Raw genomic sequence first — 57,393 nt, 5'->3', positions numbered from 1 at the left:
GCCAGCAGGTCGTTGCCGGTGCCCGCCACCATCGACAGCACCACAGCCGACGAGAACGCGAGCGCCACGGACATGAGCCGCATGGCGACGTGGAACCATTCGCGCCCCGGGATGCAGGCTGCGGCGAGCAGCGACAGCGCGGGCGTGACCAGCACGTTGAGCTCCGCGAGCACCACGCCTGCCGTAACGCCGTCGGTGCCCGCTGCGGCGAGGCGGTAGGCGGGCCAGTACAGATAGGGGTACTGGAAGGACTGGTAGCTGGCGGCCAGCCAGTCCTGGCCGAAACGCGGGTGCTCCGCGGTCCAGCCGAGGTAGATGTGGTGGTTCAGCGCGTCCCAGTTCAGGCCGATGTAGCCCATGGACAAGGGGATCGCCGCCAGCGCGATGGCGGCCAGTGCGGCCGTCCACGCCCATTCCCAGCGCAGGACCCAGGCGGGCGCCGCGCGCCCTTCGTCAAGCATCGGCCGCCCCGTTGACGCTGCGCCAGCAGATCTCGGCCGCGCCGGCGAACAGGGCGCCCGCCACGGCCTGCATGCCGACGATCATCAGCGACACGGCGGGGATCACCACCTGCATGCCGAAGGCGGGATCGAGCGCGCCGAACCCCGTCGCTCCCCAGTCCAGCACGATGAACAGCGACAGCAGGAGGCCGAGCACGAACAGCGCGCCGCCGACGAGCAGCCCCGTCTCCACGGTGCGCAGCGGCCTGGACCGCTCGAGCCAGGCCGGCGCCGGGACGATGCCCGAACTCACGCCGAAGTACTTGGTCAGCACGGCCAGCTGCACGAGCTGAACGCCCAGGATCACCGCCGCCGCCATGTACAGCAGCGAGTGCACCCGCGGCGCGGCGCCCGTGGGCTGCAGCGCTGCGAAGCCGAGCAAACCGCCTACGAGGAGGAACAGCCCGGGGTAGAGGAACAGCCAGCGCGGGCAGAACAGGAGCAGGAAGCGCAGGTGGCGCCAGCCGTCGCGCCAGGTGCGCAGGTGCGGCGGCCGGTCGCGGCCGTCGGGCCGCAAGGTCGTGGGCACTTCGTCGATGCGCACGCCCGCGAGCGCCGCCTTCGCGATCATCTCCGAGGCGAACTCCATCCCGGGGCTGACCAGCCGCAGCTGCTCGATGGTGTCGCGGCGAAAGCCGCGCAGGCCGCAGTGGAAGTCGCCGATGTGCGTGCGGAAGAACAGGCGCCCCAGGAAGCTCAGGACCGGGTTGCCCAGGTGGCGATGGAGGAAAGGCATCGCGCCCGGCGCGATCCCACCCTGGAAGCGGTTGCCCATGACGAGGGCCGCGCCGTCGCGCAGCCGCGCCACGAAGTCGGCCAGCGACGAGAAGTCGTAGCTGCGGTCCGCGTCGCCCATGATCACGTAGTCACCCTTCGCGGCGGCGATGCCGGCGATGAGCGCCGCGCCGTAGCCGCGCCGGGGCACGTCGATCACGCGCGCGCCGGCGGCGCCGGCCAGCGCCTGGGAGCCGTCGGTCGACCCGTTGTCGGCGACCAGCACCTCGCCGCTGATCCCCTGCGCGTCGAGGAAGCCGCGCGCCTCGCGCACGCACTGCTGCACCGTCCTTGCCTCGTTCAGGCAAGGCATGAGAATCGTCAGTTCCACGCTGGAAGTTTACGGGCGAAAAAAAAGGGGCCGGAGCCCCTTTCTTCGCGCCGTGAGGCGTTAGCCGCGGCAGGAGCCGGGCAGGTACTTCGGGTTGATCGTCGTGCCGGAGCCCGTCGAGCCGCAGACCCACTTGAACACCGGGTTGCCGATGTGCGTCGTGGAGCTCATGGCCGTCGTGTCGTCCTTGTACGGCACCAGCGTCACGACCTTGGAGTCGATGTTGGTGTCGTTGAAGCCCTGGGCTTCCACCGTGATCTCGCCGTTGGTGCCGGTGTTGACCGACTTCACGTACTTGCTCGACTGGGTCGTCGATTCGCAGCCCCAGCTGCCCGCGCCCGGGTTCGTGATCGAACCGGTCTGGTACACCTCGGTGATGGTCGTGCGGCAGGCCGACGCGGCCAGCACCACTTCCGACATCTTGGCGCGCTTGGTGTAGTCCTGGTACGCCGGCAGCGCGACGGCCGCCAGAATACCGATGATCGCCACCACGATCATCAGTTCGATCAGGGTGAAGCCCTGTTGCAGTTGACGCTTCATTTCACCTCCGGAGTTGTTGAGAGAAGCGGGCTGATCGTGCAATTGCTGTGCCAAGCCCGCAACCCGGGAAAAACCTGCCTTTGTTGGCAAATGTTGCGGGGCGGAACGCCAAATGTGGCAGATCGCGCCCCACGCGCACGACATTTTTGTCGCCCGGCTACTTGATGCAGACGGAGCGGACCATCTTCAGGCTGGTCAGGCCCATCATGATCTTCTCCATGCCGTCCATCTTCAAGGTGCGCATGCCGCTGGCCACCGCCTGCACGAAGATGTCGGCCACGCGCGCACGTTCCTGCACCAGCTTCTTGACGGCGTCGTCGGCCACCAAGAGCTCGTGCAGGCCGATCCGGCCCTTGTAGCCGCTCTTGTTGCACTTCTCGCAGCCCACCGGGTTGTAGAACTTCAGCTTCCCGTCCTGGCCGTAGTCCTTGACCCAGGTGTCGTACAGCTTCTTGGCCTCGCCCGCATAGTCCTTCTTCCACGCCTCGGTCTGGCGCAGGTCCTCGGCGTATTCGGCGATGAAGGTCTTGATCTCCTCCGGGTCGGGGTCGTACGCCTCCTTGCAGTCGCACAGCTTCTTGGCCAGGCGCTGCGCGAGGATGCCCAGCAGGGCGTCCGCGAAGTTGAACGGGTCCATGCCCATGTCCAGCAGGCGGATGATCGATTCGGGCGCGGAGTTCGTGTGCAGCGTGGAGAACACCAGGTGGCCGGTGAGCGAGGCTTCCACGCCCATGGACACCGTTTCCTTGTCGCGCGACTCGCCGACCATGATGATGTCCGGGTCCGCGCGCAGGAAGGCGCGCATCACCAGCGCGAAGTCGATGCCGGCCTTCTTGTTGATCTGGACCTGGCGCAGGCCCTTCTGCGTGATTTCGACCGGGTCCTCGGCCGTCCAGATCTTGGTGTCGACGTTGTTGAGGAACTTCAGCACCGAGTGCAGCGTGGTCGTCTTGCCCGAACCCGTCGGGCCGCACACGTAGAACAGGCCGTAGGGCTTGCTCACCGTCTTCTCGAGGCGCTCCTTGTTGATCGGCGTGAGGCCCAGCTTCTCCAGCGGGATCGGCTCGCCGGCCGCCAGGATACGCATCACGACGTCTTCGACCTGGCCGGCAGACGGGATGGTGGCCACGCGCAACTCGATGTCCAGCGGCCCGTACTTCTTGAACTTGATCTTGCCGTCCTGCGGCTTGCGCTTCTCGGAGATGTCCAGGTCGCACATGATCTTCAGGCGCGTGACCAGCGCCTGGCGGAAGTGCGCGGGCACCTCGATGTACGGCTGCAGCGAGCCGTCCACGCGGAAGCGGATGCCGGTCTTGGCCTTGCCGGGCAACGGCTCGATGTGGATGTCCGACGCCTTCATGTTGTAGGCGTCGATGATCACCTTGTTCACCAGCTTGACCAGCTCGTTGTCGGCGGCTGCGGAGACCGAGTCGTCCTCGAGCCCGATGTCGTCGTCGCCGGCGCTGCCCATGTCCGCCAGCAGTTCGTCCACCGACGGCCCGGCATCCTCGGCGCCGTAGATCTGCGCGAGCGTTTCCTCGAACTCCGTCTGCGTGGTGACGCGGTAGGCGAACTTGGAAAAGCGCGGCAGCACCTGCGGCACCATGCGCGAACCACGCACGGCCTCCGGGTCGAGGCACATGACGATCAGGCCTTCGGGCGACTCCTCGCATGGCAGCCAGCCCTGCTCGATGATGAAGTCCTTCTTGAGCGGCCCGTGCAGCGCTTCGACCTTCAGGCGGCCGGGGTTGAAAGGCTCGTACGGCACGCCGAAATACTTGGCGAGCGACGGGCCGATCTGCGCCGGGCGGATCTGGTAGTCAGCCATCAGCACGTGCTCGACCGGCTTGGCGTCCTCGCGCGCCTTGCGGATCGCGTTCTCCAGTTCGTCGGCCGTGATGACGCCGGCGCTCACCAGCCCCGAGTAACGCGTCGCGCGGCGGCGTGCGCTTTCCTCGGCCTTGGCCATGCGCTGGCGGATCGCGGTGGCCAGGGTCTTGCACAGCTGCGTGGCGCCTTCGATCTCGAGGTCGCCGAAGGGGTGGTCGTTCTTGTTGTTGATCACCTGCAGCACGCCGTGCAGGTTCTCGCCTTCCATGATCGGCACCACCATCATCTGCTTGGTGCGGTAGCCCGAGCGCTTGTCGACCTCCTTGAGGAAGGCGAGGTTCGGGTGGATCTTCTTGAGCGCCTCGTCGTCGTAGACGTCGGCGATGTTGACCATCTGGCGCGAGAACGCCGCGTAGCCGGCCAGCGACTGCGGCGTGATCGGCAGCTTGAGGTCCTTGCTCGCGTTCAGGCCGGTCTTGATCTTGGAGACGATGGCCGTGCGGTCCTCGTTGACGGCGTAGAGCGTGAGGCGGTCGGCGTTGAACAGCTTGCAGATGTCCTGGCTGGACTCCAGCATGATCTGGTCGATGTTCTCGGTCTCGTGGATCTTCGTGGTGACCAGCTGCAGCTGGCGGTAGAAGAGCGCTTCGAACGAAACGCCGCGCTTGTCCGGCGGCAGCTGCTGGGACTCGAAGAATGCTTGGGAATCGCCGCCGACTTGCGGCTTGAGCACGGCACTCATGGGTGGTGGCCTCCGCTCTCTTTACAACTCGAATTCCTGGCCCGCATGGAGCCAGCGGATGTCGTGGGTGACGTTCGGGCCGAACGGCTGCGTCTGGTCGAACTTCTGGATCTCCGCCATGATCATCTCGGTCTCGGCCGGCTTGGTGTGCGTGATGAAGATGGGGAAGCGCTTGTTCTTGTCGATCAGGTCGAGCTCCTCGGCGAGCGAGGCCGGCGCCAGGTGCAGCGCGCGCTTGGCCAGCTCCTTCTCGCGGTTGGAGAAGGCCGTCTCGATCACCAGCGCCGCGACGTTCATCTGGTTGATGCGGCGCCAGAAGGCCGGGTTGCGCTCGGTGTCGCCGGTGAAGATCCAGCAGCCCTTGCCCGAGGTGACTGCGAAGCCGCACGCCGGGACGGTGTGCACCGCGGGCAGCACCTCGATGCGCTTGCCGGGCAGCTCCAGCGTCTGGCCGACCTGGATTTCGTGGAACGTGATGAAGGGTTTCTCGGGCGTGGGGATGCGCGAGAAATCGGGCCAGATCACGTTGTTGAAGATGTGCGCCTTCAGCGCGGCGATCGTGCCGGGCAGCGCGTGGACCTGCACGGGCTTGGTCAGCGAGGAGGCGATCGCGTCGATCATCAGCGGCAGCGACGCCACGTGGTCCAGGTGGGAATGCGTCACGAGGACGTAGTCGATTCCCTTCATCTCGGCAAGGGTCAGGTCGCCCACCCCGGTGCCGCAGTCGACCAGCACGTCGGAATCGAGCAGGAAAGAGGTGGTCCGGCAATCCTTGGCGATCGCCCCGGAGCAGCCCAGCACCCGCACCTTCATCCGGTTGTCCTTACTTGGTCTCGAAGTTGGTGGCGCCGTCCCACTCGGGGTCGAACGGCAGCAACCTCATCGAGGCTACACGTTCCGAATACAACTCGTAAAGGTATTTTTTGGGGTTCATCCGCTGCAGGTTCAACAGGTGCAGGTCGCAGTTGTCCCAGTCCTGCGCGCGGTAGGCCTTGAGGAAAGCGGCCCAGGTCTTGAGTTCGTCCTGGTAGGCCTTGTCCAGCCGGTCGGCCGGCGCGAGCGGCCAGAAGATGGCCACGGCCTGCTCCTTGCCCTTGACGCGCACGCGGTCCAGTTCCTGCCAGGCGAACTCGTTGGCCAGCTTGCGGGTGGACTCGCTGACCACGATGTCCACGCCATAGACCTTGGACAGGCCCTCCAGGCGGGAACCCAGGTTGACGGAGTCACCGATGACGGTGTAGGCCCGGCGCAGCTCCGAGCCCATGTCGCCCACGCACATGCTGCCGGTGTTCAGGCCGATGCCCACGCCGATCTCGGGGATGCCCTTGGCGCGGTGTTCCTCGTTGATCTTGCGCACGGCGTTGGCCATCTCCATCGAGGTCTTGGAGGCCAGGAAGGCGTGGTTCGGCAGGTCCACCGGCGCGCCCCAGAAGGCCATCACGCAGTCGCCCATGTACTTGTCGATGGTGCCGCGGTTGCCGCGGATGATGTCCGTCAGGCGGTTGAACACCGAATTGAGCAGCTCCTGCAGCTTCAACGGCTCCATGGTCTCGGACATCTTGGTGAAGCCGCGCATGTCGCAGAACATCACCGTCAGCTCCTTGCTCGCGGCCGCCATCGAGTAGGCCTCGGGGTCCTTGACCATCTCGTCGACCAGCTCGGGCGGCACGTAGGTGCCGAACAGGTGGGCCAGGTTGCGCTTGCTGCGGCTTTCCACGAAGTAGCCGTAGGACATGTTCAGCGCGAAGGCCGTGATGCTCATGACGAGCGCGGCCGCCAGCGGCAGCACCAGGCCCTCGGCGGTGAACAGGTACCAGTTGAAGCCGAAGACGATGGCGATGACGACGGCGCTCAGGATCACGGCGCGCGTCGCCGACAGGAGCGGCAGCCCCAGGGCCAGCACCAGCCCGGCCACGACGATCATGAAGACGTCGTAACCCACCGCGTAGTCGGGCTTGTAGAACACCTTGCCGTCCAGCAGGCCCGAGATGACGTTGGCATGCGCCTCGACGCCCGGGTAGGTTTCGCCGACCGGGGCGATCCGCAAGTCCTGCAGGCCCACGGCCGTCGTGCCCACCAGGATGATGCGGTCCTTCAGTTCGCCTTCCTTCAGGCGCTTGCCGATGACGTCGGCCGCGGACACGTAGCGGAAGCTGCCGCCCTTGACGCCACCAAGGCCGCGGTAGGGGATCAGGCTGGCCACCTTGTCGTCCACGGGAATGGCGAAGTGGCCCTTGCCCTTGCGCAGGTTGATGCTCTCGAGCGCGTTGTAGGTCTTGGAGCTGAAGAACTTCGTGTCTTTCGGGAAGCCGGGCTCCACCGTCGGCAGGCCGATGGCGAGGCGGTACATGGCGAGCGACAGCGTCTCGTAGTACTTGCCCCCGTACTCGGAGAGCAGCGGGATGGAGCGCAGCACGCCGTCGTTGTCGACCACGGGGTTGAAGAAGCCGGCCATCGGCGCGTTCTTGCCCAGCACGTCGATGTTGGAGCCGTAGCCTTCCCACCCGTAGAAGCGGATGGTGCGGCCCTGCAGGTCCGCCTTCTGCAGCACCGGCTCCGGCAGGAAGCCCTTGCCCTGCGGGTCGTGCGTGAAGTAGTACCCCATGACGACCGGGCGCTTCGCGAGCGACTTCGCGAAGAGGGCGTCGTAGTCCAGCGAGCCCTGGATCTGCTCCAGGCGGCTGACGAAACCGGGGGCGTCCTTGAGCTCACCCTGCGCGAGCTGGCGCAGGCGCTGCAGGCCCGAACTGTCGTCCGCCTCGGCGAACACCACGTCGAAGCCGACCACCGCGACCTTCTGGCGGTCGAACAGTTCGTCCATCATGGCCGCGAGCTTGTTGCGCCCCCAGGGCCAGTGCCCCAGCTCGCCCAGGCTCTTTTCGTCGAGGTCGACGATCACGATGCGGTCGTCCAGCGTGCGCGGCATCGTGGCGCGCAGGCGGGCGTCGTAGATGATGTCGTCCAGGCGCTGCAGCACGCCGATGTGCAGCACGCCCATCGCGTGCAGCAGCGCGAACACCAGCGGAACCAGCGTCACCGCGATGCGGGACCAGTGTTTGGAGAGCAAGCCCATAAGGCCCCGAACCCCTCTTTCGGTGAGGCGGCGTTCTCGTGCGCCGCGCTGTACGGACTACGCCCGCCGGGCCATCAGGCCTGGACGAACTGCATCTGGGTGCCCGCGAGCTCCAGCAAGTCGCCGTTCTTCAGCGTCACCGGCTCCGCGCCGATGGCCGCGCCGTTCAGCGTCGGCTTGTTGCTGCCCTCCACATGGGCCACGACGAAACCGTGCGGCCGCTTGGTGATCGCGGCCACCGCCACCCCGGGCTTGCCGATGGTGGTCACCACCTTCACCAGCGGCACCTGCCGGCCGGCGGCGGCGCCCGACAGCACCTTGATGCTCGCGTTGATCTGGCCCAGGTCGGCCTGCTGCGCCTCCACGCTGGCGGCGGGAGCGCCGGGAGCGGGCGCGGCGGCCGGCGGCTTGGCCGGCGGCAGGATCGAGCCGGGCTTGAGGATCACGGTCTTCTCGGCACCCGCGAACGCCGGCTGCTCGTGGATGAACTTGATCTTGTACTTGCCGATCTCCACCGTGTCGTTGTTCGCGAGCAGCTGCTTCTTGACGGCCTTGCCGTTGATGTACGTGCCGTTGGTGCTGTTCAGGTCCTCGAGGTAGACCTCCTGCCCGCTCATCGCCAGCACGGCGTGCTCGCCGCTCACGGCGAGGTTGTCGATCACGATGTCGTTGTAGGGCCGGCGACCCAGCGTCGTCCGGTCCTTGGTCAACTGCACTTCCTTGATGACGACGCCGTCAATCGAGACGATCATCTTCGGCATGGCCCGCTCCTGTTCGAATTCCTCGTCATTATCGGCAAACTAGTACGAAAGCCGCCTATTTCCCGAGCAACCGGGAAATCAGGCCTTTCCTCCGCGAACCCTCGTTCGCCTGGGCCACCAGCACCGAGATGTTGTCCCGGCCTCCATTGGCATTGGCCGCGTCGATCAACATGGCCACCTTCTGTTCCAGCGGTACATCCTGCGCGAGGATCTTGGCGATCCCGTCATCATCCACCATGTCGGACAAACCATCCGAGCACATGAGGTAGATATCGCCCGGCTCGACCTTGTGTTCGTTGACTTCCAGCAACACCGCGTCCTCCACACCGAGGGCGCGCGTCACCAGGTTCTTGTTCGTCGAGGTGGCCGCCTGCTCCGGCGTGATCAGGCCGGCGTCCATCTGCTCCTGCAGCAGCGAGTGGTCCTTGGTGATCTGGGCGATCTCGGCACCGCGCACGCGGTAGCAGCGCGAATCGCCGATGTGGCCCAGGATCAGGCGCCCTTCGCCGAAGCAGGCGAGCACGAGCGTCGTGCCCATGCCGCTGTACTGCGGGTTCGAGTTGGCGGCGTTGAAGATCGAGCGGTTGGCGTTGTCGACGCAGATCTCCATGGCCCGCCGCACCTCGCGCGGGTTGGCGTTGCGCCCGGCCTGCGACAGCCAGCGACCCAGCTCCGACTTGATGAAGGTGGTGGCCATGCCGCTGGCGATCTCGCCGGCGTTGTACCCGCCCATGCCGTCGGCCAGGATCGCCAGGCGCGAATCCTCGTCGAGGGCGACCGAGTCCTCGTTGTTCTCACGCGCGAGGCCCGGGTCGGTGCGGATGCTGAACTCGTAATTCATGTTGGCCGGTCAGGAGCCGGAGCCGCCACCGTCTGGCTTCGTGAAGGTGGTGGTCTTCTCGTAGGCCGGCCCTGAGCCCGCCCCTCCCTGTGGCGGCGCATCATAGCCCGCGTCGCCCGGGCCGGGCATGCCCACCACGGTCTTTTCGTAGGCGGCGCCGGAACCCTCCTGCGCCGCATAGGACTCGCCGCCCGGGTTGGCCGCGGCCAGCGCCGCCTCGCCCTTGGACAGGGTGGAGGGCGCCGACGACGACGACGCCGCCGCGCCCGCATCGCCCAGCGCCGCCTTCAGGTCGGCGGCGAACTGGTCGCCGTCCTGGTAGCGCTCCTCGGGCTTCTTCGCGAGCGACTTGGCAACCACGGCGGCCAGGCGCTCGGGGATGTCCTTGCGGATGATGCGGATGTCCGGCGCCGGCTCGTTGGCGATCTTGTACATCAGCTCGGCCATCGAATCGCCGCGGAAAGGCAGCACACCGGCCAGCATCTGGAACAGCATCACGCCCAGTGAGTACAGGTCGGAGCGGCCGTCGACCTTCTTGCCAGCGATCTGCTCGGGCGACATGAAGCTCGGCGTGCCCAGCACCAGGCCCGTCTTGGTCTTGCTGGAGTCGGTGATGCGCGCGATGCCGAAGTCCGTCACCTTCACGGTGTCGGTGTCCAGCTCGTACATGATGTTCGCGGGCTTGATGTCGCGGTGCACGACGTTGGCGCGGTGCGCGTACGCGAGCGCCCCGGCCACGCGCTCGACGATCGTCACCACCTTGTTCATGGGCAGCAGGTTGCCGTCCTTGCAGTAGTCGACGAGGTCGCGGCCCTTGAGGAACTCCATGGCGATGTAGGCCAGGTCGTGTTCCTCGCCCGCATCGAAGATGGTCACGATGTTCTGGTGCTGCAGGCGGCCGGCCGTCTCGGCCTCGCGGAAGAAGCGCTCGCGCGCGTCGTTCAGCTCCTCGCCCTCGAACTCGTTCGACAGGGCCATCGTCTTGATCGCCACCACGCGGCCGATCTTCGGGTCCTTGCCCAGGTACACGACGCCCATCGCGCCCTTGCCCAGTTCCTTCTCGACTTGGTAACGCCCCAGCATCGGCTTCTCGACACCGCCGCCATCGAGCAGCATGGTGCCACCGGGGTGCGCGCCGCCGCCGCCGAGGATGACGGTCTCGGACAGGTTCTTCGCGCGATTGAGCTTGGCTTCCAGGCCCTTGTACGTCTTGTCCAGCGTGGCCATGTACTCGTACACGGCCTCGGCCTTGTTGAACTGGCGCTTGCGCTCGAAGTCCAGCGCGAGGTTGTTCAGGTTGTCCATCAGCGCGTCGGTGTGCGGCACGCGGCGGAAGCGGTCGAACGCCATGTCCAGCTGGCCCTGCCCCTGCAGCGCCAGGCCCATCATGCGGTTGGTCTCGGCCGACTCCTCGTCGGACTTGAGCTTGCCGGCTTCCGTCACCAGGAAGCGCTTGGTGGTCAGGCCCAGGTGGCCGATCACCAGCAGCGTCGCGGGCAGCACCAGCTTCAGCCACATCGAGGCCGACGACAGCAGCGCGAACTCCGCGGCCAGCAGCACCACGAAGGCGCCGGCGGTGACGCCCGCCGCCATGCCGGCGGACAGGCGCGGCAGGCCCGCGATCAGGTAGCCCGCCACCAGCAGGAAGATGCCGGCGGTGGCCCACAGGCCCCAGCCCGGCTCGACGATGAAGTGCTCGCCCAGGATGCTGGAGGTCACGTGCGCCATGTATTCGGCGGGCGACAGGCCGGCATAGCCCGGCGCGGGGAACACGGTGCCCACGCCGGCGGCGGTCGCTCCGATCAGCACGATCTTGTCGGCGTACTTGGCCGCCGGGATCTTGCCGGCCAGCACGTCGTAGAAGGAATCGACGGCGAAGGGCATCTTGCCGTCGCGCGCCTTGTAGAACTGCGGGTACATGAGCGCGGCGCCGTCGGTGCGCACGCGCAGGCGGCCGATCTGCACCGACTCGCCGCCGTTCAACTTGATGTCCGAGGGCTTGAGGTTCAGGCTCTTGGCCGCGGCCAGCAGCGCCATCGAGGGCACGGCCTGGCCGTAGTAGTTGACCAGCAGCGGCTCCTGGCGCACCGCGCCGTCCACGTCGGGCCACTGGTTCAGGTGGCCGATGCCGGCTGCCGGGTTGCCCATCGCGTCGATGGGATAGGTGCCGCGCACGGCGAGCACCGAGAAACCCGACTTCTCGTCGATGGCGCTCTTGGCGACCGGGCCGGGCAGCGGCTTGTCGGGCTTGCCCTGGGGCTCGCCCAGCTGGAACACCGAGGGCAGCAGCACGTTGCCCGCCTTGCCGATGCTGGCGGCGAGCTTGGCGTCGGTGTCGAGCGTGGCTTCCGCTTCGGCGATGACCTTGCCGATCGGCTCGTTCGCGGCGTCGGCCTGCGGGCCCAGCACCTCCTTGAGCTTGCGGATGAACGACAGGCCGCGGTCGACCTGCGGCTCGCTGAAGAACACGTTGTAGGCGATGGTCTTGGCCTTCGCCGCGGAGAGCTTGTCGATCATCTCCGCGTGCACGTCGCGCGACCACGGCCAGCGCCCGATGTTGGCGATGCTCTGGTCGTCGATGGCGATCACCGCGATGCGGTCCGACGGCGCGCGCGAACTGCTGGTGATGCCGAAATCGTAGAAGCGCCGCTCGAGGGTGCTGATCGTGTCGGTCGCCTGGTACAGGATGAGCACAGCCACCACGATGACGGCGCCCACGAACCAGTCCGCGCGCCAGAACTGGCCACGCTTGGATTTAGATTTGCCCACAGTCGCCCCCGTCCAGTACTGCACATCGCGGCGACGCCGCACCCACCCGACGCCGTGTAAAGACGCAGGCCTCAAGCGGAAGTTAACAGACGAGGCAGGGCCGGACAAGGGACTTTGTCACGACCCACATACAGTTTGTTGCAAATGCGCACGCGGCCCTGCGCGTGCGATTCGCGGGGTTCAGGCAGCCTGCGCGCGCCCTCGCGACTGCAGCAACTTGCCCAGGCCGACCACGAACACGGCGCCGGCCACCGCGGCGGCGTAGTGCAGCCACTTGTTCGCTTCGAGCACGTCCTTGAGGATCGCGTCGCTCACGATGGTCTCGCCCGCCACCCAGCCGATGAGGCCCGCGCCGGCGACGACGATGATGGGATAGCGCTCCATCAGCTTGACCATCAGCGTGGCGCCGAAGATCACCAGCGGGATGCTGATCGCCAGGCCCAGGACGAGGAGCGTGGTGCTGCCGCCGGCCGCCGCGGCGACCGCGATCACGTTGTCCAGGCTCATGACCAGATCGGCGATGAGGATGGTGCGGATGGCCGACATCAGGTTGCTGGCCTTTTCCTCGTCGGTGTCGTTCGCGTCCTCGTCGTCCTCGGAGAGCAACTGCACGCCGATCCACAGCAGCAGCAGGCCGCCGACGATCTGCAGGTATGGCAAGGCGAGCAGCTTGACCGCGACCACGGTGAGGACCACGCGCAGCACGACGGCGGCGCCCGCGCCCCACAGCACCGCCATCCGTTGCTGGTGCGGTGGCAGCGTCCGCGCGGCCAGCGCGATCACCACCGCGTTGTCGCCCGACAGGATGATGTTGATCCAGATGATCTTGACCAGGCCGATCCAGAACTCCGGCGTCTGCAGCATTTCCATGGACGGTGTGTCTCCAGCGGTTTGTTGTCGTTCAAGGAAAAGCGCCCGGGGCCTTCGGGCCCGGGGCGCTTCCCCTTCATTCTCCGCGGCAGTTTAGCGGCGCGCCGGGCGGCGCGCCGTTCGTGATTCTGCTTACGCCTAGATGAGCGACTTCAGGATGCGGCCCATCTCGGACGGGTTGCGCGTGACCTTGAAGCCGCACTCTTCCATGATCGCCAGCTTGGCGTCGGCCGTGTCGGCGCCGCCACTGATGAGCGCGCCGGCGTGGCCCATGCGCTTGCCGGGGGGCGCCGTCACGCCGGCGATGAAGCCGACCACGGGCTTCTTCATGTGGTCCTTGCACCAGCGGGCGGCATCCGCCTCGTCCGGGCCGCCGATCTCGCCGATCATGATCACGGCGTCAGTCTCGGGGTCGTCGTTGAAGGCCTGCATCACATCGATGTGCTTCAGGCCGTTGATGGGGTCGCCACCGATGCCCACGGCGCTCGACTGGCCGATGCCGAGTTCGGTCAGCTGCGCGACCGCTTCGTAGGTGAGCGTGCCGGAGCGCGAGACCACGCCGACGCGTCCCTTCTTGTGGATGTGGCCGGGCATGATGCCGATCTTGATCTCATCGGGCGTGATGAGGCCCGGGCAGTTCGGGCCGAGCAGCAGCGTCTTCTTGCCGCCCTTGGCTTCCTTGGCCTTCATCTTGTTGCGCACCACCAGCATGTCCTTCACCGGGATGCCTTCGGTGATGCAGATGACGAGGTCGAGGTCGGCCTCCACCGCTTCCCAGATCGCGTCGGCCGCGCCCGCCGGGGGCACGTAGATGACCGAGACGCTCGCGCCGGTCTTCTGCTTGGCGTCCTTGACGCTGGCGAAGATCGGGATGTCGAAGATCTTCTCGCCGGCCTTCTTGGGGTTCACGCCCGCGACGAAGCAGTTCTTGCCGTTCGCGTACTCCTGGCACTTCTCGGTGTGGAACTGGCCCGTCTTGCCCGTGATGCCCTGGGTGATGACCTTCGTGTCCTTGTTGATGTAGATCGACATGTTGTGTTCCTCAGGCCTTCTTCACCGCGGCGACGACTTTTTGCGCGGCTTCCGCCATGGTGTCCGCGCTGATGATGGGAAGGCCCGACTCGGCCAGCATCTTCTTGCCCAGTTCCTCGTTGGTGCCCTTCATGCGCACGACCAGCGGCACGCTCAGGTTCACCGCCTTGCACGCGGTGATCACGCCGGTGGCAATGGTGTCGCACTTCATGATGCCGCCGAAGATGTTCACCAGGATCGCCTTGACCTTGGGGTTCTTCAGCATGATCTTGAAGGCCTCGGTGACCTTCTCCGGCGTGGCGCCGCCGCCGACGTCCAGGAAGTTCGCCGGCTCGGCGCCGAACAGCTTGATGGTGTCCATCGTGGCCATCGCCAGGCCCGCGCCGTTGACCAGGCAGCCGATGTTGCCGTCCAGCGAGATGTAGGCCAGGTCGAACTTGCTCGCCTCGATCTCGGCCGCGTCTTCCTCGTCCAGGTCGCGCAGCGCGACGACGTCGGGATGGCGGAACAGGGCGTTGGAGTCGAAGTTGAACTTGGCGTCCAGCGCGACGATGTTGCCCTTGCCGTCGCGGTTGAGCGGGTTGATCTCGACCAGCGAGGCGTCCGTGTCCATGTAGCACTTGTAGAGCTTCTGGAAGACGTCCTTGGCTTGAGCGGTCGAGCCGGGGGGGATGCCGATGCCGTCGGCGATCTCCTTGGCCTGCGCATCCGTCAGCCCCGCGAGCGGGTCGACGAACACCTTGATGATCTTCTCGGGATGGCTGTGCGCCACCTCTTCGATGTCCATGCCGCCTTCGCTCGAGGCGATGAACGCGACCTTCTGCGTGGCGCGGTCGGTGACGACGGAGACGTAGTACTCCTTCTGGATGTCCGCGCCTTCCTCGATGTACAGGCGCCGCACCTTCTGGCCTTCGGGGCCGGTCTGGTGCGTCTTGAGCTGCATGCCCAGGATGTTGCCGGCCAGCTCCTTGACCTGGTCCACGCTCTTGGCGACCTTCACGCCGCCGCCCTTGCCGCGGCCGCCGGCATGGATCTGCGCCTTGACGACCCAGACGGGGCCGCCGAGTTTCTGGGCCGCCTCGACGGCTTCCTGGACGGTGAACGCCGGGATGCCGCGGGGCACGGGCACGCCGAACTGGCGCAGGATTTCCTTGCCTTGGTACTCGTGGATCTTCATGAGGTGTCTCTGGAGGGGAAACTGGAAGGGTGCGTGCCCGGCGGCGGGGCGGCGCCATCCATGCGCCCGCCTGCGGAAAACAGCGTGCAACTGTATCATGGTGCATCGCACCAAACCGGGTGCGCGCCTACGCATTCCCCACAGGACAACCATGCCCAAGGTCTTCATCGACGGCGAGGCCGGAACCACCGGCCTGCAGATCCGCGAGCGGCTGGAAAAGATGCCCGCCATCGAACTGGTGAGCATCGCGCCGGAGCGGCGCAAGGACCCGTCCGCCAAGCGCGAGCTGATGGCCGGCGTCGACTTCGTCATCCTGTGCCTGCACGACGACGCCGCGCGCGAGTCGGCGGCGATGGTCGATGACATCGAGCGCACGCAGGGGCGCGCGCCGCGCGTCATCGATGCGTCCAGCGCCCATCGCGTCGCCGAGGGCTGGGTCTACGGCTTCGCCGAACTGGCGCCCGGCCAAGCCGAGGCGATTGCGAAAGCCAGGCGCGTGACCAACCCCGGCTGCTACCCCACCGGCGCGATCGCGCTGATCCGCCCGCTGGTCGACGCGGGGCTGATCCCGAAGGACTTCCCGCTCGTGGTGCCGGCAACCAGCGGCTACACCGGCGGCGGGCGCACCATGATCGAGGCGTTCGAGAAGAACGAGGCCGGGCCGTTCGAGGTCTATGGCCTGTCGTTGAAACACAAACATCTGCCGGAGATGGTGAAGTACTCGGGGCTCACGCGCCGGCCCATCTTCATTCCCTCGGTCGCCTGCTTCAACCAGGGCATGCTGGTGGAACTGCCGCTCTTCCTCGACGAGCTGCCGCGCAAGCCGAAGCTCGCCGACCTGCACGATGCGCTGGCGAAGCACTACGCCGGCAGCGAATGGGTGACGGTGGAGCCGCCGACCGAAGGCGGCCGCATCGAGGCCACGGCGCTGAACGACACCAACAAGATGGAACTGCGCGTCTACGGCAACGAGGAGACGCGCCAGGCGGTCCTCATCGCGCGCCTGGACAACCTGGGCAAGGGCGCCAGCGGCGCGGCCGTCCAGAACCTCAAGCTGATGCTGGGCCTGTAGCGGCGCGCCGCGCGAGTTCCTCGCGCACCGTATCGAGCACCGGGTTCCACTGGCCCGGCGCGGGCTGGCGGAAGAGGCGTGCCGTCGGATACCACGGCGAATCGTCGCGCGCCAGCAGCCAGCGCCAGTCGGGGCGGTGCGCCAGCAGCACCCACAGCGGCCTGCCCATGGCGCCCGCGAGGTGCGCGACGCCCGTGCATACCGAAATCACGACGTCGAGCGTCTCGACCAGCGCGGCGGTGTCCGAGAACGTGCGCAAGTCGGCGGACGGGTCCCACACGTCCGACTGCCGCAGCGCCTCGCGGTCCGCCTCGCGCACGTCGCGCTGCAGGTTGACCAACTGCACGCCGGGCGTGGCGATGCGCAACACCTGCGCCAGGGCCATCGAGCGGTTGCGGTCGTTCGCCTGCGCCGGGTTGCCGGACCAGACGATGCCGGCGCGCAGCCTCGCCCCCCGCGGCAGGCGCGAGCGCCACGCGTGCACCCGGGCGGGATCGGCCCGCAGGTAAGGCACGTCGGCCGGCAGGGTGGCCAGCGTCGTGCCCAGCGCGCCGGGCAGCGACATCATCGCGATGTGGAAGTCGGGCTTCGGCCCCTGGCCGACGCGCGTGACCACGGTGCATCCGGGCATGGAGGCCGCCAGCAGCTCGCGCACGGGTTCGCGCACCAGCAGCACGACGACCGCGCCGCGGCGCCGCAACTCGCCGGCGAAGCGCACGAACTGGAACACGTCCCCGAAGCCCTGTTCGCCCACGAGCAGGAGCGTGCGGCCTTCGATCGGCTCCGCGCCGGTCCAGGCGGGGCAACCCAACTCGCCCGCATCGGGCGCCGCACCGGCGCCGGGCAGGCGCCATCGCGCTTCCAGCGGCGCCCAGCCCTGTTCGCAATCGCCCGCGGAGAGCGCCACGGCGCCGTAGATCCATTCGAGGTCGGCATCGTTCGGGAACTTCTGGTGCGCGGCACGCGCCGCTGCGATCGCTTCGTCGTGCCGCCCGAGCAGCTGCAGCGCGTTCGCGCGCAGCGACAGGACGGTCGTGTCGTCCGGGCGCAGCCGCAGCGCATCGTCGGCACGCGCCAGCGCGCGGTCCATGCGGCCCGCGCGGAACCACGACATCGCGGCATTGCCAGCGGAGGTCGGCAGGTCGGGCTTGCGCGCCAGGGCCGCCTCGTAGGCAGCCGCGGCTTCTTCGTACCGCTCGAGCGCGAACAGCGCGTTGCCGCGCACGTGCCCCGTCAGCGGATGCTCGCCGGCCTGCGCCTCGGCGGCGCGCACCGTCTCCAGCGCGGCTGCGGCCTGCCCTTGCTCGCATTCGGCCTGGGCGCGCTCCACGAGCTCGGGCCACGACGGGCTCGCTGCGACGGCGGGCGTTCTCTCCTGTGCCGGGACGCGGTCCGCCACCGCGTCCTGCAGGGCCGACCGCGCGGCGGCAAGGACCGGGGTCCAGTTCTGCGGCGCGGACTGGCGGAACAGGCGCGCGCTGGGATACCAGGGCGAGTCGCTGCGACCGAGCATCCAGCGCCAGTCGGGGCAACGCGGCAGCAACACCCACAGCGGGCGCCCCAGCGCGCCCGCCAGGTGCGCCACGCTGGTGTCGACGCTGATCACGAGGTCCAGCGCCTGCACGAGGGCGGCGGTGTCGTCGAAGTCGACCAGCTCCTCGCCCCAGCGGCGCAGTTCAGGCCACGCCTCGAACACGGCGCGATCGGCCGCGCGCGTCTCCAGCTGCAGGCTCACGAAGAAGCAGCCGGCGGTGTCGAGCGCGCGCAGGGCGGCCAGCGCGATCGAGCGGTTGGCGTCGTTGTCGTGGGTGGCGCTGCCCGACCAAGCGAGCCCCACCTTCAGGCGACCGCCGGCTGCCCGCAGGCTATCCGACCAGTGCGAAACACGCGGCGGGTCGACGCGCAGGTAAGGCACCTCGCGCGGGATCGTGGCCTCGTCGGAACCGAACGCGAGCGGCAGGCTCATGAGCGGGCAGTGGAAATCGAAGGAAGGCAGCGGCGCGCCCGGCGGCAGCACGGTCACGCCCGGTCCCAGGTCGCTTGTGAGCGTCAGGCCGTACAAGGGGCGCGGCAGGTGCAACAGCACGCGCGCCCCGCGCGCCGCGACGAGGGGCACGTAGCGCAGCATCTGCAGCGAATCGCCAAGCCCCTGTTCGGCGAACAGCAGGATGGTGCGGCCCTGCAGGTCTTCGGCGCCCGACCACTGGCCGCCGCGCTCGATCAGCGGATGCCGGGCGCGGCTCATCGCGGTCTTCCAGCGCCACTCGTGCTCGCGCCAGCCCTCGCCGAAGCGGCCCGCGAGCAGGCAGGCGATGGCCATGTTCCAGTGGATGTCGGCGTCGTCGGGGTGCGCGGCCAATGCCTGCCGGCCGGCTTCCTGCGCGTCCTCGGCGCGCACCAGCTGCAGCAAGGTGTTCAGGCGCCCGAACAAGGCGCCGCGATGGTGCGGCTGCAGGCGCAGCGCCTCCTCGAAGCGCGGCAAGGCCTCTTCGCCGCGGTTGGCCCGCGCCAGCGCCGCGGCACTGTTGGCCAGCGCGTCCGGCACCGGGCCGGCGAGCGCCAGCGCGCGCTCGAAACAGACCACGGCTTCGTCGGGCCGCTTCAGTGCGGCCAGCACGTTGCCGCGGCCGGTCCACGCCTGCGCGTGGGCCGGCTCGCGCGCCAGCGCGGCATCGAGCACGGCCAGCGCCTCGTCGTTGCGCCCCAGCGAATGCAGTTGCTGCGCGACGACGATGTCCGCGTCGATGCCGGGGCGCACCGTCCGCAGCCGCTGCGCCCATTCGAGCGCCTGCGCGTGGTCGCCGGTTTCGTGCAGCACCTGCACCAGCTCTTCGATCGCTTCGCCGAACGTTGGCAGCGCTTGCGCAGCGGCGCGGTAGTGGTCGATCGCCTTGCTCGAATCGCCTTGCGCACGGAGCGCGCGCGCCGTCAGGTAGTGGATGTCGTGCAGGATCGCCTGGTCCGGCTGGCGCAGCGCGAGCGCCTCGGCCAGTTGCGCGTGAGCTGCGCGCGCATCGCCTTGCTCGAGCAAGGCAAAACCCAGGCTCAGGCGCGCGAGCGCGTCACGCGGATCGGCGGCGGCGGCCTGGCGATACGCCTCCAGTGCGTCTGCCAGCCGGCCTTCTCCCAGGGCGGCATTGCCGCGCTCGCGCCATTGCGTCGCCGAAGCGTGCGGGGGTTGCTCGCGGGCTTCCAGTTGCTCGCGCCTTCGCCCCAGCTTGTCGAACAGGTTGCGCAGCATGGGATCACCCTTGCGCGAGTGCCGCGCGGACGCGCTCGACGACAGGTTCCCACCGGCGGTCCGCGTCCTGCCGGAACAGGCGCGCCGTCGGGTACCAGGGCGAGTCGGAGCGCTCGAGCATCCAGCGCCAGTCCGGCACCCAGGGCAGCAGGACCCACACCGGCCGTCCCATGGCCCCGGCGAGGTGGGCCACGCTGGTGTCCACCGTCAGCACGAGGTCCAGCGTTTCCAGGAGCGCCGCGGTGTCCGCGAAACTGCGCAAGTGCGCACGGGCGTCGAACACCTCCGGATGCGCGTCGAGCGTCGCGCGATCGGCCTCGCGCACCTCGGTCTGCACGGTCACGAAACGGACGTCGCCCACGGCAGCCCCCAGCAACGTGGCCAGCGGCATCGACCGGTGGAGGTCGTTCAGGTTGGCCGGGTTGCCCGACCATGCGATGCCGACGTTGACCCTGTGCGACGACAGGCGCTCGCGCCATTCGCGGACGGCCGCGGCTTCCGCGTGCACATAGGGAACGCGGGCCGGGATCGTGGCCTCGGTCGTTCCCAGCACGGCGGGCAGGCTCATGAGCGGGCACTCGTAGTCGGTGGCGGGCGGCGCCGCATCCTGGGCGAGAACGCAATTGGCAGGCAGGTCCAGACGCAAGCCGGCCAGCGGCCGCAGCACGCGCACATGCACGGTCTGCGCGCGGCTGGCCACTTCGGGGACGAAGCGCAGGAACTGGATGGCATCGCCGAAGCCCTGCTCGCCGTGCAGCAGGATGCTGCGGCCCTCCAGGCTCTCGCCGCGCCAGCGGGACTTGGGCAGGGCCGAGACGGGCCCGTTGCGCCATTCGTGTTCGGCCCACCCCTCTTCGAAATCGCCGAGCAGCAGCAGGTTGACCGCAAGGTTCCAGTGCAAGTCGGCGTCGTCCGGGTGGATGCGCAGGCCTTCGCGCGCGCAGCTGGCCGCCTCGCGTGGTCGCCCGAGCAGCTGCAACAGCGCGACCTGGTTCGCCAGCAACCCGCGATGCCCCGGGCGCAGGCTCAGCGCCTCCTGCACCGCGGCCAGGGCCCGCTCCGGCTGCCCGAGCCGCCCCCATGCGGCCGCGAGGTTGCCCAACGCCGCGGGATGGGGGCCGATCGCGGCGAGCAGGCGCTGCGCTTCGGCGAGGGCGTCGTCGAAACGTCTCGCGTTGAACAACGCGGCGAAATAGGCGGAAGACGCTTCCGGGTGGGTGGGCTCGGCGGCGGTCGCGGCGGCGAGGACCTGGACCGCTTCCGGCGTGTTGCCCGCGGCGTCCAGGGCGGCCGCATGCAGCAGCTGGGCCTCGATCGACGGGCGCAGCGCCACCAGCCGGCGCGACCACTGCGCGGCATCGCCGTTGCGCTGCAGGGCGAGCAGCGCGCGCACGCCTTCTTCCAGCGCCTCGGCGAAATCGGGTTTGGAACGCAGCGCCTGCTCGCAGGCGCGCAAGGCCGAGTCCCATCGTGAGAGCCCGGCGTTTGCGCGGGCGAGCAGGTAGTGCGCGTCCGCGGCGACCCCGTCCCCGTCACGGCGCAGCGCCAGGGCCTGTTCCAGCCGCTCGGCGGCGGCGGTGAAATCGCCCTGTTCCAGCAGTGCGAAGCCCAGGTTGAGCCGCAAGGTGGCATCGGCCGGGTCGGCCTGCGCCCCGAGGCCGTAGCAGCGCGCCGCTTCCGCGAGGTTCCACTGCTCCATCGCCGCATTGCCGCGCGCTTTCCACTCGGCAGCCGGCACGGGCTGCTGCTGCGCGCCCGTCACCGCTTCGCGGGGCTCGGCAGCAGGAGTGCGGAACAGGTCCTTGAGCCAACTCATCGCACGGACCTCACACGTCGAACCAGCCAGGCATGCCGGCGAGTCTACAGGTCCTCGCCGCCTCCGCTGACGACCTTGCTCACGATGTCCCCGGGGAAACCGCGCGCGAGGAGGAACCGCGCTTGCCGGGCCCGGTCGCCCGCATCTTTCGCGGGCTCATCGAACCTGCGCCGCCAGACGTCGCGGGCACGCTCCCATTCGGTCGCCTTGACGGTCGCCAGGGCCGCCGCCACCAGCGCCGGTTCGATCCCGAGCGACTGGAGCTCCTGCTTCAGTCGCAGCGCGCCGAGCTTGCCGGCCTTGCGGTGCACGACCGAGTCGGCGACGCGCTGGTGGTCGATGAAGCCGCGCGCCTGCAGCTCGTCGAGCACGCGCGCCACCTCTTCGGGCTGCTCGGCGTGCTTCGCGAGCTTGCGTTCCAGTTCGGCGCGCGAATGCTCGCGCTGCGAGAGGTAGCGCAGCGCGCGCCCCTTCAGGGACAGCTGCGGCTTCGCCCGCGCGATCACTCCTCGTCGGCTTCCTCGCCGCCGCCGACGCCTTCGGGCAGCAGCGCGATGCTCAGCTCGGTGCGGATCTTGTTCTCGATCTCGCGCGCCAGGTCGGCGTTCTCGCGCAGGAACTCGCGCGCGTTGTCGCGGCCCTGGCCGATCTTCTCGCCGTTGTAGGCGTACCAGGCGCCGGATTTCTCGATGATGCGGGCGTTCACGCCCATGTCGACGATCTCGCCTTCGCGCGAGATGCCTTCGCCGAAGAGGATGTCGAACTCGGCCGTCTTGAAGGGCGGCGCCACCTTGTTCTTCACCACCTTCACCTTGGTCTCGTTGCCGATGGACTCCTCGCCCTTCTTGATGGTGCCGGTGCGGCGGATGTCCAGGCGCACCGAGGCGTAGAACTTCAGCGCGTTGCCGCCGGTGGTGGTCTCGGGGCTGCCGAACATCACGCCGATCTTCATGCGGATCTGGTTGATGAAGATGACCATGCAGTTGGTCTTCTTGATCGTGGCGGTGAGCTTGCGCAGCGCCTGCGACATCAGGCGCGCCTGCAGGCCGGGCAGCGAATCGCCCATCTCGCCCTCGATTTCGGCCTTGGGCACGAGCGCGGCGACCGAGTCGATCACGATCAGGTCCACGGCGCCGGAGCGCACGAGGCTGTCGCAGATCTCCAGCGCCTGCTCGCCGGTGTCGGGCTGCGAGATCAGCAGGTCGGACAGGTTCACGCCCAGCTTCTGGGCGTACTGCACGTCCAGCGCGTGCTCGGCGTCGATGAAGGCGCACTGGCCGCCGGTGCGCTGCATCTCGGCGATGACCTGCAGCGTGAGCGTGGTCTTGCCCGACGATTCCGGGCCGTAGATCTCGACGACGCGGCCGCGCGGCAGGCCGCCGACGCCAAGGGCGATGTCCAGGCCGAGCGAGCCGGTGGAGACAACCTGGATGTCCTCGAGCTTCTCGCCCTCGCCCAGCCGCATGATCGTGCCCTTGCCGAACTGCTTGTCGATCTGCGCCAGCGCGGCCTGCAGGGCCTTCTGCTTCTCGGTGTCCGCCGCCGCGATGCGGGTGCCTTTGACTTGTGCGTCCATGTCGTTTCCTCCGGGTGGTTGGGTTTGGGTTTATCGACAGGCTGGATGCCTGACCAGCACTTTAACGGCCCGGGTGTGAATCGGTAAACAGGGTTTTTTGTCAGTTTGCCTTACCATTTCGGCATGGCAACGGACGACAGCTGGCGCCTCACGCACTTGGGGCGGCTGCTCGGGCATGCGGCGCGCCGCTTCGACGAGCGCGTGCTGCAACTCATGGCGCGCGACGTCGAGGTGCCGCTGGCGCTGTCCAACCTGGCGGCGCGCGCGCAGGTCAGCGCCGCGCACGTGCACATCACGCGCCACGTGGCGCTCGAGGGCTCGCGCCTGACGGACCTCGCGCTCAGCGCCGGCATGACCAAGCAGGCCATGGGCGACCTCGTCGACCAGTGCGAGGCCTGGGGCCTGGTGAGGCGCGAGCCCGACCCGAAGGACGCGCGCGGCCGCATCGTGCGCTTCACGCCTACGGGACTGGCGTGGCTCAAGGCCTTCCAGGACGCGGTGGCGCAGGCGGAAGCCGAGTTCCGCGCCGAAGTGGGCGACGAGGTCGCCACCGTGGTGGCCATCGGCCTGGAGGCCTACGCCGGCGAGTGGGGCGCTAGCGGGCCTTCGCCACGTCGAACCAGAGCTCGGGTCGCGACTTGACGAGCGCGCGCGTCTCGCGCGACGCGAAGGGGTTGTCGATGTAGAAGGGCCGCCGCGTCTTCAGGTGCGCGCGGTTGATCAGCACGGCCTTGTAGCGCAGGAAGTAGTTGTCGAAGCTCGCGGTGCGGATCAGCGTTTCCAGCCCCGCCTCGATGCGCTCGGCGAGCCGCTGGCCCTCGTCGGCGCGGCGCACGAAGAAGTAGCGCGTGGTCGGGAAGTGCAGGAGCAGCTTCTGCTCGACGCGCATCTCGGGCAGGCGCGCGCGGCGCTCGTCCCATTCGCGGTACGCCTCGTCGGCGCTGCGCGAGAAGAAGTCGAACTTGCGGTCGACCAGCATGCGGAACAGGCCCTCGTAGCTGTCGCCCGTCACCACCTTGAAGCCGGCGGCGCGCAGGATCGAGGTGTCGGCCCAGGTGGTGAACGAGCCCACGCTGTAGGCGCGCAGCTGGTCGAGCGACTCGACCTCCGCGAACTTCGCCTCCATGTCCGCGCGCACGAGGAACACGCGCCAGCTGATGAGCCCCTTGTCGATGGGGATGCGCACCGGGAGGAAGCGCATTTCGATCTCGGCGGAGGTGGAACGCGCGAAGACGTTCACGCTGCGCGTCCCCGCCAGGATTTCCTCGCCCGCCTTCGCCTGGTTCATCGCCTGCGCGGAGGCGCGCAGCTCGAAGGGGCCGTGCGTGGGCACCGTGGCTTCCAGCGCCAGGCGCAGCAGCTCGTAGTCGTAGACGTACTGGGAATCGGACGGCGACTCCGAGCGCGGGTAGGTGAACACCTCCACCGGCGTTTGCGCGCGCACGTGCGGCGCACCCAGCCATGGGCCGAGCGCGAGGCAGGCAGTGGCCAGGCGTCGTTTCATCGCGGTCCCCCAATCGGCCTCCCCCCGCCAATATGGGACCTGGGGCGCCGGGCCGCGCGGGGGTTTTCCCGCAACACCGATGCTGCGCTTCGCCCCCGCATGCCTACAATGAAATCACTACAAGGAGACAAGCGATGCGCATCCTGATTGCGGAAGACGACCAGGTGCTCGCCGACGGCCTGCTCAGGTCGTTGCGCGCATCGGGGGCCGCCGTGGACCACGTCGCGAGCGGCAGCGAGGCCGATGCGGCGCTGATGGCGAACAACGAGTTCGACCTGCTGATCCTGGACCTGGGCCTGCCCAAGATGCACGGCCTGGACGTGCTCAAGAAGCTGCGCGGGCGCGGCTCGACGATGCCGGTGCTGATCCTCACCGCCGCCGATGGCGTCGAGGAACGCGTCAAGGGCCTGGACTACGGCGCCGACGACTACATGGCCAAGCCCTTTTCGCTGCAGGAGCTGGAGGCGCGCGTGCGCGCGCTCACGCGCCGCGGCATGGGCGGCACCAGCAGCACCATCAAGCACGGCCCGCTGGTGTACGACCAGGCCGGCCGCGTGGCCACCATCGACGGCAAGATGATCGAACTCTCGGCGCGCGAGCTGGGCCTGCTCGAGGTGCTGTTGCAGCGCGCGGGCCGCCTTGTGTCGAAGGACCAATTGGTCGAGCGCTTGTGCGAATGGGGTGAAGAGGTGAGCAACAACGCCATCGAGGTCTACATCCACCGCCTGCGCAAGAAGATCGAGAAGGGGCCGATCCGCATCGCCACCGTGCGCGGGCTGGGCTACTGCCTGGAGAAGATCCCGGGCTGATGCCAGCCCGGGCCGCGCGATGAAGCTGTTCCAGCGCGAGCAACGGTCGCTCTTCGGTGAGATCCTCGACTGGATGCTCACGCCGCTGCTGCTGCTGTGGCCGGTGAGCCTGGCGCTCACGTGGCTGGTGGCGCAGAGCATCGCCGGCAAGCCTTTCGACCGCGCGCTGGAATACAACGTGCAGGCGCTGGCGCAGCTGGTCACCGTGCAGAACCAGCGCGTGGTGTTCAACCTGCCGCAGCCCGCGCGCGAGCTGCTGCGCGCCGACGACTCCGACCACGTCTACTACCAGGTGCTGGGCCCGCACAGCGAGTTCCTGTCGGGCGAGCGCGACTTCCCGCACCCGCCCGAGGACGAGGCGCCCGCGGTGGGCGACGTGCGCCTGCGCAACGACGAGATGCGCGGCCTGGACGTGCGGGTGGCCTACACCTGGGTGCGCCTCGACGTGCCGGGCGGCGTGCCCTGCCTGATCCAAGTGGCCGAGACGCGCGAGAAGCGCTCGGTGCTGGCCACCGAGATCATCAAGGGCGTCATGCTGCCCCAGTTCGTCATCCTGCCGCTCGCGGTGCTGCTGGTGTGGCTGGCGCTGGTGCGCGGCATCGAGCCGCTGTCCAAGCTGGAGGAGCGCATCCGCGCGCGCCGGCCCGACGACCTCTCGCCGCTGGACGACAAGGCCGTGCCGCTGGAGGTCGCGCCGCTGGTGCAGTCGGTGAACGACCTGCTCGAGCGCCTGAAGGATTCGATCGCCACGCAGAAGCGCTTCCTCGCCGATGCGGCGCACCAGCTCAAGACGCCGCTCGCGGGCCTGCGCATGCAGGCCGACCTCGCGCAGCGCGAGGCCTTCAACGAGGACGAGCTGAAGCAGTCGCTCAAGCAGATCGGCCGCTCCAGCATCCGCGCGACGCACACGGTGAACCAGCTGCTGGCGCTGGCGCGCGCCGAAGGCGGCGGGCAGGCGGTGGCGCTGCAGCCCTGCGACCTCGCGCGCATCGTGATGGACGCGGTGCAGGACTCGGTGCCGCGCACCATGGACCGCCGCATCGACCTGGGCTACGACGGCCCGCAGCCCGGCGAGGACGGCGTCCAGCTCGAAGGCAACCCCACGCTGCTCAAGGAGCTGGTGCGCAACCTGCTGGACAACGCCATCAACTACACGCCGTCCAGCGCCGACAACCCCGGCGTCATCACGGCGCGCGTCCTGCCCGACCCCTTCGGGCATGCGCTGGTGGTGCAGGTGGAAGACTCGGGCCCCGGCATCCCGGAGGCCGAACGCGAACTGGTGTTCCAGCCGTTCTACCGCGCGCTGGGCACCAACGTCGACGGCTCGGGGCTGGGCCTGCCGATCGTGCGCGAGATCGCGCGCCAGCACAACGCCGAGGTCACGATCGAGGATGCGCGCCCCGGGCAGCAGCCGCCGGGCACGCGCATGACGGTGCGCTTCGTCTTCGGCGAGCCGCGCCCCGCCGTCGCCAGGCTGGCTCAGGCCGCCTTGTAGACGTTCAGCTGCAGGCGCTCGCGCTCCATCGCGCGCTTGACCGCCGGCAATTCCGCGACCTTCTGCACGTGCGCCCACAGCGCCGGGAAGGTTTGCGGGTCGATGCCGGCGAAGCCGCCCCAGCGCATCAAGGTGAGCGCGTAGGCATCGACAGGGCCGAAGTGTTCCCCGAAGAGGAACGGGCGCCCTTCGGCCTGCATCTTCTGCGCCATGGCCTCGATCTCGCCCAGCATGCCGCGGAACAGCTTGGCGTTGTGCGCCTTCACCGCGGCCTGCTCGCCGTCGCCCTCGACGAACTTGTAGGGCATGAAGACGTGCGTGAACGTCGGATGGGCCGTGTTGTTCATCCACGCCAGCGTTTCCATCACGCGCGCGCGCTCGCGCGGCTCGCGCGGCAGGAAGTTGCACTGCGGGAACTTCGCGTCGAGGTAATCGACGATGGCCAGGATCTGCGTGATCGCCTGGCCGTCGTCCACCACCACCGGCACCTGGCCGCGCGGGTTGAGGGCGCGAAACGCCTCGCCCAGGTTCTCCTGCTTGTGCAGCTTCACCAACACGGGCTCGTACGCCGCGCCGCTGGTCTCCAGCAGCGTGTGCGGCACGAAGGAACAGGCGCCGGGGCCGAAATACAGCTTCATCGTCATGGCGAAACTCCGGAAGGAAAGGTCAGCGGCAGGCCTTCAGCGGCTTGCCGTTCAGGGCGGTCTTGAGGTCGTCGAGCTTCGGCCGCAGCGTGTCGTCGATGGCCGGGAACTTCAGCGACTGGCCGCGCGCCTCGGCCCTTTCCTGCACCACCTTGGCCGTGCGCACGCCTTTCTGCGCAAGCGCCTCCATCTGCTGCTTGGCGGCCGCTTCGGTCGGGTAGCCGCCCAGCGAGATGCCGGGCTCCATCGAGGGGTTGGCGAGCGGCTCGAAGGACACGTTCAGGCCGCGCAGCTCGGCCTTCTTCTTCTCCAGCGAGCCGGCGTCGGGGTACTTGCCCATGTAGACGATCCAGCGCGCGGGCTCGGTGGCCGCCTCGAGCGACCAGCTGCCAGGCGGCCAGCCCTCCAGCGCGGACTTCAGCGAATCGGCTTCCGGGTCGGTGAACAGGCCCGCCTGCACGCATTCGGTGGGCCGCGGCGCGGCGGCGATCTCGATGCGCCGGGCTTCGTCGCCGGGCAGCAGGCGCACGGCTTCGGGCTTGACCTGCTGCCCCACGCGCTGCGGCTCGGCCTGCTGCGTGGGCGCCAGGCCCACGGGCGCCAGCAGCTGGCGCGACCACGCGTAGTACGCCGCGTTCGCGAGCACGAGCAGCAGGACCAGCAGGCGCAGCATCATTCCCCTCTCGCGGGCCGCACGCTCACTTCCGCGCTGGTCACCGCCACCATGCCGGCCGCAGTATGCACCAGCAGGCCGCCGGCCTCGGTGGTGCCGTGCGCCGTGCCCGCCGTGCCGTCGGACAGGGCCACGGCGCGGTCGCGCAGCGCGTCGCGCGCCTCGAAGCGCGCCTGGAAGGGCGCGAAGCCGAAGGTCTCGAAGGCCTTCACGGCCTCGACCAGCGGGCGCGCGAGGCGCACCAGGACGTCGCGGGCGCGGGCCTGGGGCATGACTTCGTCCAGGCCCGCCGGCGGCGTCGCGAGGCCGTCTGCGGGCGGCCGGGCGACGTTGATGCCCACCCCGATGACGGCGTAGCGCGGGCCGTTCGCATCGGCGGTGGAACTGGCGGTCTCGATCAGGATGCCGGCGAGCTTGCGGTCGTCCAGCCACAGGTCGTTGGGCCACTTGATGCGCACGCGCGGGTGCAGCGTCTCGGCCAGCGCCACGCCCACGGCCAGCGAAAGCCCCGACCAGGCGGCGGGCGCCAGCATCAGGCCCAGCGAGAAGGTGAGCGAGTCGCCCGGCGCGCTGGCCCAGTTGCGCCCGAGGCGGCCGCGGCCGGCCGTCTGGTGTTCGGCGACCAGCAGCACGGGCTCGGTGCGCCCCGCGCGGGCGCGCCGCATCAGCTCGGTGTTGGTGGAGTCGACCTCGGGGAGGACTTCGACGGTGAAGCCGGGAACCAGCGGCGAGACGCCGTCCCGGATCGCTTCACCGGCACGGATCACTTGCGGCTGCCGCGCTTGGGCGCCAGCATCGTGCCGCGGCAGTTCTTCGCCCCGCACAGGCACAGGTACTGCGCCTTCAGCTTCTTCGTGTACGGCTCGTCGATCACCAGGCCGTAGTCGTAGTTGAGCTCCTCGCCGGCCTTGATGTTGCGCAGGGCCTTGATGAAGACGCGGTGCGTCTCGTCGTCCTCGTCCGACTCGCAATTGGGGTCGCACGAGTGATTGATCCAGCGCGCGGCGTTGCCGCCCACGTTGGCGTCGATCACCCGCTTGCCGTCGTCGATGGAGAAGAAGAACGTGTGGTTCTCGTCGTTGGGATCGCTGGGCGCGCGCTTGTCGGCCTGCTTCCACGTGATGATCTCGCCCACGTACTCGATGAGGGTCTCGCCCTCGGCGATGTCCTGCAGGGCGAAGACGCCCTTGCCGTGGACGCCCGAGCGGCGCACCTGGATGCGGCGCCCCGAGGCCGCCTTGCTTTTCTTCTTCGCCCCGGTGGCGGAACCCGCTACCTCAGCCTCGCGGTCGACCTGCTTTTCTGCCATTTCGCAAAAACCTGTTAATTTGGAATTGCACGTGCGCGCGTGCGCGTGTGTGCGCGTACGCGCGCGTGAGAGAGAACCGCATTGTATGAGCCAAAAGACACTGATCATTGCCGAGAAGCCTTCCGTCGCGAACGACCTGGTCCGGGCGCTCACGCCGGTGGCCGGCAAATTCGACAAGCACGACGAGTATTTCGAGAACGAGAAGTACATCGTCACGAGTGCCGTCGGCCACCTGGTGGAGATCCAGGCGCCCGAGCAGTACGACGTCAAGCGCGGCAAGTGGAGCTTCGCCCACCTGCCCGTGATCCCGCCGCACTTCGACCTGAAACCGGTGGACAAGACCAAGACGCGCCTGAACGCGGTGGTCAAGCTCGCCAAGCGCAAGGACGTGGCCGAGCTCATCAATGCCTGCGACGCGGGCCGCGAGGGTGAACTCATCTTCCGCCTGATCGAGCAGTACGCCGGCGGCGGCAAGGCGCTGGGCAAGCCGGTCAAGCGCCTGTGGCTGCAGTCCATGACGCCGCAGGCCATCCGCGACGGCTTCGATGCGCTGCGCAGCGACAAGCAGATGGCGGGCTTGGCCAGCGCCGCGCGCTCGCGCTCCGAGGCCGACTGGCTGGTCGGCATCAACGGCACGCGGGCCATGACGGCCTTCAATTCGCGCGACGGCGGCTTCTTCCTGACCACCGTGGGACGCGTGCAGACGCCCACGCTGGCGGTGGTGGTCGAGCGCGAGGAGCAGATCCGCAAGTTCGTCAGCCGCGACTACTGGGAGGTGCACGCCACCTTCCTGGCCGAGGCCGGCGAGTACACGGCCAAGTGGTTCGACCCCAAGTGGAAGAAGAACCCCGACGACGCGGAAATGCGAGCCGACCGGGTGTGGACCGAGAAGGAGGCGCACGCCATCGCCGCGGCCGTGCGCGGCAAGTCGGCGTCCGTCACCGAGGAGGCCAAGCCGACCACGCAGGCTTCGCCGGGCCTGTTCGACCTGACCACACTGCAGCGCGAGGCCAACGGCCGCTTCGGCTACTCGGCCAAGACCACGCTGGCGCTGGCCCAGTCGCTCTACGAACGCCACAAGGCGCTCACCTACCCGCGGACCGATTCCCGCCACCTGCCCGAGGACTACCTGCCGGTGGTCAAGGACACGATGGGCATGCTGGCCAAGAGCGGCATGAAGCACCTGGCGCCTTTTGCGAAGCAGGCAATGCAGGACGGCTACGTCAAGCCGAACAAGCGCATCTTCGACAACGCCAAGGTGTCGGACCACTTCGCCATCATCCCGACGCTGGAAGCGCCGCACGGCCTGTCGGACGCCGAGCAGCGCCTGTACGACCTGGTGGTCAAGCGCTTCCTGTCGGTGTTCTTCCCCAGCGCCGAGTACCTGGTGACCACGCGCATCTCCCAGGCGGTCGGCCACAGCTTCCGCACCGAGGGCCGCGTGCTGGTCAAGCCGGGCTGGCTCGCGATCTGGGGCAAGGAGGCCGAAAGCGCCGACACGCCGGCCGAGGACAGCAAGATGCTGGTGGCGGTGAAGCCCGGCGAGATGGTGCGCACCGAGCGCATCGAGCCCAAGGGCCTGAAGACGCGGCCGCCCGCACGCTATTCGGAGGCGACGCTGCTCTCCGCGATGGAAGGCGCGGGCAAGACCATCGAGGACGACGACCTGCGCGAGGCCATGCACGAGAAGGGCCTGGGCACGCCGGCCACGCGCGCGGCCATCATCGAAGGCCTGATCAACGAGAAGTACATGTTCCGCGACGGGCGCGAACTGATCCCCACCGCGAAGGCCTTCCAGCTGATGACGCTGCTGCGCGGGCTGGGCGTGGAGGAACTGTCCAAGCCCGAGCTGACCGGCGAGTGGGAATACAAGCTCGCCCAGATGGAGCACGGCAAGCTCTCGCGCGACGCCTTCATGCGCGAGATCGCCGAGATGACGAAGCACATCGTCGAGAAGGCCAAGACGTACGACCGCGACAGCGTGCCGGGCGACTACGCGACGCTGCACACGCCTTGCCCGAATTGCGGCGGCGTGGTGCAGGAGAACTACCGCCGCTACACCTGCATCGGCAAGCCCAAGGCGCAGCCCTGCGGTTTCTCGTTCACCAAGATCCCGGCGGGCCGCGCGTTCGAGCTCGCCGAAGTCGAGAAATTCCTGCAGGACAAGCGCATCGGCCCGCTGGAAGGCTTCCGCTCCAAGGCGGGCTGGCCTTTCACCGCCGAACTCACGCTGAAGTTCGACGAGGAAGAGAAGAACTGGAAGCTGGAGTTCGATTTCGGCAAGGAGGACGACCCGGCCGAAACCGGCGAGGTGGTCGACTTCAGCGCGCAGGAGCCGCTGGGCCCGTGCCCGAAGTGCGGCGCGCGCGTGTTCGAGTGGGGCAGCAACTACGTGTGCGAACGCTCCGTGCCGACCGCCGGGCACCTCACGCCCAGCTGCGACTTCCGCACCGGCAAGATCATCCTGCAGCAGCCGGTGTCGCGCGAGGAAGTGACGAAGCTGCTGACGACGGGCAAGACCAGCCTGCTCGACAAGTTCGTGTCGATGCGCACGCGGCGCGCGTTCAAGGCTTTCCTGGCGTGGGACAAGGAGGCGGGCAAGGTGAACTTCGAGTTCGAGCCGCGCACCTCGAAGTTCCCGCCGAGGAAGACTGCCGCGAAGTTCGCGGCGAAGGCGGCGCCGGCGGCGAAGAAGGCGCCCGCCGCCAAGAAGGCTCCGGCCGCGAAGAAGGCTGCGGCAAAGAAGGCCCCGCGCAAGACGACGGGCGGGCTCACCCCCAGCGCCGCACTCGCCGCCGTGATCGGGCCGGAACCGGTGGCGCGCACCGAGGCGACCAAGAAGCTGTGGGACTACATCAAGGCCCACAACCTGCAGGACGCCAAGGACAAGCGCTCGATCAACGCCGACGAGAAGCTCAAGCCCGTCTTCGGCAAGGCGCAGGTGACGATGTTCGAGATCGCCAAGGTGCTGAGCAACCACCTGAGCTGACATGCCCACGCCCGCCACGCTCGAAGCCTTCATCGCCCGCGTCGAATCGAACGCGCACGTCGAGGCGATCCGCGACTTCTACACCGAGGACGCGACGATGCGCGAGAACTTCGAGGCGCCGCGCGTGGGCCGCGAGGCGCTGATGGCGCACGAGGCGAAGGCGCTGGCGCGCACCGCCTCGGTCACTTCTCAGTGCGTACGTCCCGTTTTCCTCAATGGCGACCACGTCGTGATCCGCTGGATCTTCGAGTTCACCTCCAAGGAAGGCACGAAGGCGCGCATCGAGGAGCTGGCGTACCAGCGCTGGCGCGGCGAGAAGGTGTGCGAGGAGCAGTTCTTCTACGACCCGAAGCAGTTCGCCTTCCGCTGACTCAGTTCTTCGCGCTGAACATGCGCACCTTGCCCTCGGCCAGGTCCACCGTGTAGACCACGCGGGCCAGGTTGTTCGGCGAGCACCACACGCCCGCGCCCGCCACCTGCGACTGCACGATCGCCAGCTCCTGTTGCTGCTGCGTCGTCAGCGTGCCCGACGACAGCCAGCTGCGCGTGTAGCCGTCGCTGATGCGCCGGGCCATGCCGTCGGCGGTGATCACGTCGCCGCCGTTCAGGCAGAAGCGGCCCGGGGCGGGGAAGAGCTCGGCCAGCGTCGCGGCGATGCCCGTGAGCTGCGCGAACTCGGACACCGCGCCCGCCGCCGTGCGCTTGTACACCTTGGCGCCGTAGCCGATGTACAGCACGTTGTCGTGCCAGAACATGTCGGAAATCGCGCTGTCGCCCGGCAGTGTCGCGGTCGACTGCAGCCCGCTCGCCGAGAACACGCGCAGCTTGTTGCCGAGGCCGACGAAGACGGTGCCGTCCGTGGGGTGGGCGACGAGGATCGCGCTGGACAGGTTCGCGACCTGGTCCGAGCCCGCCGCGGCGGTGCCGAAGTAGTCGGACGTCTTGCGCACGCTCGTGTAGGCGCCGTCGTCCTGGTACAGGGACTGCAGGTCGCTGTTGAAGCCGGCGACCACCCACGGCCGCGGCGCGATCACGCCGGACGTGCCGCCGGCCGCCACGAGGCTGATCGACATGTTGTCCTCGACGTCGAAGCCGGGCGTCGAGCCGGTGTTGGCGGTGTACAGGCCCCAGCGTGACTCGACGCCGCGCCGGTTCCAGTAGAAGCTCACCTGGCGGTCGGCCTCGGTGTAGACGTTCAGCGGCGCGTAGCTGTAGATGCCGTCCGCGAAGGGCACGCTCGTCCAGTCGTTGAAGATCGGGTTGCCGTGCAGCTTGAGGATGTGGGCGGCGTCGCCGTCGAGCGCCTGCATGTAGAGGCCGCGGTTGGTCGCCACGAAGCCCGTGAGTGACGTGCTCGCCATGTCGTAGCCGGGGATCGAAGCCTCGTCGTATGTCGCGACGCCGGCTGAACCACTGCTGCCCGAGCCGGTTCCGACGACCGCCGTCACCAGCTGCATCGCGGCCGACGTCGACGTGGGCGTCACGGCCGCGGCGATCTGCATCGTCTTCGTGATCGACGTGGCCGCGTCCTTGTAGTTCAGGCCGTTGCTGATCGCGAACGATGTCGCCACGGCCAGCTTGTTGTCCAGCAGGTCGGGCACCCAGCCCCAGGTGGCGTTGCCCTTGAAGGTGTGTGCCGAGCCCAGGATGGACGAGACGAGCGTGCCGCGCGTCTCCTTGCCGCTGGCGAGCGCGCCGCTCCAGTAGGCCAGCCCTTCGGCATCGGCGGAGGCGCGGCCCAGCACGTTGCGGTAGACGATGTTGACGAAATCCGAATTGGTCATCGTGGGCGTGTAGCCCGTGATGTCGCTGTACTGGATGGCGGCGGCGTAGAACGCGTCGGCGATCGCGTTGATGGTCTGCCCCGCCTTGCGCTGCTCGATCCAGAAGTTCAGGCCGTCGGCCTCGGGCACGCGGTTGAAGAAGGCCACGTACAGCTCGGTGAGCAGCTGCAGGTCGGCGGGCGCCAACGTGGCCGCCTGCGCCGCGATCTGCAGGTTCACGGTCACGTCCGAGAACGTGAGGAACTGCGAGGCCGTCGCCGCCGTCTGCTGGCCCGTGGCCAGGTCGGTCACGGTGTAGCCGCTCGCGGTTTTCGCGATCGAGTAGGCGCTGCGCGCCTTGGCGAACGCGGGGCCGGCGGTCGCCGCCATCGGCTGGGCGGTGGGCGCCGGCGTGCCGCCGCCCCCGCCGCAAGCGGTGAGCGCCGCGGCAAGGACGAGGGAGGAAGCGAGGGAGGCCGCGACGAGGGGGCGGCGGAAGGCGGACGACATGCTCGGGTCCTGGACTGCTTGAAAAACGGATCGTTAGCATGCCAGCTGATAGTTGCAATCGTCAACCTCCGCCACCCCAGGTGCTTTGCAAAGTGCCTCAGCGGTGAAAAGTCACGGTTGACCGGCGTTGCGGCGCGCCGCATCATGCGCGCTCGCTGACCAGGAGATGCACATGCGGACCACGCTGATGTTCCTTGGGGCCTTCGCCGTCGCGAGCGCCCACGCCGCCGGTTTCAAGCTCGAAAGTCCCGACGTCAAGGCCAACGCCACGATGGACAAGAAGTTCGAGGCCAACGTGTTCGGCTGCAGCGGCGAAAACAAGTCGCCGGCGCTGAAGTGGAGCGGCGCGCCCAAGGACACCAAGAGCTTTGTCGTGACGGTGTACGACCCCGATGCGCCGACCGGCTCGGGCTTCTGGCACTGGTTCGTCTACAACATCCCCGCCACCGTGACCGAGCTGCCGGCCAACGCCGGCGCGCAGGGCGGCGCCAACCTGCCCAAGGGTGCGGCGATGAACCGCATCGACTACGGCTTCGCCGCGTGGGGCGGCGCGTGCCCGCCGCCGGGCGACAAGCCGCACCGCTACGTCTTCACCGTCTACTCCCTCAAGACCGACAAGCTCGACTTGCCGCCCGATGCGACGGCCGCCGTCGCGGGCTTCATGACGAACATGAACAAGATCGCGTCGGCCACCTTCACGGCGAAGTACGGCCGGCCGGCCGACAAGAAGAAGTAGCGGCGGCGCGGCTCAACGCTCGTACGACACGGTCACGCCGATCGTGCGCGGGCGCAGGTACAGCGCCTGGTTCACCGACTGGATCGAGGGCTGCTGGATGATGCGGTGGTTGTTGGTGAGGTTCTTGACGAACAGCGACACCTCCCACTTCTTCCACGACATCCCGGCGCTCGCGTCCGCGGTGAAATACGCCGGCCGCAGGTGGTCCTTCTGCTCGCGCACGAAGGTGCCGTGGCTGGGGCCCGTCCACTGGCCGCTGGCGCGCACGAAGGCCTGCGCGTCGGTCATCGGGTAGAAGCGGTACTCGAAGCCCAGGCGCGCGTTGTAGCGCGGCACGCCCTGCACCCAGTCACCCTTGCGCGCGTTCAGCACGCCGTTGCTGTCGGCGCCCAGCGCCACCACGTCCTCGGCGAAGGTCGCGCGCGTGAGGCCGGCCGATGCGTTCAGCGTCAGGTCGTCGGTGGCGCGCACGCGGCCTTCGGCCTCGATCCCGTAGCTCCTGGCCTTGCCCACGTTGGTCTCGAAATCGAAGCCCGACTGCGGCAGCACCACGTTCTGCTGGATGTTCTTCCAATCGATGTAGAAGGCCGCGAGGTTGAGCGCGACGCGGTTGTCGAACAGGCGCGACTTGCTGCCGACCTCGTAGCTCCACAGGCTGTCGGGCTTGAAGGCGGCGGGGATCGCGTTGGGCAGGCGCAGGTTCGCCAGGTCCTGGCCCACCAGCGGGTTGACGTCGGGGCTGGGGATGGGGCGGTTGGCCGCGCCCAGGCGGAAGCCCTTGGCGATGTTGGCGTAGACCGTGGTTTCCTTCGACAGGTCCCAGTCCACCGCGAAGCGCGGCGTCACCGCGTGCGCGCTCGAATCGATCACGGCGGTGGACGGCCCGCCGGCGTAGTAGAAGTCGCCCTCGCGCGTGAAGTGCTGCGTGGCCGACAGCACGCGCACGCCGGCGATGGCGCGCAGCGAGGGCGAGGCGTGGTACGTGAGCTCGCCGAACACCGAGCTTTGCTTGTCGCGGTAGTGGCGCGCGCTGTAGTAGGAGCTGTCGCCGGTGAACGCGCCGGGGAAGCTGCCGCCCATGTCGTTGGGGTTGTTGATGTCGCGGCCCGCTGCCGTGAAGGCAGCGTTGATGCCGAAGATCGGCTCGTTGTCGAAGACCTGCGTCTTGGTCTGCGCCAGGTACACGCCGGCGATCCACGTGAAGGGGCTGCGCTTGGCGTCGTAGTCCTTGGACGCGACACGCAGCTCCAGCGAGACCTGGTCGATCTTGTTCGAAAGCTGCACCGCCGAGGGCAGCGCATACACCGTGTTGGACAGCGCCGGGTCCGCCACCTGCGACGCGATGTAGGGCACGTTGATCGAGGTGCCGTCCTGGATGCGGTCGAAGCGCCGCTGGTAGCCCGAGAGGATGCCGGTGAAGTCGCCGATGCCGACGTCGCCGTTGACGGTGAGGCTGGGGATGCGCAGCTTGTCGGTGGCGGGCTCGCGCACCGGCTTGCTGGTCTGGAACAGCGCCAGCGCCGGCGGGTCGGCGGTGGAGCCCTGCGGCAGCTGGAAGGCGCCGACGTTCAGGTAGGCCGCGTCGATGTCGGCGCTCTTGTAGCGCTGCGCGAACAGGGCCGGCGTCACCGACCACCCGCGGCCCAGGTCGGTGCGCAGCGCGAGCTTGAGCACGTCCCACTGCGTGCTGTTGATGCCCTTCTCGATCACGCCCAGCGTGTTCGGGTCGACGCGGTCGATCCAGCCGCTGTCGCGCCCGGTCTGCACGCCCACGCGCAGCGCGGTGCTGCCTTGCACCAGCGGGACGTTCAGCACACCCTGCAGCACGTGGTTGGTGCCGCCGTGCGAGGTGGTGGAGAGCTCGCCCAGCACCGAGCCGGTGAACTTCGACGGGTCGGGCTGTTTGCTGACGAAGCGGATGGTGCCGCCCAGCGAACTGGCGCCGTACAGCGTGCCCTGCGGGCCGCGCAGCACCTCGACGCGCTCGAGGTCGAAGAAGCGCGGTTCGGCCGCGCCCTGGCTGTAGATGTTGCGCGTGGTCAGCGACACCTCGTCGAGGTAGATCGACACCGTCGCCGAGCCGGCCTGCGAGCTCACGCCGCGGATCTCCAGCGTCGACAGGCCGGCGCCGGCCTGGCTGGAGTACGACAGGTTGGGCACGGCGCGGCTCAGGTCGCTGACGTCGTTGACGCGGTTTTCCTGCAGCGTCTCGCCCGAGATCACGGAGACCGACAGCGGCACCTGCTGCACGTTCTCCTTGCGCTTTTGCGAGGTGACGATCACCTGCTCGAATTCCGTCACCTGCGGCGCGTTCTGGGCGCGCGCGGCGGGCCAGGCGATGGCGGCGATCAGGCCGGCGAGGACGGTGGGCTGGAAGCGTTGGATGCGCATGGCGTTCCCTCGTGAAGTGGACAGCGACGGGTGGGGTGGTACTGCGACTTCAGGGAACGCCGCACCCGGTTCGTGGCCGGGCGGGCGCGGGCCCCGGGAGCGACTTTACTGTCGAGCTGGTGCGTGCGAGCGGCGCAGTTGCGCCGTCGCCACGGGGGAAAGCGCTACTTCCAGGCCTGCAGGACGCCGCGGGTCTGGTCCCACAGCTCGCCGAGCTTGTCGACGCGCCGCTGCGCGTCCTCGGGCATGGCCTCGCGCGACGCGGCTTCCAGCGCGTCGGCGTGCTGCTGGATGGCCTTGGCGCCGATGTTGCTCGCGCCGCCCTTGAGCGCGTGCGCGGCCTTGGTGAGCGCGTTCGCGTCGGCGGCGGTGATGGCCTGCTGCATCGCGGCCAGGCGCGGCGGCGTGTCGGCGAGGAACAGCGCGATCACTTCCTTGGTGGTCGACAGGTCTGCGTCGTCGAACTCGCGGAATTCCTCCAGGCGGCTGAAGTCCATCAGCGGCGCCTCGCCGCCGCCCGCGGGCGCGGCGGGGGCGGGAGCGGGCGCCTCGCGCGCCCCGTGTGCCTGCGCGACCCAGCGCTCCAGCGCCTGCGCCAGCGCCGACACGTGCAGCGGCTTGGTCAGGTAGTCGTCCATGCCGGCGGCCTCGCAGCGTGCGCGGTCCTCCGCCGACGCCCCGGCGGTCAGCGCGATGATGGGCGGCGACGCGTCGCCCCAGCGCGCATGGATCTGGCGCGTGGCCTCGAGCCCGTCGACCTCGGGCATGTTCACGTCCATCAGCACCGCGCCGAAGCGCCGGCCTTCCTGCGCGGCGCGCTCGACCGCCTCGACCGCTTCGCGCCCGTCCAGCGCCGTGCGCCAGTCGTAGCCCAGTTTCGCCACCATCGCGCAGGCCACCTTCAGGTTCACCGCGTTGTCGTCGGCCACGAGGATGGTGGCGTGCTTCTTCTCGTCGCGCGTGGCGCCCGCGGCCGCGCGCGCGCCCTCCGGCGCGAGGCAGCGCACCAGCGTCTCGAACAGCTGGTTCTGGCGCGCGGGCTTGAGCAGCCGCGCGGCGAACAGGTCCGCGGTGTCGGCCGCCGACGGCATGAAGCCCGAGGTGAGCAGCACCACCGGCACTTCGCGCCAGCCGCCGCGCTGCTTCAGCGCGCGCGCCAGCGTCACGCCGTCCATCTCCGGCATGTGCATGTCGGTGACCACGATGTGCGGCGGCGCATGGCGCGCCGCCCACTCCAGCGCCTCACTGCCTGCCGCGCAGGTGGCCACCTGCAGGCCCCACAGTTCCAGCTGGCGCTTGAGGATGCGCACGTTGGTGGCGTGGTCGTCCACCACCAGCACATTGCGGCCGGCCAGCGCGGCGGCCTGCGCGACGTCGATGCCGGCCGGCAGCTGCGCCGGCTGCGCCGTGAGCGTGAACCAGAAGGTCGAACCGGCACCCGGCGTGCTTTCCACGCCGATCTCGCCACCCATCAGGTCCACCAGGCGCTTGCAGATCGCCAGCCCCAGGCCCGTGCCGCCGTACTTGCGCGTGGTCGACGCATCGACCTGCGTGAAGGCCTCGAACAGCGCGCCGACTCGGTCGGGCGGGATGCCGATGCCGCTGTCGGTGACGCGGAACTCCAGCACGCAGCGGCCGTCGGCTTCGGTGCGCAGCTGGCGCACGTGCACCGCGACCTCGCCCCGGGCCGTGAACTTCACGGCGTTGTTCACCAGGTTGATCAGCACCTGGCGCAGGCGCGTGACGTCGCCGCTGATCGCCTGCGGCACCGCGCCCGGCCCGTGCTCCGGCACGTCGACGATGAGCTCCAGGCCTTTCTCGCGCGCGCGCGGCGCGGCGATGTCGCAGGCTTCCTCCACCGCGGCGCGCACGCCCAGCGGCTCCAGTTCCAGCTCCAGCTTGCCCGACTCGATCTTGGAGAAGTCGAGCACGTCGTTGATCACCGCCAGCAGCTGGTCGCTGGACAGGCGGATGGTCTGCAGGTAGTCGCGCTGCTCGGCGTCAAGCGGCGTCTCGGCCAGCAGCGTGGACATGCCGACCACGCCGTTGAGCGGCGTGCGGATCTCGTGGCTCATGGTCGCGAGGAACGCCGCCTTGGCGCGCGCAGCGGCCAGCGCTTCCTCGCGTGAGGCCGCCAATTCCGCCGTGCGCTGCTCGACGCGCGCTTCCAGCGTCTCGTTGGCCTCCTGCAGCGCGCGTGCGTCGGCCTGCAGCTGGCGACCGCTGTCGTGCAGCACCTGCGCCAGCTGCTGCACCTCGGCGATGCGCGTGCGCGCAGCGGGCGGCGGCACCTCGCCGCGGCCCAGCTGCTCCGCCGCCAGCGTCAGGCCGTGCAGCCGGCCGCCGATGCGGCGCGCGATCCACCAGCCGATGAGCGCCGCAAGCGCGATCAGCACGCCCATCAGGATGACCGAGTTGCGCTGCGCGCGCACGATGTCGCCGGTGAAGTCGGTCTCGGGCGCGGCCACCACCAGCGTCCAGTGCAGGCCCAGTTGCTCGCCGAAGGGCCGCTGCACCATCAGCAGCGCGACGCCGTCGGGTTGCGCCAGGCGCTGCAGGCGCGTGTCGGTGGCCACCGTGTCCTCGCCGCGGCTGGCACGCAAGGCCTTGAGCGCGGCAAAGCTGGCGCGCACCACGGCGTTGAAACTCTCCGCGGGGCTGGCGCGCTGGAAGCTGCCCGCGCTGCCCGTGAACAGCGTGTCGCCGGCGGAGCTCGCCACCAGCAGGCCCTTCTCGTCGACCACGAAGGCCGCGCCGCGCGCGCTGATGCGCTGCGTGCGCAGCACGTCGGCCAGGTGCTGCAGGTACAGGTCGGCGCCGAGCACGCCGGCCACGCCGCCGTCGGCGTCGTACACCGGCTGCGACAGGCTCACCATCAGCTGCTTGCGCTCGGCGGACACCTGCACCGGCGTGAACACGCGGCCCTTGGCGCTGACCGCGCCCGCGTACCAGGGCGTGCTGCGCGGTTCGAAGTTGCGCGCCTCGTTTTCCACCAGCACGCGGTCGCCGGGCACCGCGGCCTTGTAGATCGCGCGGCCGGCGCCGCCGGGCGGCCGGATCGCGACGCGCGCCCCTTCGGGCGTGGCCTGCAGGCCGAAGTACTCGCCGCGCAGGTTGCCCACGTGGAACACCGGCACGTCGGCCGACTGGCGCGTTAGCGCGTACAACATGGCCTCGAAGCGCGCCGGCTCGCGCAGCCACTGGCGCGTGCGCTCCAGCTCGCGGCCGTCCAGGCGCTCGCGCACCACGCCGTCGAGCACATCGTGGACCTGCTGCACGTGGGCCTGCGTGCCGGTCTGCACGTTGGCGGCCACCTGCGTGAGGATCTTGCCGGCGAGGTCGTCCACCGCCTCCGCACTTGCGCGCGCGAGCAGCGCGAGCACCACGAGCGCGGGGATGGCCGCCAGCAGCACCAGGCTGGCCGCGAGCAGGCGGCGCAGGGAGACTTGCTTCATCTACGCGGCCAGGCCCACGATCTCCACGGCGTCGAGCGGCGCGGCGTGGCCCGGCAGCGGCACGAGGGCGCGCGCGCCGGTGCGCACGGCGCCGGTCACGCCGCGCACGGCCTCCACGCTGGCGGCCACGTGCCAGCCCAGCGCGCGCGCCTGCTTCTGCAGCTGCAGCGTCGCGCTGGCCGCATCGCCCACCGGCAGCAGCTGCGATTGCGTGCCGTGCAGCGGGTCCGCCAGCCGCGTGATCGTGACGTCGCCCGCGTGCACGGCGACGCTCGCCTCGAACGCCGGCAGGCCCTGCGCGCCATGCCGCGACTGCAGCACGGCATGCACGCCGCGCGCCGATTCGACCAGGCCGAGCGCGGCACGCATCGCGCGCAAGGTGTGGCTGACGGTGCGCGTGTCCGACTGCGGCTCGAACACCGCGAGCAGGCCCTCGCCGACGAAGCACATCATGCGCGCGCCGAACAGGTGGACGGTGTCGTTGGCATTGCCGTAGAACTTGCGGACCAGCTCGGCGAGTTCAGCCGCCGGCAACTGCGCCGCCAGTTGCGCGTAGCTCGGGATGTCGGCGAACAGCACGGTCGCGCCGGCGATGCGCTCGTCGCCTTCCGCGCCCGCCGTCGGCCAGCGCTCGCTCAGCTCGGCGGCCAGGCGCTCCTCGTACAGCTTCGCCAGTTCGTGCCGCTGTTCGTCCAGCGCGATGGTCACGGCCGTGTCCACCGCCATCGCCTGCAGCGTCGCCTGCACGGCGCGCTTGTTCAGTTGCGCATCGACGGCCTGGCGCAGCTCGGCGGCGCGGAAGGGCTTGGTGATGTAGTCGTCGGCGCCGGTGGTCATGCCGATGCGCATGTGGGCGCGTTCCTGCAGCGAGGTGAGCAGGATCACAGGCACCGCGGCCAGCCGCGGGTCGCGCCGCATCTCGGCCAGCATGTCGAAGCCGTTCAGGCCCGGCATCTGCACGTCGCTGATCACGAGGTCGGGCACCTCGGCGCGCAGCAACGCCAGGCCCTGCACGCCGTCCTCGGCGGCCAGCACCTGGTGGCCGTCCTTCTTCAGCACCGACGCGATCAACACCCGCGTGCCGGCATCGTCTTCCATCACGACGACATGCGCCATGGTTGCTTGTTCCCTTTCGCCTGCCGGTTTATCTTACAAGCCCACGATGAAGACGCTCGCCCGCCTCGCCCGCCTCGCCTGCCTCGCGCTCTGCTGGCCGCTCGCTGCCGCGGCCCAGGACGCCGTGCCCCTGCCCTGCCCGCAGGCGGACTCCGCGTGCCTCTTCAAGGCCCTGCACGCGCACCCGGCGCGCAAGCTCGCGGCCTGGGAGAAGCTGCTCGCCGAGCCGCTGGTCGAGCGCATCGTCCCCGCGCCGCCCACGCTGCTGGAGTACCTGGCCTGGGACAACGCCGCCAACGGCTACCCGAACCGGCCGCGCCGGGCGGCGCCCTCGCGCGTCTTCGCCGCCGAGATGACGGCGGCGCTGGCCGAACTACCGCGCGAGGTCCAGCTGCTCTTCGCCAACCGGCTGGCCGGCATCGCGCTCGTCGAGGACCTGGGCGGCACCGGCTACACCGACGTCATCATCGATGCGGCCGGGCAGCCGGTGGCCGGCTACGTCGTGCTGGACGCCGGCGTGCTGGAGCGCTTCACCGCCAACCAGTGGGTGACGTGGAAGGAGCGGACGCCCTTCCAGCCCGACGCCGACTGGCAGCTCGACGCGCGCATCGAGGACGACGCGCGCGACAACCGCCGCCAGGCGATCCAGTACATCCTGCTGCATGAGCTCGGGCACGTGCTGTCGATCGGGCGCGACGTGCACCCGCCGTGGACCGTGCAGCCGAAGGAAGGCGGGCCGGATGCGGCCTACCCCTTCTTCGGGCTGTCGTGGCGCACCGAGGGGAACGCCTACGTCTCGCACTTCGACGACGCGTTCACCGTGCGGCGCCAGGTGTCCTACTACTTCGGCGCGAAGCTGGCCGGCGACCGCATGGCCGAGGCCTACCGGCAACTGGCGAAGACCAACTTCCCGACCCTGTACGCGGCGGCCCACCCCGGCGACGACTTCGCCGAGTCGTTCGCCAGCTACGTGCACGTCGTGCTGATGCAGCGGCCGTGGGAGATCGTCGTGCGCCGCGGCGGCCACGACGAAGTGGTGTTCAAGTCGTGCTGGGACGAGGAGCGCTGCCGGGCCAAGCGCACCCTGCTCGAGGCGATCGTCGGCAAGCCCTGACTACGCGCTGCGCAGGTGCCAGGCACGCGGCCGCGTGAAGGCCTCGATGCCGTAGGTCGACAGGGTCAGGCCGATACCCGAATCCCCGTAGCCGCTCCACGGCAGCCGCGGGCTGACGCGGTCGCAGCAGTTCCAGTACAGGCTGCCGGCGTTCACCTGCGACAGGATGCGCTCGGCGCGCGCGCGGTCATGCGTGTACACGCCGGCCGTCAGGCCGTAGCGCGTGTCGTTCATTAGGCGCACCGCCTCATCGTCGCCCTTCACCTTCTGGATGCCGATGACGGGGCCGAAGCTCTCCTCGCGCATGATCTCCATGGTGTGGTCGACGTTGGAGAACACCGTCGCCGCGAACCAGTTGCCCGGGCCTTTCAGCCGCTCGCCGCCAACGTGCAGCATCGCGCCCTTCTTCTTCGCATCGGCGACCTGCGCGTCCAGCACGTCCAATTGCGGCGCGCGCGTGATGGCGCCGATGTAGGTGTCGTCGGCCATCGGGTCGCCGGCCTTGTAGCCCTTCACCGCCGCGACAAAATGCGCGAGGAAGGCGTCGTGCACCTTCTCGTGCACGTAGATGCGCTCGACCGAGCAGCAGCTCTGGCCGGTGTTGTACATGGCGCCGTCGGCCAGCGACTCGGCGGCGGCCTTCGGGTCGGCGTCATCGCAGACATAGGCCGGGTCCTTGCCGCCCAGTTCCAGCTGCAGCTTGACCAACTTCGAGCCCACGGCCTGCGCGATGCGCGCGCCGGTGGCGTAGGAGCCGGTGAAGAACAGGCCGTCGAGCTTCTGCTCCAGCAGCGCCGCGCCGACCGGGCCCGCGCCGATCACGGGCACAAACACGTCCTGCGGCACGCCGGCCTCGTGCAGGAGGCGCGCGATCTCCAGCCCCGTGAGCGTGGCGAACTCCGACGGCTTGTACAGCACCGCGTTGCCGGTGAGCAGCGCGGGCACGATGACGTTGCAGCCCACGAACCACGGGTAATTCCACGCCGAGATGTTCGCGACCACGCCCAGCGGCGCGTGCTCGATGCGCTCGGTCATGCCGCCTTCGTCGTAGACCTTCTCCGGCGCCGTGACGGCGTCGACCATGCCCAGGAAGAAGTCGATGCGCGGCAGCAGGCCGTTCAATTCGTTGCGCGACATCGTGATCGGCTTGCCCGTCTCGCGCGTCATCACCTCGGCGAGCTGGGGCAGGTCGCGCACCACGCCCTCGCGGAAGCGCGCGATGCAGGCCTTGCGCTCGGCCAGCGGCACCTTCGCCCACGCGGGCTGCGCGGCGCGCGCGCGCTGCGCCTTGTGCGCGACGGAGGCCGCGTCGTCGGCCAGCACGTCGGCGATCTTCTGGCCGGTGGCGGGGTTGGTGATGGCAAGCTGGGTCATGCGGTTCAGGTGTTGCGCACGCCGCGCGCGGCGGCGAGGAAATCATCCAGCAGCGCCGCGTCGTCGATGGTGTCGCTGCCTTGCTGGTGGAACTCGGGGTGCCACTGCACCGCGGCCATGTAGGGCCGGGCGGCGCCGGGGCGGCGGATGGCTTCGATCAGGCCGTCGTCGGGGCTCACCGCTTCGACGACGAAGCCGTCAGCGAGGTCCTTGATCGCCTGGTGGTGGATGCTGTTGACCTTCACGCGTTTCGCGCCGGGATAAAGCTGCGCGAGGCGCGTGCCTGCCACGATCTCGACGCCATGGAAGTTGCGGTCGTAGACGCTGGCGTCGCGGTGCGAGAGCGCGTCGGGCAGCTGCGTCGCGATGTCCTGGTACAGCGTGCCGCCATAGGCCACGTTGAGCAGCTGCAGCCCGCGGCACACGCCGAACACCGGCTTGCCGGCACGCTCGAAAGCGGCGACGAGGTCGATCTCGTACTCGTCGCGGATCTTGTCGCCGGCCCATTTCTCCTGCAGCGGCTGCTCGCCGTACGACAGCGGCGAAACGTCGGCGCCGCCATGCAGCACCAGACCGTCGAGCCACTGCGCGTAGTGGTCCAGCGTGACGTCGCCGCGCTGCGTCGCGCCGGTGGGGCTCGGGATCATCACGGCGAGCGAGCCGGTGGACATCACCCAGTGGGCGATCGACTGCTCCACGTACTGCAGCGTCTTGCCGGTGAAGAGCGCGCGGTTCGGGTCTGCATGCATGAAGCAGGCGGAGATGCCGATCTTCAGGCGCGCGCTCGCATCCATGGTCTTACAGCGCGGCTTCGAACAGGCGCTGGAAATCGGCCGCCTGCACGGGCCGCGGGTTGGTCTGGTGGCAGATGTCGGCCACGGCGATCTCGACCAGGCGCGGCAGCTGCTCGCGCTTGACGCCGTGCGCACCCAGCTTGCCGGTGATGCCGACGCGCGCCTTGAGCGCGCGCAGCCAGGGGATGAACTGCGCGCCGCCGCCGGAGACGCGGCACACATGGGCGAGTTCCTCGAACTTCTCCGGCACGCTTTCCTGGTTCCAGGCCAGCACCGTGTCGATCATCAGCGCATTGGCCAGGCCATGGTGCAGGTCGCACACCGCGCCGAGCGCGTGCGCGCACGAGTGCACGGCGCCCAGGTCCTTCTGGAAAGCGATCGCGCCCATCATCGAGGCCATCAGCATGTCGCTGCGCGCGGCGATGTTGCCCGGCTCCTTCACCGCCGTCTCCAGCGAGCGCGCGGCGATGCGCGTGCCTTCCAGCGCGATGCCGTCGCACAGCGGGTGGTAGGCGGGCGACAGGTAGCTCTCGATGTTGTGCGTGAGCGCGTCCATGCCGGTGGCCGCAGTCACGTGCGGCGGCAGCGCCAGCGTGAGCTCCGGGTCCGCGAAGACGCACTTGGCCAGGATCTTCGGCGAGAACACGATGCGCTTGAGGTGCGTGTCGTCCTCGCTGATCACCGACGATCGGCCGACTTCGGAGCCCGTGCCCGCGGTGGTGGGCAGCGCGACGAAGTACGGCAGGTCCTTCTCGATCGCGCGCACCTTCGGGTGGTCCCACGCGTATTCGATGATGTGCCCCGCATGCGTGGCGGCGATGCCGACGACCTTGGCCACGTCCAGCGCCGCGCCGCCGCCGAAGCCGATCACGCAATCGGCCTTGTGCTGGCGGAAGGCTTCCGCGCCGGCCATCGCCTGGCTGGCCGTCGGGTTGCCGAACACGCCGCCGAACACGGCGACGTCCAGCCCCTGCAGGTGCGACTGGAATTCCTTGAGCACCGGCAGCGCGGCGAGCGCCTTGTCGGTGACGATGAGCGGGCGCTTCAGGCCGCGGTCGAGGAGGTGCTTGGCGACTTCCTTGCGGGCGCCGGCGCCGAAGCGGATCGCGGTGGGAAAGGAGATGCCGGTGATGCTCATGGCGCTTCTTGCGTGAGGTCCAGGTACATGTGGTTCTTGCCGTAGTAGCGGTCTTCCAGCCGGATCGCCTTCGGCTCGATGCCGAAGGAGCGGAACCCGGCGGCCTCGTAGAAATTCGTCGCGACCGTGTTGCCTTCGGTGACGGTCAGCACCAGCAGCTGGAGCCCCATGGCCCGCGCGCCCGCCAGCAGTTCGTCGAAGAGCGCACGGCCCATGCCGGTGCCGAAATATTCCTGCGACACGTACATCCCGACGACGGTGGCCTTGTGCCGGTTCTTGGCGCGGCGCTCGCGCTCCAGCCCGACCATGCCGCACAGCTGCCCGTCGTCGAACGCGCCCCAGAACAGCGAATGCTCGCCCGCCAGCCGCAGCTCCCACACTTCCATCGGCTGCGTCTCGTCCTCCTGCCAGCTGGAGGTGAAGGCTTCGGGGAATTCCCACAGCGCGCGCATGCGCAGCGCGCGGTAGGCCGGCGCGTCGTCGGGTCCGAGGCGGCGGATTTCCATCCCGGGCATCAGATGATCTCGAAGTAGCGCTTCATTTCCCAGTCGGTCACGGCGTCCAGCCACTGGCGCCATTCCCAGTCGCGCGTCGCCGCGAAGTGGTCGACGAAGGTGTCGCCCAGCATCTCGCGGGCGATCTTCGAGTCGCGGAAGATGCGCGTGGTCTCGATCAGCGTGCGCGGCGCGCGCGGGATGTTCTCCGCGCCCTGGTTGGTGCCGGTGATCGGCGGCGCGGTGAGCTTCAAGCCCTTCTCGACGCCGTAGATGCCGGCCGCGATCACCGCCGCCATCGCCAGGTACGGGTTCACGTCGGCGCCGGGGCAGCGCGTCTCCAGCCGCGTCGACTTGGGCGAACCGGCGATCACGCGGAAGCTCGCCGTGCGGTTGTCCATGCCCCAGGTCGGCTTGACCGGCGCCCAGAAGCCATCGACGAGGCGTTTGTAGCTGTTGATCGTGGGCCAGAACATTGGCGCGAATTCCATCAGGCACAGCACCTGCCCCGCCAGGTAGCTCTCGAAGAGCTTGCTCATCTTGCGCTTGGACTTCTCGTCGTAGAACAAGTTCTTCTTGCCGTCCGACAGCGACTGGTGGATGTGCCCGCTGCAGCCGGGGTACTGCGCGCTCCACTTCGCCATGAAGCTGGGCATGATCCCGTAGCGCGAGCCGATCTCCTTGGCGCCCAGCTTGAACAGGATGGCGCGGTCGGCCTGCTCCAGCGCCTCGCTGAAACCGATCGCCGCTTCGTAGACGCCAGGCCCGGTTTCCGTGTGCAAGCCTTCGACCGGCACGCGAAAGGCCAGCATGTCGTCCATCAGCGCGTTGAAGAACTCGCGGTTCTCGTTGGCGCGCAGGAGCGAGTAGCCGAACATGCCCGGCGTGATCGTCTCCGGCCCCACGCCCTTCTTCGCGGCCCAGCTCTGCGGCGTTTCGCGGAAGTTGAACCACTCGTACTCCATGCCCGTCATCACGCGGAAGCCGGCCTTCTCCGCGCGGGCCAGCACGCGCTTCAAGGTCTGCCGCGGGCAGACGGGGTAAGGCGTGCCGTCGGCGTTGATGAACTCGCCGAGGAAGAAGTCGACGTTGCCGTCCCACGGCACCTGGCGGTGCGTATCCAGGTCCAGGCGCGCCAGCGCGTCGGGAAAGCCGTGCTGCCAGCCGGTGACGCTGGTGTTGTCGTAGGTGACGTCGCCGACGTCCCAGCCGAACACCACGTCGCAGAAGCCGAAGCCGCTGTCGGTGGCGCCCTCGAACTTGTCCTTGTGCAGGTACTTGCCGCGCAGCACGCCGTCGATGTCGCTGCAGGCGACCTTGACCTTGCTGGCGCCGGACTTGCGCACCGCTTGCAGCGCGGGGTGGGTTTTCGCAGTTGCCATGTTCTTGTCAGTCCTTGATCGCAGGCTCCCCGGAGGCGATGCCCATGTCCTCCAGCGCGTGCGCCACCGCTTCCACGGCCTGCTCGATCTCGTTGGGCCCGATGGCGCCGATACAGCCTACGCGAAAAGTCTCCACCTGTGTGAGCTTGCCCGGGTACAGGATGAAGCCGCGCTGCTTGGCCGCCTCGTAGAACGTCTTGAAGTCGTAGCGCGTGTCGCCCGGCGCGTGGAAGGTGACGATGATGGGCGCCTGCACCTGCGGGTCGAGGAAGGGCAGGAAGCCCAGCCGCGCCATGCCATCGATCAGCGCCTGGTAGTTGCGCGTGTAGCGCGCCAGCCGCGCGCTCTGGCCGCCCTCTTCCTCGAACTGCGCGATGGCCTCGGCCAGCGCCACCAGCACGTGCGTCGGCGGCGTGAAGCGCCACTGGCCCGTCTTCTCCATGTAGACATGCTGGTCGTGCAGGTCCATGGCGAGCGACTGGCTGTTGCCCGCGCAGGTGTCGAGCACGGCCTTGCGGATGAAGACGAAGCCCATGCCCGGCACGCCTTCCAGGCACTTGCCGCTGGCGGCGATGAGCGCGTCGAACCTTGTCTCGCGCGCATCGATGGGCAGCGCGCCGAAGGAGCTCATGGCGTCGACGATCAGCCCCTTGCCGTGCTTCGCGCACACGTCGGCGACCTTCTGCAGCGGGTTCCAGATGCCGGCGCCGGTCTCGCAGTGGATGGCCAGCACGTGGGTGATGGTCGTGTCGGCGGTGAGCTTGTGGTCCAGCACCTGCGCCGACACCGGCTCGGCTTCGTCGAAAGACACGACCGTGCAGCGGCGGCCCATCATCTGCGTGAGCTTGGCGGCGCGCTTGCAGTAGGCGCCGTTGTCCAGCACCAGCACATGGCCGTCGCGCGGCACCAGCGTCGCCACCGCGGCCTCGACGCTGAAGGTGCCGCTGCCCTGCAGGGGCACCACCACGTGGGTCCCTTCGGCGTGCAGAACCTTGAGCAGGCTCTTGCGCACGCGGGCGGTCACGGCATTGAAGTCGGCGTCCCACGAACCCCAGTCGCGCAGCATGACGAGCTTGGTGCGCAGCGTCGTCGTCAGCGGCCCCGGCGTGAGCAGGATGCGGTCGCGGTCCATCGTGTGTCTCCTAGTCCTTGGTGGTGGTGCGCCAGGCCTGCGTGCGCCGGTCCAGCCACCACGCGGCGCTCATGAAGAGCAGCGTGGCGATCGCCGAGGCGGCGAAGATGAGGATGGCCATCGCGGCGGCGGCGCCGGTCTCGCCGGCCTCGTCGAGGTTCAGGATGGCGATGGCCGCCACCTTGGTCTCGGGTGAATACAGGAACACCACGGCCGAGATCGTCGTCATGGCGTTGATGAAGAAGTAGCGCGCGATGTCCACCAGCGCCGGCGTGCAGATCGGCAGCGTCACGCGCCAGAAGGTCTGGAAGAACGGCACCTTCAGCGACGCGCTCACGGCCTCGAACTCGGCGTCCAGCGACTTCAGCGCCGTCACCGCCGTCAGGTGGCCCGTCGTGTAGAAGTGGACGATGGTGCACAGCGTCAGCAGCGCCAGCGAGTGGTACAGGAAGTTCAGCGGGTTGCCCGGCGCGTTGAAGAAGAAGATGTAGCCCAGGCCCAGCACCAGGCCCGGCACCGCCATCGGCAACATGGCCAGCAGCTTGAGGGGCCCGCGCACGGCGTCGAAGCCCTTGGTCTTTTCCAGCAGGTAGGCGGTGCAGAACACCAGCGCGGTGCCGAACACCGCCGTGCCCGCGGCCATCTTCAGGCTGTTGACGAAGGCGTCGCCGACTTCGGCATCCACGAGCCCGAGCAGGTAGTGGCGCAGGCTCGGCTTGAGGTCGTAGGGCCAGAAGGTGGCGAACGACGCGAAGATCGCCATGCCCAGCATGGCCAGCACCAGCAGCGCGATCACCGTGCAGTAGGCCGTCATCACGGCGTCGTAGCGGGGCGAACGCTGCGGGCGGTACGGCACGGCGCGCGCGGTGAGCATCGCGGTCTGGCGGCGGCTCACGTAGTTGTCGACCGCGAAGGTGATGACTGCGGGCGCCAGCAGCAGCAGCGCGACCACCGCGCCCTTGGCGAAGTCCTGTTGCCCGATCACCAGCTTGAAGACGTCGGTGGCCAGCACGTTGAAGCTGCCGCCGATCACCTTGGGGATGCCGAAGTCGGTGATGACCAGCGTGAAGGTCACCAGCGCCGCGGAGATCAGGCCGTACTTGGCGCCCGGCAAGGTGATGGTGAAGAACTTGCGCGCGGCGGTTGTGCCCATCGCGTCGGCGGCCTCGTACAGCCGCGCGTCGGCCAGCGTGAGCGCCGTCACCAGGATCATCAGCGCATGCGGGAAGGTCGCGAAGCATTCGGCCACCACGATGCCCGGCGCGCCGTAGATTTGCGGGATGCCGATGTCGTTCATCGCGCCCTTGAGCACGCCCTGGTTGCCGAACCAGTAGATCAGCGAGATGGCCGCGAGCAGCGAGGGCGCCAGCAGCGGCACCAGCGTGATGCCGCGAAACAGCGCCTTGTACGGCATGCACGAGCGCGCCAGCGCGTAGGCGAAGCCGAACGCCAGGGGCACGGTGACCAGCGTCACCACCGCCGACACCCACACGCTGTTCCACAGGCTTTGCAGCAGGGCCGGCGTGCGCGCGTACTCGATGAAGTTCGCCAGGCCGACGAACTCGTCCTGCTTGCCCTGGAGCGAGTGGATGAGGATGGCGCCGAGCGGCAGCGCGAGGAAGGCGACGAGCGCCAGCGCAACCAGCAGAAGCGCGCCGTGCGCGATGCGGTCGGTCCAGTGCGCCGATTGCCTCACCGGGGCGGCGACTTCACCCGCAGGAGGCAGCACCGCGGCCATCAGAACACCTTGATGCGCTCGGGCAGGAGCTTCAGCTGGATCGCCGAACCTTCGGCGAGCGATTGCTCGGCCAGGTAGTTGAGCGACAGGTAGACCGTGAGCTTGTTCTCCGCCAGTGCCGGCGAGGCCACCTTGACGTGGCAGTAGGAGCCGAGGAACTCGATCTTCTCGATGCGCGCGTCGAACACGTGCGCATCGCCGGGCGCGATGGGGCGCGCCAGCACGTCCTCGGGCCTGAGGTAGATGCGCGCTTCGCGGTCGGCGCCGTCGCAGGGGATGGCGAGCGAGCCGAAGCGGATCGCGCCGCCGCTCACCTGCACCGGGATCATGTTCACCTTGCCGACGAAATCGGCGACGAAGGGCGACGCCGGTTCGCGGTAGATGTCCATGGGCGAGCCGACCTGTTCGATGGCGCCGTGGTTCATCACCACGATGCGGTCGGCCACCGACAGCGCCTCTTCCTGGTCGTGCGTGACCATGATGGTGGTGACGCCCACCTTCTGCTGCAGCGCGCGGATCTCCGAGCGCAGGCGCACGCGCTCCAGCGCGTCGAGCGCCGACAGCGGCTCGTCCAATAGCAGCAGGCCCGGCGAGGTGGCCAATGCGCGCGCCAGTGCGATGCGCTGCTGCTGCCCGCCCGACAGCTGCCCGGGGTATTTCTTCTCGCTGCCCGGCAGGCCGACCAGCTTGAGCAGCTCCGTCACGCGCGCGGCGATCTCCGCGCGCGGCTTGCGCCGGTTCACCAGGCCATAGGCGACGTTGTCGGCGACCGTGAGGTTGGGGAAGAGCGCATAGCTCTGGAACACGATGCCGTAGTCGCGCTCGGCGGGCGGCAGGCGCGAGATGTCACGCCCGCCCTGCCACACCTCGCCGGAGGTCTGCACCTCCAGCCCCGCGATGATGCGCAGCAGCGTCGTCTTGCCGCAGCCCGAGGGCCCGAGGAAACAGACGAACTCGCCCTTGCGGATCTCCAGGTCGATGCCCGCCAGCGCCGTGAACGCGCCGAAGGCCTTGCGGATGCGGCGCAGTTCGAGGGCGGTGTCGCTGTTCACCTTGCCCGGCCCTCCACCGCCGCCGTGCCTCAACGCTTCTCCGTCTTGGCGTCGTAGCGCTTCTTCCACTCGTCCAGCACGCGCTCGCGGTTGGCCGCGGTGGTGGCGAAGTCCATCTTCACCAGGCGCGACTCGTAGTCCTTGGGCACGTTGGCCAGCGGCGCCGCCACGCCGGGCTGCGCGGTGATGGCGAAGTTCTTGCCGTAGAGGAGCATCGCGTCCTTGCTCGAGGCCCAGTCGGCGAGTTTCTTGGCGGCATCGAGCTTCTTCGTGCCCTTGTGGATGGCGAAGGCCTCCAGGTCCCAGCCCAGGCCTTCCTTGGGGAACACCAGGTCGATGGGCGCGCCCTTGGCCTTGTTGGTGTTGCCGCGGTACTCGAAGGAGATGCCCATGATGTACTCGCCGGCGGCGGCCATGTTGCAGGGCTTCGAGCCGGAGTGCGTGTACTGCGCGATGTTCTCGTGCAGCGCGTCCATGTACTTCCAGCCGCCGCCCTTGCCGTTGTCGTCGCCCCAGAGCGTGAGCCAGGCAGCCACGTCGAAGAAGCCGGTGCCCGAGGACGCCGGGTTGGGCATGACGATCTGGCCCTTGTAGACGGGCTTGGTCAGGTCCTTCCAGGTCTCGGGCTTGGGGATGTTGCGCTTTTGCGCTTCCACCGTGTTGAAGCAGACCGTCGCGCCCCACACGTCCATGCCGAACCACGCCGGCGGGTTCTTGGGGTCGCGGTACTTCGTCATGATCGCGTCGAGGTTCAGCGGCGCGTACGGCTGCAGCATGCCGTTCTTGTCCAGCAGCGCCAGGCTGGACGCGGCCACGCCCATCACGACGTCGGCCTGCGGGTTGTTCTTCTCCGCCAGCAGCTTGGCTGTGATGACGCCGGTGGAATCGCGCACCCACTTGATCTCGATGTCGGGGTTGGTGCGGCGGAAGCCCTCCTCGTAGGCCTTGAGCTGGTCGGTTTCCAGGGCCGTGTAGACCAGCAGCTGCGCCTTTTGCGCAAAGGCGGCGCCCGAGAGGGCGATCAGGGCGGAAGCGAATGACACAAAAGCGTAGCGACGCATGGGAACACTCCTCTCCAAGGGTGCCGGCATTTGACGCCGCGCCGCGCCGGGCTGTCAATTGTTTTTTGCAGATTGTCGACAATCGCCGTATGATCCGGCGCGTGAACGCGGTCCCGCATCCCACCATCGCCCTGCTGCAGACCAGCTCGCTCACGAGCGTGGTGCAGCAGGAGATCGAGCGCGCCATCCTGCAGGGCGAGTACGCGCCCGGCGCCAAGCTGGTGGAGGCCAACATCGCCGAGCGCCTGGGCGTCTCGCGCGGCCCGGTGCGCGAGGCCTTCCGCATGCTCGAGGAGGCGGGGCTCGTGCGCACGGAGAAGAACCGCGGCGTGTTCGTGCGCGACATCCCGATCGAGGAGGCGGTGGAGATCTTCGACCTGCGCGCCGCGATGGACGAACTGGTGGGCCGCAAGCTCGCAGAAGCCATCACGCCGGCGCAGCTGAAGGAGATCAAGGCCCTGGTCGATGCGATGGAAAAGGCCGTGAAGGCCGAGGACGCGCGCGGCTACCACCTGCTGAACCTGAAGTTCCACGACCGCCTGGTGGAGATGGCCGGCAACTCCAAGCTCACGGCCATCTACCGCAAGCTGATCAAGGAGCTGTCGCTGTTCCGCCGCCTGAACCTGGCCGACGGCTGGCTGCTGCCGATCTCGGCCGGCGAACACCGCCAGATCATCAAGGCCATCGCCTCGGGCGACCCCGACGCGGCGGGCCGCGCCATGTTCGACCACGTGATGGACAGCAAGGAGCGCACCATCGCCAACCACCTCAAGCGCAGCGAGGCGCAGGCGAAGAAGGGACGACGTGCTGCAAGTCAATGAGCGCCGCTATGCGCTGCCCAAGGCGCCCACGGTCGTCGTGTGCGTCGACGGCTGCGAGCCCGACTACCTCGCGCAGGCGGTGGCCGCCGGCCACATGCCCTGGCTGAAGCGCACGCTGGCGCAGGGCGCGGGGCTGGTGGCCGACTGCGTGGTGCCCAGCTTCACCAATCCCAACAACCTCTCGATCGTCACCGGTGCGCCGCCTTCCGTGCACGGCATCTGCGGCAACTACCTCTTCGACGTCGCCAGCGGCACCGAGGTGATGATGAACGACCCGAAGTGGCTGCTCGCGCCGACGATCCTGGCCGCGCTGGCCGGCGCCGGGAAGAAGGTCGCGGTGGTCACTGCCAAGGACAAGCTGCGCCGCCTGCTCGGGCACGGCATGGCCGAGGGCATCTGCTTTTCCTCCGAGAAGTCCGACCAGGCCACGCAGGAAGAGAACGGCATCACCGGTGTCAACGCGCTGGTGGGCATGCCGGTGCCGGACGTGTACAGCGCGCAGCTGTCGGAGTTCGTCTTCGCCGCCGGCGTGAAGCTGATGCAGCGCGAACGGCCGGACATCATGTACCTGTCGACCACCGACTACGTGCAGCACAAGCACGCGCCGGGCGCGCCGGAAGCCAACGCCTTCTACGCGATGATGGACAGCTACCTCGCGCAGCTCGACGAAGCCGGCTGCGTCATCGCGCTCACGGCCGACCACGGCATGAATTCGAAGGTGAAGATGGACGGCACGCCCGACGTCATCTACCTGCAGGACTGGTTCGACAGGAAGCTCGGGCCGGCCGCCGCGCGCGTGATCCTGCCCATCACCGACCCCTACGTGGTGCACCACGGCGCGCTCGGCTCCTTCGCCACGGTGTACCTGCCGCCCGGCGTGCGCGCGAGCGACCTCGCCACCGACGTGCAGCAAATCCGCGGCATGGAAACCGTGCTGGCGCGCGAGCAGGCGGCGCAGCGTTTCGAGCTGCCCGCCGACCGCATCGGCGACCTGGTGTGCGTGTCCGAGCGCTTCACCGTCATCGGCACGTCGGCGTCGCGCCACGACCTGTCGGGCCTGGACGCGCCGCTGCGCTCGCACGGCGGCGTGAGCGAGCAGAAGGTGCCGCTGGTGGTCAACCGGCCGCTGCGCGGCGTAGACTCCGCCCGGCGCTTCCGCAACTTCGACGCCTTCGACCTCGCGCTGAACCATGCGCAGTGACTTCATCCGCAGCCGCCAGCTCGATGCGATGCGCATCGGCGGCGAGCGCGTGGGCGCGGGCCGCGATGCCTGCATCCCCGTCACCAACCCCTACACCGGCGAACGCATCGGCGCCGTGCCCAAGGCCACGGTGCAGGAGGTGCGCGAGGCCTTCGCGCTGGCGCACGCCTTCCGGCCGCTGCTCACGCGCTTCGAGCGCGCCGACATCCTGGCCAAGGCGGCCGCGATCGTGCGCGAGCGCGCGGCCGAGATCTCGGCGCTGATCACGGCGGAGTCGGGCCTGTGCGTGAAGGACTCGCTGTACGAGACCGGCCGCGTGGCGGACGTGCTCACCTTCGGCGCGAGCGAAGTGCTCAAGGACGACGGCGAGATCTTCAGCTGCGACCTCACGCCGCACGGCCGGCGCCGCCGCGTCTACACGCAGCGCTCGCCGCTGCTGGGCGTGATCAGCGCCATCACGCCCTTCAACCACCCGATGAACCAGGTGGCGCACAAGGTGGTGCCCGCGGTGGCGACCAACAACCGCATGGTGCTCAAGCCCTCGGAGAAGGTGCCGTTCTCCGCGATCCTCTTCGCCGACATCCTGTACGAGGCGGGCCTGCCGCCCGCCATGCTGTCGGTGATCACCGGCGACCCGGCGGAAATCGCCGACGAACTCATCACCGATGCGCACGTGGACCTCGTCACCTTCACCGGCGGCGTGCCCATCGGCAAGTACATCGCCTCCAAGGCCGGCTATCGCCGCGTCGTGCTGGAGCTGGGGGGCAACGACCCGATCATCGTGATGGAAGACGCCGACATCGACGAGGCGTCGTCGCTGGCGGTGCAGGGCTCGTACAAGAACTCGGGCCAGCGCTGCACCGCCGTCAAGCGCATGCTGGTGCACGAGGCCGTGGCGGCGCAGTTCACCGAGGCGGTCGTCGAGAAGACGCGAGCGTGGAAGTACGGCAACCCCACGGATGCGAAGAACGACATGGGCACCGTCATCGACGAGGGCGCGGCCAAGATGTTCCAGGCCCGCGTGGAGGAAGCCGTGTCGCTGGGCGCGCGCCTGCTGGTGGGCAACCAGCGCGAAGGCGCGCTGTACGCGCCCACGGTCATCGACAGGGTGCGCCCCGAGATGACCGTGGTGCGCCAGGAAACCTTCGGCCCCGTCTCGCCCATCATCACCTTCGAGAGCATCGACGAGGCGATCGCCATCAGCAACGGCACGGCCTACGGCCTGTCGAGTTCGGTGTGCACCAACCGGCTGGACTACATCACGCGCTTCGTCAGCGAATTGCAGGTGGGCACGGTGAACGTGCGCGAGGTGCCGGGCTTCCGGCTGGAGCTCACGCCCTTCGGCGGCATCAAGGACTCGGGCCTGGGCTACAAGGAAGGCGTGCAGGAGGCGATGAAGGGCTTCACGAACCTGAAAACCTACTCGCTGCCATGGCCCTGAGCGTCGAGGAAATCGAGGAGCTCTTCGCCGTGCGCGGCGGCGAGATGTACGCCGGCGAACCCGTGACGCAGCTCGAGCACGCGCTGCAATCGGCGGCGCTGGCCGAAGCCGAGGACGCCAGCGACGAGATGGTCACTGCGGCCCTGCTGCACGACCTCGGCCACATGCTCCACGACCTGGGCGAGACGCCGACGCTGCGCGGCCTGGACGACGTCCACCAGTTCCGCGCCCTGCCCTTCCTGCGCGGCACCTTCGGCTCGAAGGTGCTGGACCCGATCCGCCTGCACGTGGACGCCAAGCGCTACCTGTGCG

At 68.8% G+C, this 57,393-nt stretch carries 46 protein-coding genes (2 of these 46 cut by a window edge); 12 read left to right on the top strand and 34 right to left on the bottom strand.

Annotated elements, in window-relative coordinates; genetic code table 11:
• The 12 genes from WG903_RS04345 to sucC form a co-directional block, all read right to left on the bottom strand.
• Positions 1 to 461: the 5' portion of a hypothetical protein gene (locus WG903_RS04345; RefSeq protein ID WP_340072997.1), read on the bottom strand. The gene continues 364 nt to the left of window position 1, outside the view; only the first 461 of its 825 coding nucleotides appear in the window; it begins with the start codon at positions 459 to 461; the stop codon falls past the left edge of the window.
• A complete protein-coding gene (locus tag WG903_RS04340) occupies positions 454 to 1,605 on the bottom strand; it encodes a glycosyltransferase family 2 protein (protein WP_340072996.1) in 1,152 nt (383 codons plus the stop codon). The genes WG903_RS04345 and WG903_RS04340 overlap by 8 nt, the downstream gene beginning before the upstream one ends.
• 60 nt (positions 1,606 to 1,665) lie before the next feature.
• Entirely contained in the window at positions 1,666 to 2,145 is a 480-nt protein-coding gene (locus WG903_RS04335; RefSeq protein ID WP_340072995.1) for a pilin, read from the bottom strand.
• A 157-nt stretch (positions 2,146 to 2,302) separates the two neighbouring features.
• Positions 2,303 to 4,717, bottom strand: coding sequence for a GspE/PulE family protein (locus WG903_RS04330; protein WP_340072994.1), 2,415 nt, complete (start codon positions 4,715 to 4,717; stop codon positions 2,303 to 2,305).
• A 21-nt stretch (positions 4,718 to 4,738) separates the two neighbouring features.
• Positions 4,739 to 5,530, bottom strand: coding sequence for a 3',5'-cyclic-nucleotide phosphodiesterase (locus WG903_RS04325; protein WP_340072993.1), 792 nt, complete (start codon positions 5,528 to 5,530; stop codon positions 4,739 to 4,741).
• A 10-nt stretch (positions 5,531 to 5,540) separates the two neighbouring features.
• Positions 5,541 to 7,790 (bottom strand): CHASE2 domain-containing protein, encoded by a 2,250-nt coding sequence (locus WG903_RS04320; RefSeq protein WP_340072992.1) that lies wholly within the window; start codon positions 7,788 to 7,790, stop codon positions 5,541 to 5,543.
• A gap of 74 nt (positions 7,791 to 7,864) precedes the next feature.
• Positions 7,865 to 8,551, bottom strand: a complete 687-nt coding sequence (locus tag WG903_RS04315) for an FHA domain-containing protein (protein WP_340072991.1) — start codon at positions 8,549 to 8,551, stop codon at positions 7,865 to 7,867.
• A gap of 55 nt (positions 8,552 to 8,606) precedes the next feature.
• Positions 8,607 to 9,392: a Stp1/IreP family PP2C-type Ser/Thr phosphatase gene (locus tag WG903_RS04310; RefSeq protein WP_340072990.1), complete on the bottom strand. Its 786-nt coding sequence runs from the start codon at positions 9,390 to 9,392 to the stop codon at positions 8,607 to 8,609.
• A 9-nt stretch (positions 9,393 to 9,401) separates the two neighbouring features.
• Entirely contained in the window at positions 9,402 to 12,110 is a 2,709-nt protein-coding gene (locus WG903_RS04305; RefSeq protein ID WP_340072989.1) for a CHASE2 domain-containing serine/threonine-protein kinase, read from the bottom strand.
• Positions 12,111 to 12,341: 231 nt separating this feature from the next.
• Positions 12,342 to 13,031, bottom strand: coding sequence for a TerC family protein (locus tag WG903_RS04300; RefSeq protein ID WP_340072988.1), 690 nt, complete (start codon positions 13,029 to 13,031; stop codon positions 12,342 to 12,344).
• Positions 13,032 to 13,169: 138 nt separating this feature from the next.
• Positions 13,170 to 14,063: a succinate--CoA ligase subunit alpha gene (sucD, locus tag WG903_RS04295; protein WP_340072987.1), complete on the bottom strand. Its 894-nt coding sequence runs from the start codon at positions 14,061 to 14,063 to the stop codon at positions 13,170 to 13,172.
• Between the two features lie 10 nt (positions 14,064 to 14,073).
• The gene (gene sucC / locus WG903_RS04290) at positions 14,074 to 15,240 is read right to left on the bottom strand and encodes an ADP-forming succinate--CoA ligase subunit beta (protein WP_340072986.1); all 1,167 of its coding nucleotides are present in this window, start codon (positions 15,238 to 15,240) and stop codon (positions 14,074 to 14,076) included.
• 151 nt (positions 15,241 to 15,391) lie between these two features.
• Here sucC and argC point away from each other — a divergent pair, with 151 nt between their 5' ends.
• Positions 15,392 to 16,312: an N-acetyl-gamma-glutamyl-phosphate reductase gene (gene argC / locus WG903_RS04285; protein WP_340072985.1), complete on the top strand. Its 921-nt coding sequence runs from the start codon at positions 15,392 to 15,394 to the stop codon at positions 16,310 to 16,312.
• On the opposite strand, the gene WG903_RS04280 is transcribed toward argC, so the two are convergent.
• Genes WG903_RS04280 through recA form a run of 4 tightly spaced genes read right to left on the bottom strand, consistent with a single transcriptional unit; the run spans position 16,290 to position 22,945 of the window.
• Complete coding sequence (locus tag WG903_RS04280; RefSeq protein WP_340072984.1) at positions 16,290 to 19,553, bottom strand: tetratricopeptide repeat protein; 3,264 nt, start codon at positions 19,551 to 19,553, stop codon at positions 16,290 to 16,292. The two genes, argC and WG903_RS04280, sit on opposite strands and share 23 nt — an antisense overlap.
• Positions 19,554 to 19,557: 4 nt before the next feature.
• Complete coding sequence (locus tag WG903_RS04275; protein WP_340072983.1) at positions 19,558 to 21,369, bottom strand: tetratricopeptide repeat protein; 1,812 nt, start codon at positions 21,367 to 21,369, stop codon at positions 19,558 to 19,560.
• Positions 21,370 to 21,413: 44 nt separating this feature from the next.
• On the bottom strand, positions 21,414 to 21,875 hold the full coding sequence (gene recX, locus WG903_RS04270) for a recombination regulator RecX (protein ID WP_445263577.1): 462 nt from the start codon (positions 21,873 to 21,875) through the stop codon (positions 21,414 to 21,416).
• Complete coding sequence (recA, locus tag WG903_RS04265; protein WP_340072982.1) at positions 21,872 to 22,945, bottom strand: recombinase RecA; 1,074 nt, start codon at positions 22,943 to 22,945, stop codon at positions 21,872 to 21,874. Before recA ends, recX begins: the two co-directional genes overlap by 4 nt.
• A 123-nt stretch (positions 22,946 to 23,068) precedes the next feature.
• Between recA and WG903_RS04260 the strand changes: the two genes are divergently transcribed.
• Positions 23,069 to 23,587 (top strand): MarR family winged helix-turn-helix transcriptional regulator, encoded by a 519-nt coding sequence (locus WG903_RS04260; protein ID WP_340072981.1) that lies wholly within the window; start codon positions 23,069 to 23,071, stop codon positions 23,585 to 23,587.
• On the opposite strand, the gene WG903_RS04255 is transcribed toward WG903_RS04260, so the two are convergent.
• Positions 23,541 to 24,449, bottom strand: coding sequence for a hypothetical protein (locus WG903_RS04255; RefSeq protein WP_340072980.1), 909 nt, complete (start codon positions 24,447 to 24,449; stop codon positions 23,541 to 23,543). The two genes, WG903_RS04260 and WG903_RS04255, sit on opposite strands and share 47 nt — an antisense overlap.
• 134 nt (positions 24,450 to 24,583) lie before the next feature.
• Here WG903_RS04255 and WG903_RS04250 point away from each other — a divergent pair, with 134 nt between their 5' ends.
• Both WG903_RS04250 and WG903_RS04245 read left to right on the top strand, forming a co-directional pair.
• Positions 24,584 to 25,258 carry a response regulator transcription factor gene (locus WG903_RS04250; RefSeq protein WP_340072979.1) on the top strand — a complete coding sequence of 225 codons (675 nt, stop codon included), beginning with the start codon at positions 24,584 to 24,586 and terminating at the stop codon, positions 25,256 to 25,258.
• Between the two features lie 19 nt (positions 25,259 to 25,277).
• Positions 25,278 to 26,753 (top strand): sensor histidine kinase, encoded by a 1,476-nt coding sequence (locus tag WG903_RS04245; protein WP_340072978.1) that lies wholly within the window; start codon positions 25,278 to 25,280, stop codon positions 26,751 to 26,753.
• Here the strand turns inward: WG903_RS04245 and WG903_RS04240 are convergent.
• From WG903_RS04240 to WG903_RS04225, 4 genes are read right to left on the bottom strand one after another with little or no spacing between them, the layout of a single operon-like run.
• Complete coding sequence (locus WG903_RS04240) at positions 26,738 to 27,397, bottom strand: glutathione S-transferase family protein (protein ID WP_340072977.1); 660 nt, start codon at positions 27,395 to 27,397, stop codon at positions 26,738 to 26,740. The two genes, WG903_RS04245 and WG903_RS04240, sit on opposite strands and share 16 nt — an antisense overlap.
• 22 nt (positions 27,398 to 27,419) lie before the next feature.
• Positions 27,420 to 28,073: an SPOR domain-containing protein gene (locus WG903_RS04235; RefSeq protein WP_340072976.1), complete on the bottom strand. Its 654-nt coding sequence runs from the start codon at positions 28,071 to 28,073 to the stop codon at positions 27,420 to 27,422.
• Positions 28,070 to 28,837: a biotin--[acetyl-CoA-carboxylase] ligase gene (locus tag WG903_RS04230; RefSeq protein WP_340072975.1), complete on the bottom strand. Its 768-nt coding sequence runs from the start codon at positions 28,835 to 28,837 to the stop codon at positions 28,070 to 28,072. The genes WG903_RS04235 and WG903_RS04230 overlap by 4 nt, the downstream gene beginning before the upstream one ends.
• Positions 28,834 to 29,379 carry an SET domain-containing protein gene (locus WG903_RS04225; protein WP_340072974.1) on the bottom strand — a complete coding sequence of 182 codons (546 nt, stop codon included), beginning with the start codon at positions 29,377 to 29,379 and terminating at the stop codon, positions 28,834 to 28,836. The genes WG903_RS04230 and WG903_RS04225 overlap by 4 nt, the downstream gene beginning before the upstream one ends.
• A gap of 85 nt (positions 29,380 to 29,464) precedes the next feature.
• Between WG903_RS04225 and WG903_RS04220 the strand changes: the two genes are divergently transcribed.
• The gene (locus tag WG903_RS04220; protein ID WP_340072973.1) at positions 29,465 to 32,368 is read left to right on the top strand and encodes a DNA topoisomerase III; all 2,904 of its coding nucleotides are present in this window, start codon (positions 29,465 to 29,467) and stop codon (positions 32,366 to 32,368) included.
• Between the two features lies 1 nt (position 32,369).
• The gene (locus WG903_RS04215) at positions 32,370 to 32,738 is read left to right on the top strand and encodes a nuclear transport factor 2 family protein (RefSeq protein WP_340072972.1); all 369 of its coding nucleotides are present in this window, start codon (positions 32,370 to 32,372) and stop codon (positions 32,736 to 32,738) included.
• A gap of 1 nt (position 32,739) precedes the next feature.
• Here WG903_RS04215 and WG903_RS04210 read toward each other — a convergent pair whose 3' ends face one another.
• Entirely contained in the window at positions 32,740 to 34,641 is a 1,902-nt protein-coding gene (locus tag WG903_RS04210) for a DUF4214 domain-containing protein (protein ID WP_340072971.1), read from the bottom strand.
• Positions 34,642 to 34,813: 172 nt separating this feature from the next.
• Between WG903_RS04210 and WG903_RS04205 the strand changes: the two genes are divergently transcribed.
• Positions 34,814 to 35,377, top strand: a complete 564-nt coding sequence (locus tag WG903_RS04205; RefSeq protein ID WP_340072970.1) for a YbhB/YbcL family Raf kinase inhibitor-like protein — start codon at positions 34,814 to 34,816, stop codon at positions 35,375 to 35,377.
• A gap of 12 nt (positions 35,378 to 35,389) precedes the next feature.
• On the opposite strand, the gene WG903_RS04200 is transcribed toward WG903_RS04205, so the two are convergent.
• The 3 genes from WG903_RS04200 to WG903_RS04190 form a co-directional block, all read right to left on the bottom strand.
• Positions 35,390 to 37,768, bottom strand: coding sequence for a TonB-dependent receptor (locus WG903_RS04200; RefSeq protein ID WP_340072969.1), 2,379 nt, complete (start codon positions 37,766 to 37,768; stop codon positions 35,390 to 35,392).
• Positions 37,769 to 37,932: 164 nt separating this feature from the next.
• Positions 37,933 to 41,223 (bottom strand): response regulator, encoded by a 3,291-nt coding sequence (locus WG903_RS04195; RefSeq protein WP_340072968.1) that lies wholly within the window; start codon positions 41,221 to 41,223, stop codon positions 37,933 to 37,935.
• Complete coding sequence (locus WG903_RS04190; protein WP_340072967.1) at positions 41,224 to 42,339, bottom strand: response regulator; 1,116 nt, start codon at positions 42,337 to 42,339, stop codon at positions 41,224 to 41,226.
• A gap of 46 nt (positions 42,340 to 42,385) precedes the next feature.
• On the opposite strand from WG903_RS04190, the gene WG903_RS04185 reads away from it, so the two are divergent.
• Complete coding sequence (locus WG903_RS04185) at positions 42,386 to 43,453, top strand: hypothetical protein (protein WP_340072966.1); 1,068 nt, start codon at positions 42,386 to 42,388, stop codon at positions 43,451 to 43,453.
• Here WG903_RS04185 and WG903_RS04180 read toward each other — a convergent pair whose 3' ends face one another.
• Genes WG903_RS04180 through WG903_RS04140 form a run of 9 tightly spaced genes read right to left on the bottom strand, consistent with a single transcriptional unit; the run spans position 43,454 to position 53,618 of the window.
• The gene (locus WG903_RS04180; protein WP_340072965.1) at positions 43,454 to 44,827 is read right to left on the bottom strand and encodes an aldehyde dehydrogenase family protein; all 1,374 of its coding nucleotides are present in this window, start codon (positions 44,825 to 44,827) and stop codon (positions 43,454 to 43,456) included.
• A gap of 5 nt (positions 44,828 to 44,832) precedes the next feature.
• Positions 44,833 to 45,621, bottom strand: a complete 789-nt coding sequence (locus WG903_RS04175) for a gamma-glutamyl-gamma-aminobutyrate hydrolase family protein (RefSeq protein WP_340072964.1) — start codon at positions 45,619 to 45,621, stop codon at positions 44,833 to 44,835.
• Between the two features lie 4 nt (positions 45,622 to 45,625).
• Positions 45,626 to 46,759 carry an iron-containing alcohol dehydrogenase gene (locus WG903_RS04170; protein WP_340072963.1) on the bottom strand — a complete coding sequence of 378 codons (1,134 nt, stop codon included), beginning with the start codon at positions 46,757 to 46,759 and terminating at the stop codon, positions 45,626 to 45,628.
• Positions 46,756 to 47,265, bottom strand: a complete 510-nt coding sequence (locus WG903_RS04165) for a GNAT family N-acetyltransferase (protein WP_340072962.1) — start codon at positions 47,263 to 47,265, stop codon at positions 46,756 to 46,758. The genes WG903_RS04170 and WG903_RS04165 overlap by 4 nt, the downstream gene beginning before the upstream one ends.
• Before the next feature lie 8 nt (positions 47,266 to 47,273).
• Positions 47,274 to 48,635 (bottom strand): glutamine synthetase family protein, encoded by a 1,362-nt coding sequence (locus WG903_RS04160; RefSeq protein WP_340072961.1) that lies wholly within the window; start codon positions 48,633 to 48,635, stop codon positions 47,274 to 47,276.
• Positions 48,636 to 48,642: 7 nt separating this feature from the next.
• Positions 48,643 to 49,767, bottom strand: a complete 1,125-nt coding sequence (locus tag WG903_RS04155) for a 2-aminoethylphosphonate--pyruvate transaminase (protein ID WP_340072960.1) — start codon at positions 49,765 to 49,767, stop codon at positions 48,643 to 48,645.
• A gap of 10 nt (positions 49,768 to 49,777) precedes the next feature.
• Positions 49,778 to 51,505, bottom strand: a complete 1,728-nt coding sequence (locus tag WG903_RS04150) for a putative 2-aminoethylphosphonate ABC transporter permease subunit (protein WP_340072959.1) — start codon at positions 51,503 to 51,505, stop codon at positions 49,778 to 49,780.
• A complete protein-coding gene (locus WG903_RS04145; protein ID WP_340072958.1) occupies positions 51,505 to 52,557 on the bottom strand; it encodes a putative 2-aminoethylphosphonate ABC transporter ATP-binding protein in 1,053 nt (350 codons plus the stop codon). The genes WG903_RS04150 and WG903_RS04145 overlap by 1 nt, the downstream gene beginning before the upstream one ends.
• 29 nt (positions 52,558 to 52,586) lie before the next feature.
• Positions 52,587 to 53,618: a putative 2-aminoethylphosphonate ABC transporter substrate-binding protein gene (locus tag WG903_RS04140; RefSeq protein ID WP_340072957.1), complete on the bottom strand. Its 1,032-nt coding sequence runs from the start codon at positions 53,616 to 53,618 to the stop codon at positions 52,587 to 52,589.
• 101 nt (positions 53,619 to 53,719) lie between these two features.
• Between WG903_RS04140 and WG903_RS04135 the strand changes: the two genes are divergently transcribed.
• The 4 genes in view from WG903_RS04135 to WG903_RS04120 are tightly spaced (each overlapping or abutting the next) and all read left to right on the top strand, a layout consistent with a single transcriptional unit that may run on beyond the window.
• A complete protein-coding gene (locus WG903_RS04135; RefSeq protein WP_340072956.1) occupies positions 53,720 to 54,439 on the top strand; it encodes a phosphonate utilization associated transcriptional regulator in 720 nt (239 codons plus the stop codon).
• Positions 54,423 to 55,640: a phosphonoacetate hydrolase gene (phnA, locus tag WG903_RS04130; RefSeq protein ID WP_340072955.1), complete on the top strand. Its 1,218-nt coding sequence runs from the start codon at positions 54,423 to 54,425 to the stop codon at positions 55,638 to 55,640. The genes WG903_RS04135 and phnA overlap by 17 nt, the downstream gene beginning before the upstream one ends.
• The gene (gene phnY, locus WG903_RS04125; protein WP_340072954.1) at positions 55,630 to 57,081 is read left to right on the top strand and encodes a phosphonoacetaldehyde dehydrogenase; all 1,452 of its coding nucleotides are present in this window, start codon (positions 55,630 to 55,632) and stop codon (positions 57,079 to 57,081) included. Before phnA ends, phnY begins: the two co-directional genes overlap by 11 nt.
• Positions 57,072 to 57,393, top strand: the 5' portion of a protein-coding gene (locus WG903_RS04120) for a phosphonate degradation HD-domain oxygenase (RefSeq protein ID WP_340072953.1). 242 nt of this gene lie beyond the right edge of the window; only the first 322 of its 564 coding nucleotides appear in the window; its start codon is at positions 57,072 to 57,074; its stop codon lies off the right edge, out of view. Before phnY ends, WG903_RS04120 begins: the two co-directional genes overlap by 10 nt.

The sequence above is a fragment of the Ramlibacter sp. PS4R-6 genome, assembly GCF_037572775.1.
GTDB lineage: Bacteria > Pseudomonadota > Gammaproteobacteria > Burkholderiales > Burkholderiaceae_C > Ramlibacter.
The sequence above is the reverse complement of the archived record's forward strand: the minus strand, read 5'-3'. Positions and strand labels throughout refer to the sequence as shown.

Bases quoted from the DNA above. Each gene is read 5' to 3' on its own strand.
- WG903_RS04335 (WP_340072995.1), bottom strand. From the start codon at position 2,145: ATGAAGCGTCAACTGCAACAGGGCTTCACCCTGATCGAACTGATGATC.
- WG903_RS04330 (WP_340072994.1), bottom strand. From the start codon at position 4,717: ATGAGTGCCGTGCTCAAGCCGCAAGTCGGCGGCGATTCCCAAGCATTC.
- WG903_RS04325 (WP_340072993.1), bottom strand. From the start codon at position 5,530: ATGAAGGTGCGGGTGCTGGGCTGCTCCGGGGCGATCGCCAAGGATTGC.
- WG903_RS04320 (WP_340072992.1), bottom strand. From the start codon at position 7,790: ATGGGCTTGCTCTCCAAACACTGGTCCCGCATCGCGGTGACGCTGGTT.
- WG903_RS04315 (WP_340072991.1), bottom strand. From the start codon at position 8,551: ATGCCGAAGATGATCGTCTCGATTGACGGCGTCGTCATCAAGGAAGTG.
- WG903_RS04310 (WP_340072990.1), bottom strand. From the start codon at position 9,392: ATGAATTACGAGTTCAGCATCCGCACCGACCCGGGCCTCGCGCGTGAG.
- WG903_RS04300 (WP_340072988.1), bottom strand. From the start codon at position 13,031: ATGGAAATGCTGCAGACGCCGGAGTTCTGGATCGGCCTGGTCAAGATC.
- sucD (WP_340072987.1), bottom strand. From the start codon at position 14,063: ATGTCGATCTACATCAACAAGGACACGAAGGTCATCACCCAGGGCATC.
- sucC (WP_340072986.1), bottom strand. From the start codon at position 15,240: ATGAAGATCCACGAGTACCAAGGCAAGGAAATCCTGCGCCAGTTCGGC.
- argC (WP_340072985.1), top strand. From the start codon at position 15,392: ATGCCCAAGGTCTTCATCGACGGCGAGGCCGGAACCACCGGCCTGCAG.
- WG903_RS04280 (WP_340072984.1), bottom strand. From the start codon at position 19,553: ATGCTGCGCAACCTGTTCGACAAGCTGGGGCGAAGGCGCGAGCAACTG.
- WG903_RS04275 (WP_340072983.1), bottom strand. From the start codon at position 21,369: ATGAGTTGGCTCAAGGACCTGTTCCGCACTCCTGCTGCCGAGCCCCGC.
- recA (WP_340072982.1), bottom strand. From the start codon at position 22,945: ATGGACGCACAAGTCAAAGGCACCCGCATCGCGGCGGCGGACACCGAG.
- WG903_RS04260 (WP_340072981.1), top strand. From the start codon at position 23,069: ATGGCAACGGACGACAGCTGGCGCCTCACGCACTTGGGGCGGCTGCTC.
- WG903_RS04255 (WP_340072980.1), bottom strand. From the start codon at position 24,449: ATGAAACGACGCCTGGCCACTGCCTGCCTCGCGCTCGGCCCATGGCTG.
- WG903_RS04250 (WP_340072979.1), top strand. From the start codon at position 24,584: ATGCGCATCCTGATTGCGGAAGACGACCAGGTGCTCGCCGACGGCCTG.
- WG903_RS04245 (WP_340072978.1), top strand. From the start codon at position 25,278: ATGAAGCTGTTCCAGCGCGAGCAACGGTCGCTCTTCGGTGAGATCCTC.
- WG903_RS04240 (WP_340072977.1), bottom strand. From the start codon at position 27,397: ATGACGATGAAGCTGTATTTCGGCCCCGGCGCCTGTTCCTTCGTGCCG.
- WG903_RS04235 (WP_340072976.1), bottom strand. From the start codon at position 28,073: ATGATGCTGCGCCTGCTGGTCCTGCTGCTCGTGCTCGCGAACGCGGCG.
- WG903_RS04225 (WP_340072974.1), bottom strand. From the start codon at position 29,379: ATGGCAGAAAAGCAGGTCGACCGCGAGGCTGAGGTAGCGGGTTCCGCC.
- WG903_RS04220 (WP_340072973.1), top strand. From the start codon at position 29,465: ATGAGCCAAAAGACACTGATCATTGCCGAGAAGCCTTCCGTCGCGAAC.
- WG903_RS04215 (WP_340072972.1), top strand. From the start codon at position 32,370: ATGCCCACGCCCGCCACGCTCGAAGCCTTCATCGCCCGCGTCGAATCG.
- WG903_RS04210 (WP_340072971.1), bottom strand. From the start codon at position 34,641: ATGTCGTCCGCCTTCCGCCGCCCCCTCGTCGCGGCCTCCCTCGCTTCC.
- WG903_RS04205 (WP_340072970.1), top strand. From the start codon at position 34,814: ATGCGGACCACGCTGATGTTCCTTGGGGCCTTCGCCGTCGCGAGCGCC.
- WG903_RS04200 (WP_340072969.1), bottom strand. From the start codon at position 37,768: ATGCGCATCCAACGCTTCCAGCCCACCGTCCTCGCCGGCCTGATCGCC.
- WG903_RS04195 (WP_340072968.1), bottom strand. From the start codon at position 41,223: ATGAAGCAAGTCTCCCTGCGCCGCCTGCTCGCGGCCAGCCTGGTGCTG.
- WG903_RS04190 (WP_340072967.1), bottom strand. From the start codon at position 42,339: ATGGCGCATGTCGTCGTGATGGAAGACGATGCCGGCACGCGGGTGTTG.
- WG903_RS04185 (WP_340072966.1), top strand. From the start codon at position 42,386: ATGAAGACGCTCGCCCGCCTCGCCCGCCTCGCCTGCCTCGCGCTCTGC.
- WG903_RS04180 (WP_340072965.1), bottom strand. From the start codon at position 44,827: ATGACCCAGCTTGCCATCACCAACCCCGCCACCGGCCAGAAGATCGCC.
- WG903_RS04175 (WP_340072964.1), bottom strand. From the start codon at position 45,621: ATGGATGCGAGCGCGCGCCTGAAGATCGGCATCTCCGCCTGCTTCATG.
- WG903_RS04170 (WP_340072963.1), bottom strand. From the start codon at position 46,759: ATGAGCATCACCGGCATCTCCTTTCCCACCGCGATCCGCTTCGGCGCC.
- WG903_RS04165 (WP_340072962.1), bottom strand. From the start codon at position 47,265: ATGGAAATCCGCCGCCTCGGACCCGACGACGCGCCGGCCTACCGCGCG.
- WG903_RS04160 (WP_340072961.1), bottom strand. From the start codon at position 48,635: ATGGCAACTGCGAAAACCCACCCCGCGCTGCAAGCGGTGCGCAAGTCC.
- WG903_RS04155 (WP_340072960.1), bottom strand. From the start codon at position 49,767: ATGGACCGCGACCGCATCCTGCTCACGCCGGGGCCGCTGACGACGACG.
- WG903_RS04150 (WP_340072959.1), bottom strand. From the start codon at position 51,505: ATGGCCGCGGTGCTGCCTCCTGCGGGTGAAGTCGCCGCCCCGGTGAGG.
- WG903_RS04140 (WP_340072957.1), bottom strand. From the start codon at position 53,618: ATGCGTCGCTACGCTTTTGTGTCATTCGCTTCCGCCCTGATCGCCCTC.
- phnY (WP_340072954.1), top strand. From the start codon at position 55,630: ATGCGCAGTGACTTCATCCGCAGCCGCCAGCTCGATGCGATGCGCATC.